The sequence below is a fragment of the Sediminibacterium sp. GW821-FHT12F12 genome (assembly GCF_058806635.1).
The window spans coordinates 1-57,654 of record NZ_JBXAPW010000018.1 but is presented as its reverse complement, the minus strand read 5'-3'; the positions used below and the strand labels follow the sequence as shown (position 1 = coordinate 57,654).

The window sequence follows — 57,654 nt, the reverse complement described above, 5'->3', positions numbered from 1 at the left end:
GTACGTTTAACGTACTGATTTGATGCACTTTGTGACATAACGACTGTTTTTGTGTATCGCTATTTCAGGACGGGACATTGTTTAAAATTAAAAAACCTGCTCCAGATGGTAGCAGGTTTTTTAGGTGGAATTTTCTTATTTGGGATCGGATGGTTTTTCTCTTTCTTTCATCTTTTCCAGATAAGTAACACCATTGGTGATCCATTTATCTGCGGGTTTGCCCAGCAGGTAATGATCAAACCATTCGCGCTGGCGCTTCTGGTAGTCGATCTGGTTTTCTTTTTTGGCGAGGCCGTGGTTTTCATCCGCATATACCAGCATTACATGGGGTTTCTCCATGCGGCGCATGGTTCCGTACATTTCAATGCCCTGGTGCCAGTCAACCGCACCATCCTTATCGCCAAAGGCTACCAGTAAAGGCGCTTTGATCTTGCTGGCATTGAACATGGGCGAGTTGCGGATATGCGCATCCGTACGCTCGTACCAGGGACCATCAAATCTTCCCTGGCTGGTTTCAAATATTTTCTGGTCGGGTGTTCCGCTGTTCCAGTAAATGGATAGCGACATACTGATCATATCTGTTAAAGGTGCTCCTGCACAGGCTGCTTTAAACACATCGGTCTGTGTAATCAGGTAAGCCGTTTGGTAGGCACCCCAGCTATGGCCCATCAAACCCACTTTCTCTTTATCAATCATGCCTGTTTTCAACACTTCTTTTACCGCAGGTACCACGCAGTTTACCGCACTCATGCCGGGTTCATTGGTTTCGTACACAATATCGGGTCTGAATACAAAATAACCATTGGTGGTAAAGTTGGTGGTATTATACGCACTTCTGGCCGATGGGTTGGTGTAACTATGTACGGTGTTCGAGAGCAGTTCATAAATATATACAATCATCGGATATTGTTTGCCTGGCTCGTAGTTGGCAGGATAGAACAATGCACCCTGCATTTTTTTACCCTTAGTATTGGTATAACTGATCAAACGGCTTTTACCCCAGTAATAGTTATCCTGCTGCGGATTGGTGCCGGTGATCTTTTTATCATTGGTGAAACTATCGCCGGCATATAATTCAGGTGATAAATGATAATCCTGTTTTACATACAGGAAACTATTGGCGTCTTTGGCTTTTGTGAGGCGACTGATAGAAAGGTCTTCAAAGATCAGTTTTTCTGTGTTGCCATTCTCATATTTATAGTAACCATATTTTTTGCTCTTATCGCCGTAGGCAGAGAAGTACAGGGCTTTGCTGTCGTCGAGGTAAGTTTCTTCAAAATCTACGCGGTATACGCGGAACATGATCTCATCTTTCTCGCCCTGCGTCAGTTTTCTTCCACCGCTGCCATCGGGTTTTACGGCCCATACGTTATACTCGTCATACAACAGAATTTCTTTGTCCCCTTTGATCCATCCGCCAACACCTACCGGTGGCCTGGTAGCAGGATGGTCATCGCGCAGATCCTGAAAATCTGCTTTTATGTTTTGTGTGATATTAATATTCCTGCTCGTGGCAATCTCATATACCCACCAATGTTTATCGCGGAAATAATACAGGTATTTACCATCGGGCGAGGAGCGGGGCCCGGTGTAAAAACCATCCAGCGATCTTTCGAACAATAATTTTTCCTCACCGCTTTGCGTGTTTACCAGATAAAAATCTGCGTAGTCTTCTCTAAAAGCAGGTTTGTATTTTTTGTCGGTAGAAGTAATGGCAAATTGCTGGTTGCCCGTGAGTAAGGCATCGGGTGTATTTTCCCTGGCCAGCTGATGGAATTGGTTGCTGCCGAGATTCCACACTGATAGATAACTGGCTTCTTTATCTTGTGTAAACGTTACTTTCTGTCTTGGCTGGATCTCCGGATCCTTCCAATGCCAGATATCTACTGCCGGTAATTTCTCGTCAGTGCCTGGTTTTTTGGCCAGCATAGTTTTGGCCGTATCTGTTTTGGATTTGCTGCTGTCGGTATTCTTTTTGTCTTCTTTTTTGGGTTTAAGGGTCCAGGTTTTTAGTCCAAAGAAAACCGAACGCATATCATCACTGATCCTGAGTGCCGACCCATTGTAGATCCGCATGTTACCGGGGAAACCCGCCGCAGTGGTTGGGTCAAAGAGCTGTAAAGAAGCAGTTTTATAAATGTCTGTGTAACTATACACCATGGCATTTTCTTCTTCGTGAGTGTCTTTTTTGAAGGTCTTGAAGAAACTGAGGCCATCCCCTTCTTTCTGCCAGCTGAGTTTGGAGAAACGGGAAGTATCACTGGCTACCACTTTTATCGTGTAGTGATTGAGATTAAACAATTCTACTGAGTTGCCGGCAATATTGGCCGATTCAATAATATAGGCCAGGAAATCACTTTTCTTATTAAATGCATAGTCTGTTACATTGCCAATGGTGCGCGTGGTATTATCAGAGAGGTTCTTCAGCAGTAATACACTGCCTTTGTCTTTATTTTCTTTGGGAGGAGCGAGGTAAACAGCCAGGAACTTTCCGTTGCGCGAAAAACCAAAGCGGGAAATATTTTGTACGGTTTCCTTATTACCCGTTTCCAGGTTCAACAGGCCCATTTTGTATTCGATGGGTTTTGACTGGTCGCGGAGTTTTTCCGCTTCTTTGAAAGGCAGACCGATCCGGTAAGCCAGCCATTTATTGTCTTTGGAGAATTCGGGTGTGCCGGCAAAAGCTAATTTGTAGGACTTCCCATTATTGCGGTTGATGACATGCAGGGTGTCATTGTCTTCCTGCACCAGTAATTGGTAAGCCACCCATTCTCCATTGGGAGAGAGGTCGTTGGCACCAATACTTTGCCATTTAGCGTAGTCGTCTGTGGTTAGTGTCTTTTTTTGTTGCGCCTGGGTACTGCCTGCCAGACAGCCCATTAACAGCAGTAGCCAAAGGAGTTTGGGGAACATAAGCGTTTAGTTTGAAACAAGATATACAAAACATAGGGTTTTCTAAACTGCCCGAACTATAAAAATATAAATGACTGACTATCAAATATTTGTTTTTATTTCTCTTAGTTGTGCACATTATAGCTGTGCTATTGCAAATGACTAATCTGCACCTTATTTTGTTTAATCTTTTTTACCCTTTAAAACGATTGCTATGAACACACAAAAATTCCTGGTCTCTGGTATTGTTGGAGGCGTTGTCTGTTTTTTTGCTGGTTACCTTGTTTACGGAATGGCCATGGCCGATTTCTTTAGCAAGAATGCAGGTACAGCTACCGGCGTTATGAAGCCGATGGAAGAAATGGTTTGGTGGGCTTTGATAGCGGGTTCTATTTTTAATGGCTTTACGCTATCTTATATCTATAACAAATGGACAGGTATCAGTAGCCTTGCGGCAGGTGCCGGTGCCGGATTTGTGCTGGGGGTATTGATCACGGCCGGTTTCGACCTCACCATGTTGGGTACTGCCAATATCATGAACCTGCAGGGTACGCTGGTGGATATTGTTTGCGGAGGGGTGATGTTTGCGATTACCGGTGCGGCAGTTGGGTTGATGAATGGTGTGGGCAAAAAAGCAACTGCATAAACGGTATTGGTTCTTTACTAAAAAGTGCGGCTCGCGGGCCGCACTTTTTTATGGGTGAATCTTATTCAGACAATAATAAAACTGCCCTTCCAATTGTTTAAGCTAGGTTTCCTTATCTATGGTGCTTTTTATCAGGCCGAAATGGCTATTTATGGATAGCACTTTACCTCTAAACCGGACACTTTATCCCATTTTATATTTCCAATTGATAAGGATCAATATGATTCACTTTTTAATGGCAAAACGATATAAAATGAGAAAGAAAAAGTGTTCTCTTATGAGGTATAAAAGAGACAAAACGGGTGTAGAAATCAGCGGAGATGCTGATCAAGTGAAAGGGTTCGTTTGATACTCCTTAATTAAGGATACTATTATTACAATTATTTTCCTACTAATTGTATGGCTTTGCTGCTATTACGAACCTAAAATGAAGTGCATACTAATAATAGGGTATTGGGCGAAAAAATTATTATTATTTGATTAGTAAGCAGATAATATGTAATAACTAACGTCTTATGCTATTTGAGTAGTAGAATAAAAACCGTCCTCACAGGGTATTCGATGAAAAAATACTAATCAGTCCCTGTGGACGGGCCTCATTGGGGTCGGTGTCAAGCGAAGCGAAGACAGATCAGATCATGCGAAGCAGGTCTGATCAGAGGCCAATGCAGTCCCGCCATCGGCGGGATAACAGGGACGGGGCCCAGCGGCCGCGAGCGACAAGAAATCCCGACCATTGGGTGACTTTTTAATAGCAAAACACGTTAATAACTATTCAGAAATAAGAGTACTAGGTTTCCTTGTCTTTAGTGCTTTTGATCAAACCAATACCTGCCACAAAGAAGATGGCACCCAGTAGTCCAAAAATAACGATGCTTTTGATATTCCTTGTACCACTATCTCCATTCATAAAACTGACACCAGCGTAAATCAGTCCGATGATTCCCAGCAGGGATAAAATGATCCCCAGTATTCTTTTTTCCATACTGCATAATTACCGAAGACGGAGCGGGTTCCCTTATATACCGGCCTCTATTAGTTATATCCTTTACAGACATAAACAGGGATTATGTTGAATAATCGGCCCAAAAATTACATAATTCACTGTACAACAATACTTTCAGGTTGGTTTGTCCCCATTTTATGGCTTTTAATCCTATCTTGTCTGCTATGCAGGAGAAAAAAGACTTTATACATGTTACCGGTTGTGAGCCACATCGTATCCGAACCAAACTTATCCTCAAAGAAGTACCGGACATGCGTAACCTGATCGGGAAGAACCCGTACACTTTTCTGGCCATTGTGGGGTTGGTAGCTTTCCAATTGCTCGGAAGCTGGCTGGTGGCAGATCAATCCTGGTGGATCGTAATAGGTGCTGCTTACCTGCTGGGCGCTTTTGCAGACCATGCTTTATTTGTGATGATCCATGAATGTGCGCATCGCCTGATCTTTAAAAACCAGGCCGCTAACCGCCTGGCAGGTATTATGGCCAATATTCCCCTGATTTTTCCCAGTTCGGTTTCTTTCGAAACCTATCATATCAAACATCATTCATTCCAGGGTGTGCATGAATTGGATGGTGATTTGCCCAATTACTGGGAGGCAAGACTGATCGATAACTTTTTTATCGGCAAAGTGATCTGGTTATTATTCTATCCTTTTTTCCAGCTATTCCGTTTTCCGCGCCTGCGCGAGATCCAACCGTTTAACAAATGGGTAGCACTCAACTGGCTGGTGCAAATTGTATTCATCAGTCTCATTGGCTGGTTGTTTGGTGTGAAGGCGGTGTTATTTCTGATCTTCAGTTTTTTCTTTTCCGTGGGATTACATCCGCTGGGAGCGAGGTGGATACAGGAACATTATCTCACCAAAGGAGAACAGGAAACCTATAGTTATTATGGTGTGTTGAATACCGTTGCTTTTAATGTAGGTTATCACAATGAACACCACGATTTCCCCTCCGTTCCCTGGAACCGCTTACCGCAGATCCGGAAGAAGGCACCTGCTTTTTATGATACTTTGAGTTATCATACTTCCTGGACAAAACTTTTTTTCCGCTTTCTCTTCGATAAGGAAATCTCTCTCTTCTCGCGCATCGTAAGAACCAACAGGGGTAAGGTTATGCTGGCAGACGAGTCGCGCCCGGATATTGACCTGACGACCGTCAAATAATCCTTTTTCCAGATACATTAACATACTATTTACAGATTAATTTTTCTATTAAACTGGAAAGCTGTACATTTGCACCCTGAAACTGAGCACATATTACAAAAGAGTCTCAAGGGTGATAGGTTCTGAGACATTCTTCTAATGATTGAATTGGTATTCCCCCGTTTCCGCTCAGTGTAAACATTAATATTAAAAAGTAGAAATATTATGAAGAGTAATGTAATGCCTTCTATTGTCCAGATCGAAGCAAATGAATTAAAGCAACTGGTAACAGAAGTAAAAGAAACCGTAGCAACAGGCATCGTACCTGTAACAAGAAAAAAAATCAACCATACCCGTTTTGGTGTTGTTGATCTCTGGAATATCCGTCGTGGTGTAAGAAGTACACGTGTTTCCAGCCGTTGGTTTGTATAAGTAAACCGATGGATAGCTAATTAAAATCCTCCGCCAGCCGGGGGATTTTGTTTTTACAGATAAACGTATACTGCTCACCGATTAAATTCCGGGTAAGCCCGAATATGGACCTGCCGAATACAGCCTGATTGTACTTTTAGTCCAGTTAAAGGTTACCAACTCGGTGGCATAGCAATCGGTGCCGGGTAAATAATCCGGAAGCCCCTGCAGAGGGGCTTCTTCATTGGTGGGAATTCGTATTTGCTACAGTGTTTTCTGCATGATTACCATGCCCCGGTAAACTTCTTTCATCTGTGTAAAAGGCAGCACCAGTTTACCGCAAACCCTGTAACCCATGCGCTGGTAAAAACCGATGGCGTCCTGGCTGGTGTCCATGGCTTTCAGAAAGATGATGTCTTTATGGTGTTGTATAGCTACCGTCTCACTCCATTCCATGAGTTGCCTGCCTGCTCCTTTACCGGTAGCCGCTTTGTGCAGGTAAATTCTTTCTATTTCGAGACAATCTTTTTCTTCCTGCCCGCTGAGAGTAGCTTTTATCCGTAGTTTGAGATATCCTTGTGGTGCTTGCTGTTCATCGTAAACGATATAATGCAGGTTGTTGGGGTCAGCTAATTCTGCCTGCAGTTTTTCTGCCGGGTAAGCCTGTTCGTTCATATACCATTCTGCACCGCCGGGATACCATAAATGCAGGTAATGTTCTACATAAATGGCTTTGGCCAGTGCAGACAATTCAGCAGCATGGGATGTGTCTATCTGGCGGATGGTCATAGGTTTGTTTTTTCGATCCAGGTGAAATGTGGGGCCCTGGGCAAATCTTCAAATACATTTCTGAATGATTCCGGGGGAACGGCCAGTTTACGGGTTACCGTATTTAGCCAGGCGCCGTCGATGGTGATGACGGCGCTTAGGGTGTTACCGTTCTTCCAGATTTCGTGTACCATGGTCCAGCGGCTCATATCATGGGTGCTTTTCATCAGCTGTACATTGATGGTTACCGTATCGCTGAAGTGGATTTCTCTTTTAAACACACATTCCTCCCTGAAAAGGATGGGGCCAATATGTTGATCCTGCATCACAAAGGGCGTAAGTCCGTGCTCATTCATAAACGATACCCGTAAATAGGCCCCGAAATCGTAATAAGCTGAATGGCGGAGATGAAAGTTGGGATCCATATCGCTCCAGCGGATCTCTACGGGTTTGCTATATCCACTCATGTAAGTTTTTAAGATGTTTTTTAATTTCTGCTATGTTTACATCTCAAAACAAAATTATGCGGGAAATACAAAAGATTGGCCAACTATTTGCCGACCTGCAGCAGGGCGATTGCTGGGTGGGACTGAATATGCAACAGGTACTGAAGGATGTAACGGCAGAAAAAGCCGCTATTCGGTTACATGAGAAAGGAAACTGCATCTGGCAACTGGTGAATCATCTGATCTACTGGCGAAAAACCGTAATGATCCGTTTACAGGGCAGACATGCCGAACCGCCGATGCCCGATATGTACCTGCCTAATGAACTGACCGAAGCTTCCTGGCAAACCACTCTATTACATTTTGAGGAAGTATACAGGCAACTGAGTGAGTTAATTACAGCTTTTGATGAAAGTCTGCTGGATACGGCATCGCCCATTAAAGGGCAAACCTATTACCAGTTGTTACTGGGCTGTTTACAGCATGATGCGTATCATATGGGACAGATGGTGGTATTAAAAAAGGACCTGTTATAACAGGCCGTTATTCACTCTGTTTGTATCAACAGCAAAAAGCCCTGTAAGAATACAGGGCCGGATACATACGTTGCACGTAGTACATGAGAAAAATGTTACCACAAAGCTTTTCCCTGATAAAAGTCGAGCACTTTTACGCGTAACAGGTAATCATATTTGGCGGCTACAAAATTGGCATTACTTCTGTCTACATTGTTTTTGGCAATCATATATTCTACCGAAGTATTTACCCCATTGATAAATCTTACTTCTGCCGCTTTAAAAGAAACGGTGAAATCTTCCACCTGATTTTTCAGGGCCAGGTACCGTTCAAAAGCGGCATTCATGTTTACATAAGCCTGGTCTACGGCCTGACGCAGTTGTGTTTTTACAGATTGTGCTTCAAAGCTGGTGCGTTTTTCAGCAATTTTTGCCTGGCTTACATTACTGCGGGCGCGTAACCCGTTCAGGATCGGGATCTGCAGACCAATACTGAGCGAGGAGTTCAGGTTATTGGTCCATTGGTCGCCATAAGTAATCTTATGGCTCTGGTAATTACTTTGTGGGGCAAATACCGGCAGTTTACTACCACTCAGGTTTACATACTGACTGGTGGCAACATCTGCGGTGCTGAGTAGTTCCTGTCGCGTTGCCACACTCGAATAGTTGGTGCCGAAACCGCCATTAAAACTAAGGGTTGGCAGTAATTGCGCTTTGGCGGCGAGATATCTTTTCTGTGCGCTTTGTTTACGGTATTCGGCGGCTTTGATAAAAGCGAGTTGCTGCTCTGCGGTTTGATAGATATTATCGGCAGTACCATCATACAAAACAGGATTAGTGGAAGCGCCCAGGTTTTCGAGTTGTATAGTAGCATTGTAGGGTACATTCATCAACTGGGCCAGATTAATCCTCGCGGTTTCCAGTGTATTTCTTACGTTGATCACGGTTAACTGATCGCCCGAAAGTTGTCCTTTCAGATCATATAACATAGCAGGTGCAATGGCACCGCTGGCATACAGGGTTTCCAGTCTGGCTACCTGTGTTTTGGTTACTTCTACCTGGTTTTTGGCCACGTTCAGTTGTTCCTGCGCACTCAGTACCTGCAGATAAGCCAGTATCACATTAATGGTGATATTGTCTTTTGTCTGCTGCCAGTCCATTTCACTGGCTTTAGCTGTGAGTTCGTTTTGTTTGATGGAGTTCTGTAAAGAAGAACCATTCCAGAGTGTGATGCTGGTATTAATGGAATAGTTGGCGAAATTGATCTGCTGGTTAGCATAGGTATTGGTAAAGGGATCGATACTACGGCCCTGGTTAATACCATGACTTACATTGCCCGATATAAAAGGCAACTGGCTGCCTTTGGCCTGTTTGTAGTTTACTTTATCTGATTGTGCCTGGTATTCAGACTGGCGAACAAGTAGGTTATTCCCGATGGCCGTTTCTACACATTGCTGCAGGGTCAGTACGCCGCCGGCATTGCCGGATGTTTGAGCACGTAGGGTTGCCGTAAGCAGGATGGCACTCAACAGGAGGCCGGTGATATTCTTTTTTTTCATGTTCTCGGTTCGCTTTAATTATTTTTCGATCCTGCCATCCAGCAGGTTAATGATCTGTTTGCCATAAGCGGCATTTTTTTCTGAATGAGTTACCTGTATAATGGTTACACCATCTTCTTCATTGATCTTTTTAAACAGTTCCATGATCTCTTCTCCCTGTTTGGAATTGAGGTTACCGGTAGGTTCATCAGCCAGCAATAATTTAGGTTTGGCAATCAGGGCGCGGGCAATGCCCACCAATTGCTGTTGTCCGCCGGATAACTGAACCGGAAACAGGTCTTTTTTACCTACGATATTGAATCGGTCGAGTATATCCGCTACCATGGCCTGCCTTTCTGCTGTTTTGATGTTCTGATACAGCAAGGGGGTTTCAATGTTCTCGTAAACGGTTAATTCATCAATCAGGTGATAGGCCTGGAATACGAAACCGATATTTTGTTTGTATAGTTCCGAGCGCTGTTTTTCTTTGATGGTATATACGTCCTGTCCCAGAAAGCGGTAACTGCCTTCAGAGGGTTCATCCAGCATACCAATGATATTGAGCAGGGTGGATTTACCGGAACCGGAAGGGCCCATCACTGAAATAAAAGCGCCTTCCCCAATAGTCAGGTTAATATCCTTCAGGATAAATACCCGGTTATTACCGTTGTTATGCCATTTGTAGATCTTTTCTAACTGGATCATATTGCTGGGTTTACTGCTGGTGATTCTCAAAGCCTGTGCCATCTTTGTAAACCCTTTGCCAGTAAGGGTTTGACAGGTTAAAGGTATTTAAAAGTGTACGAAAACGGACAGTTTCTGTCTGTGTGCGTACACCCTGTTTCCCGGATTGATTGGTCAATTGTCAATGGTGAATGGTGAATGGTGAATGGATGGGGGGGGGATTCACCATTCACTATTCACTATCCTCATTCAGTTCTTAAGCTCTTTACGGGGTTGGCCAATGCCGCTTTTACTGCCCTGAACGCCACGGTTACGAGGGCCAGTAATATGGTGGCGATACCTGTTAGCGCAAATAAACTCCAATGAATCGTAATACGGTAAGAAAAATCCTGAAGCCATAGGTTCACTGCCCACCAGCCTATGGGGAAAGCAAGGATAAACGCGATCAGCGATAGCAGGATAAATTCCTTCGATAAGATGGTTATGATCTGTAGCAGTGATGCCCCCAATACTTTGCGGATCCCGATTTCTTTGATTCTTTGCTGGGCGCTGAAAGAAGAAAGGCCAAACAGACCCAGGCAGGCCAGTACGATGGCGATACCAGCAAATACAGACAATACTTTAGCTAATCTGTTCTCACTCTCGTATAGCTGGTTAAAAGCATCATCCATAAACCTGTATTCAAAAGGCCTGTGCGGTACCATTTTTTTCCATTGTTCACCAATAGCGGCAATGGTTTGCGAAAGATGATTGCCATCCAGTTTCACCATCATCTGGCTGCTCCAGGAAGAAGGGAATAACACCAATGGTTGTATGCTATTGTGTAAGGATTGGAAATGAAAATCTTTGACAACCCCTTTTACATAACCGGGCCTATCATTTCCGAGAAACATTTTTTTGCCGATGGCTGTTTTGGCGGTCCAGCCAAGTTCTTTTGCGGCCGCTTCGTTGAGTATGAACTGCATTACCAGATCTTCGGGATGTTTCAATTCATCGGCATTCTGCAGATCCTGTTCTGTAATATTGGTGCCGGCTACCAGTTGCAGCCCGTTGGTGTTTACATACCCATCATCAATGGGTGTTGCTGTTACAGAGAGTTGTCCGTCTGGCGGCATTTCATCACTCCGCATATTATATCCACCCTCTATATGCGTAGGATCGCTAACGGCCCTTGCTACAGACAGAATACCTGCATTTTTCTTCAGTTCCGTTTTGATAGTGGGATAGTTCTCCAGCATTTTCTGGTCCAGCGGTAATAATAGCACATGCTCCCGCTGATACCCGAGATTTTTATTGCGTATATACTGCATTTGTTGCTGTATTACCACCGTGGCTACGATCAGGAATACAGAGATCATAAACTGGAATACAATCAGCGACTTGCGCACCAGTAATCCCGAACTGCTGTTACGGAATAATCCTTTTAATACTTTGATGGGTTGAAAACCGGATAAAACCAAGGCAGGATAACTTCCTCCGGCAAAACTGATAAGGAGCCAGATGGATCCGAGAAAGGCAAGGTTCAGCGGTGTGAATAAAGCGGTAAGGTGTATATTTTTATCGGCGAGGCCATTAAACCAGGGAAGGGCCAGCAACACCAGCAAAAGACTGATGATGAGCGACAGAAAACAAAGTAATAGAGATTCTCCGATATGCTGCCAGAAGATCTGCGATTTATCTGCACCCAGCACTTTTCTTACGCCTACTTCTTTGGCTCTTTCAATAGAACTGGCGGTGCCGAGGTTGATATAGGTAAAGCAGGCGATAAATAAGATCAGTAATGCTACCGCACAAATGATATAAATATACGTGATACTGTTATTGGGTTCAAAACCGGGATAAGGCGAATAAAGATGAACCCCATTAAATGGTTCCAGTTCAAATGAAACATAGGTATTGGGCTGATCGGCCATTTCCTTTTTCATAAATCCCGGGATCTTGCGTTGCAGGGATGCAAAACTCTGTTCATTCTTCAGCAGCAGATAGGTAGTATAGTTTGCATTCCAGTAGGTTTTTTCCTGTATGTTTCCCATGGAGGAAAAAGAAGCCAGGAAATCGAATTTGATCTGTGAGTTTTCCGGGCAATCCTGCATAATGCCGGTGATCAGGTAAGGCGTTTGCGATGCAGCAATATATAGGGTTTTACCTACCGGGTTCGTATTCCCGAAATATTTACGGGCCGCCGTTTCTGTCAATAATATTTTGTTCGGGCCTTCCAGCACAGTTGCTTTGTTCCCCTGTAGTAAACGGAAGGAAAACATATCGAAAAAAGTGGAATCTGCATACATGAACTTCTTTTCGTTAAACACTTTGTCCTCGTGTTTCACAATCCGTGTGGCCTGGTACATGCGGATTGCCGTTTCTACTTCCGGGAAATTGCGTTTGAATACCGGCGCTACTTTGGTACTGGTATAATTACCCTTATTCACTTTTTCGCCAAAACTGTATGCCATGATCACTCTGGCTATACGGTTGCCTTTCTGCTGAAAACGGTCATAGCTGAGCTCATTCTGGATATATAATCCCATCAGAATACAGCAGGTAAATCCAATGGTTAATCCTGCCAGATTAATGGCAGTAAAGAAGCGGTTCTTCTGAAAACTTCTGAAAGCGGTTTTGAAGTAGTTTCGGATCATGGTAGTGAATTGTGAATGATGAATGGTCAATGGTGAGTAGTGAATGGGCAGTGGAGGATATATTCCCCATTGCCCATTCACCATTTACAAAATCATTCTGTTCGTAAATTGTTAACTGGGTTCGATAATGCGGCTTTGATTGCCTGGGTACAGATGGTGAGAAATGCGATCAGACAGGCAAAAAAAGCTGAGATAACAAACACGGTCCATGAAATGGATGTTCGGTAAGCAAAATCAGCCAACCATTTATTCATGAACCACCAGGCCAATGGTGAAGCCAGTATAATGGCGATCAATACCAGTTTGATAAAATCTCTGGAAATCAGGATTACCAACTGGGAAGCCGTAGCCCCCAGAACTTTTCTGATACCAATTTCTTTCCTGCGCTGTTCGGCACTGAATGTGGCGAGGCCAAACAGCCCCAGACAGGATATAAAAATGGCTATCAGCGTGAGGCACTGCACCATATAGGTGAGCCTGGTTTCTGCATCATAATTGCGTTGAAAATCTTCGTCTAAAAAACTGAATTCAAAAGGCTCCGAAGGATTCAGTTTTCGCCATTCCTGTTCCATATTTTTGGTTAGTTTACCCATATTATCAGTTCGGGTATGTACCACCAGGTAATTCAGGCTGGCAGAAGTGGCTGTTACCTCGAAAGCCAAAGGGGTGATTAATTTATGAAGGTCTTCAAAATGAAAATCTTTGACAACCCCCAGTATTTCATACTTATAATTTTTACCCTGCCAGTCAAAATTGATATGGCTGCCCACTGCTTTCTGGGGCGATGCAAAGCCGATTTCTTTTACAGTGCTTTCATTCACTACCATCCGGTAGCTGGTATCTGCCGGATACGCGTTGTCGAAAAGTCGGCCTGCCACCAGTTGTACTCCGAGTGTTTTCAGGAAATCAAAATCCACATAGTTTATCCTGACCCTTTTTCCCTCGTTCATCGTTTGTCCTTCCCGGTACATCATGTTATCGGATGGGTTCATGATACCGGGGTAATACATAGAAGCCCCTGCGCTGCTTACCTGTGGATTTTTCTGTAATGCATCTTTCAGGGAAGCACTGATGTTTTTTGCCGTTGTACTGCGTAACGGAATGACCAATTGCTGGTCTTTGACAAAACCCAGATCTTTTGTATGGAGATAGTTCATCTGCGACACAATGATGACAGACGAAATAATCAACACCACGGAAATGACAAACTGAAAAACCACCAATGTTTTGCGAAGGTTAATCGAAGTGGTGGTATTGGTCAATTTTCCTTTCAGGGATTTTACCGGCAGGAAAGAGGAGAGATAAAATGCAGGATAACTGCCTGCAATGATACCTGTACCCAATGCCAGTACCAGAAAACCTGTTGCCATCAGTAAATTTTCACTGAGCGAGAACTGAATATGTCTTCCTGCCAATTGGTTAAAGTAGGGTAAGAGGATCAGGAGTATCATACAACTGATCAAAAATGCCATGACGGACATCAGTACCGATTCTGATAGGAACTGTCTGACCAGCGATAACCTGTTAGCACCTAATACTTTCCTGATCCCTACTTCTTTGAGTCTTTGCGAAGATTTTGCAGTAGACAGGTTCATGAAATTAATGCAGGCAATCAACAAAGTGAAAATGGCGATGGATGCCAGGATATATAAAAATGTCCGGTTGCCCGATGGGGTTACATTCTCTGTAACACCTGCTGCCAGATGGATTTCTTTTAACGGAATCAGAAACTGTTTTTTCCAGAAGCCCATTGCTTTCAGGTCTTTGGAAGCGTATTTCTCAATAAAAGCAGGCAGTTTGGCTTCCAGTTTTTTATAATCGGTTCCGGATTTCAGTTTTATATAACTGAAAAACATGTTATTGGTGGCATAATCATTTGGTCGCTGTTTAATGTATTGTTCCATATCTCCACCCGCTATGCTCAGAAAGAACCGGGCATCAATATGCGAAGGTTTTAGGGAAGTTCTGTAAACACCGCCTACCGTAAAATCATGTTCACCGTTGGTGTTACTATTGATATGGATGACTTTGTTAATGGCTGGTTCATTACCGAAAATTTTTTTGGCGATCTCTTCATTCAGGATAATTCTATTGGTGCCGGTAAGCGCAGATTCCGGGTTACCTTCTATGAACTGGTAATGGAATAGGCGGAAGAAGGATGGCGTTGTCAGATAACCCCTGGTTTCATAAAAAGAGCGTATTGCCTGCCCGTTAGCCGGTTGGTATTGCAGAAGCGTCTTGTCATCGGCAAACATTCCGAGTAAATGTGTGGCATCTGCAATCTCAGGAAATTCCCGGTGCAATCCTTCCGCCAGGGGGTGCGGGGTATTGGGTGTTCTGCTGATTTCTGCTCCTTTTTTTTCAAATACAGTACCAATCTGGTATATCTGATCGGCTTCGGGCTGATCCTGGTCATACGTCATTTCATTATGGAGATATAATGCAATTAACATACAGCAGGTTAGACCAATAGACAGTCCAAAAATATTGATGAAAGAAAAAACCTTATTCTTCATCAATGTTCTCCAGGCAATTTTGAAATAATTACGGATCATGGTGGTGTATTGTGAATTGTCAATAGTCAATAGTGAATAGTGAATGGGCAGTGGAGGATATATTCCCCATTGCCCATTCACCATTCACTACATCATTCTGTTCGTAAACTTTTTACCGGGTTGGCATTGGCTGCTCTGATTGCTAATACACTTACTGTTAGCAAGGCAATTAAAGCTGCCATGATACCAGCTGCGGCAAAAATCCACCAACTGATGGGGATGCGGTAAGCGAAATCCGTTAACCAGCGGTTTACACCGTACCAGGCAACAGGGAAGGCGATCAATGCGGCAACCAATACCAGGATAAGGAAATCTTTCGATAATAACAACACAATGCTGCCCGTACCTGCCCCCAGCACTTTTCGTACGCCAATCTCTTTAATCCTTTGTGTGATGGCGAAGGAAGACAAACCAAGTAAACCAAGGCAGGCAATCAGAATGGCTATGCCTGCAAACAGAGTGAACAAACTGCTCTGTCTTTGTTCAGAGAGGTATAACTTATTGTAGTTATCATCCAGAAAGGAAAATTCAAACGGGATTCCCGGCAAATAAGTTTTCCATTTCTTTTCAATTTCAGCCAGAGATTCGGTTGTATTGGTACCGGCGATTTTGATGGAAAGGGCATTAAAGAAATTAGCCTGTTCGGGTTTGGGTAAAGACATAACCATCGGGGCAATTTTCTGTCGCAGCGATTCGAAATGAAAATCTTTTACTACGCCGATTACTTTACCAGATACATTTCCATAAGAAAAATTACGGCCTACTGCTTTTTCTGCTGAGGGCCAGCCCAGTGCTTTTACGGTTGCTTCGTTCAGCAGAAAATTAGCGGTGTCTGTTGAAACCCCGGTTGAAAAATTTCTGCCTGCGGCCAGACTGATATTGTACGAAGGAATAAAGTCATGATCAACAGCGAGGTATTTGAGCTCAACGTTCACTGATTGAAGCGAATCGCCCGATTCGGCTGAAGCGTTCTGCGAATCCAATAACCTGCCCGTGGGGATACGCGAAGAGCGACCCATGCTCCGGATATAGGATTTGGTGAGCAGATCGTTTCGGAATGTTTCGAACTGACTGTTGCTGGTGAAATAATAGGGTAGCACAGCCACCTGTTCTTTGGAATATCCCAGCTTGGCCTGCTGCATGAAACGGAGTTGCTGAAAAATGATGGCGGTAGTGATGATCAGTATAATGGAAATGCCGAATTGTGTTACCACCAGTGCCTTGCGGAAAGAGATAGATCTGCCCCCGGCTTTGAACAAGCCCTTCAATGTTTTAACAGGCTGGAAGGATGACATGAACAGGGCGGGATAGAGACCGGATACAATACCTACTATAAAAGGAACCAATAGTAAAGATAACAGGAATTTCCAGTTCAATAACATGGCGGCGGCCAATTCAACACCGGCCATTTTATTCAGAGCGGGTAAAATCAGCCAGGCTATGAAAATGGCCAGTGTCATAGCAATCCAGGCAATCAGCACAGATTCACTCAGGAATTGCGCTACCAGTTCTCCTTTGCCGGCACCGGATACTTTCCGGATCCCGATCTCTTTGGCCCGTAGTGTGGAACGGGCTGTTGACAGGTTCATATAATTGATACAGGCTATCAGCAGTATGATAAGTGCAATAATGGAGAATACATATACCCGGTTAATATCTCCATTCTCTTCTGCTTCATAATCCGTATGTGAGTACAAATGGATATCTGTCAGTTTCTGGATCTCCAGTTTGGTAAGTTTGGAGAATTGTGTGGTAGAGGGAGCGCCGGGAAAAAATACATGTTTATCAATAAAAGCCGGGAACTGCGCTTCGATATTTTTGACAGGATAGTTCTCCGGAACCAGGAAATAGGTGAAAAAGGAATTATTGCCATAATTGGTTTGCAGTTGTCGCTCACCATATACAGCTGAATCTTTCAGGGTATTAAATGATACCATGATCTCTGGATGGATATGTGAGTTGGAGGGGAATGACTTAAAAATACCCGACACTTTCAGGTTAAACTGGTTATTGAAGCGGATCATTTTATTCATCGGCTCTTCCTTGCCAAAATATTTTTCTGCGATCTTTTCTGAAAGCATCACAGTAAAGGGATCTGTCAGGGCTTTGCCGGGGTTGCCTTTCACAACATTCACATCAAATACGTCGAACAGGTTTTCATCGGCAAAAAATAACTGGCTTTCGCTGAACAATTTATCCTCATATTTCACCGGGGTTTTACCATTGGGTAACAAACGGGTTACTTTCTGGATATCCGGGAAATCGTTTTTCAGCAATGGCCCGAACGGCGGCGCTACCGTACCCAGTTTCAGCGTTACGGCACCATCCGGATTATTAAAACTGCGGGTAACACGATATATGCGGTTGGCTTTACTATGATAGGTGTCGTAACTTGTTTCGTGAATGATATACAGTGAAATCAGCAGGCAACAGACCAGTCCCATGGTTAAGCCAAAGAGATTGATGAACGAGATGAACTTGTGTTTCATCAGGTTTCGCCAGGCCATTTTAAAATAGTTCTGTATCATATGTATTCTTTAGTTTGTGAGATAGCTGTATTTATTCTGTTCGTAAACTGTTGGCAGGATTTGCGGATGCTGCTTTGAAAGTTTGCAAACTGATAGTGAGTAATGCCACGAGAAACATCGCCATACCCGCCAGCAGAAATAACCAGAGATTGATAGGCGTTCTGTAAGCAAAATTCTGTAACCATTGATTCAACGCATACCAGGCAACCGGTGTGGCTATCACAAAAGCTACCATTACCAGCCATAAAAAGTCCTTGCTCAGGATGGTAACGATCTGGGTAACGGAAGCGCCTAACACTTTTCTTACACCAATCTCTTTCGTGCGCTGGTTAGTGGTAAACATCACCAATCCCAGTAAACCCAGGCAACTGATGAGTACGGCCAGACCGGTTGCCCATTTCAGCAAACTGGCAATATGTTGCTCTGCACGATAGCTCTGAGCGATAGATTCATCCAGAAAATGGTAGTCGAAATCTTCCTCAGGATACATCTGTTTCCAGGCTTTTTCTATTTTGGCAATCGCTGTTTTCCAGTTACTGCCATCCGCGTTTTTAGGCGGCAGGGTTACGGTAAACACATTGTTGATGAGATCCCAACTTCCCAATGCCAATGGTTTTATTTTCTGGTGAAGTGATTTCTGGTGAAAGTCTGCCAGTACACCCGTCACCAGCATTTTTTTATTATCCCAGGTAAGGTATACGCCCACCGCATCTGCAGCCTGGCTGAATCCTAAGGTTTTTGCATAGGTTTGGTTAATAAGGAATTCGCGGGCCGTATCAGAAGCCGAATAGTTTTTCCCGGCCAGTAATTTCATTCCAAACTGGCGGAGGTATCCGGTGTCTCCGAATTTCATCTCCACATCTGTGGTAATATCTTTTTTGCCGTTGTGGTAAGCGATTGTACTACTCCATGCATCGGGCGAAGCGGGTGTACCGGTAGAGAGTCCCACGGCGGCTACTTCCGGTATCGATTTTAATTCTTTTGCAAGGATCAGTTTTTTGGCACGCGAAGTGTCGCGGTAGTTCGTACGGAAAAAAATGAGTGCCTCTTTGGTAAACCCGAGGTCCTTGTTCAGTGTAAAATGAATCTGGCTGCTTACCACCAATGTGGCCAGAATGAAGAACTGTGCAATGGTGAACTGCGATACGGTAAGGCTTTTCCTGATCCAGTTCTTGCGGCTTTTTCCGGTATTAAATACGTTTTGGTTCTTTAATACATTCACGGGTTTGAAAGAAGAAAGAACCATAGCAGGGTAGAAGCCGGATAAAAAAGTAACACATATGATCAGGAATGCCAGAAAACCCATCATCAATGGTTGACCAAACAGATCAAAATGAAGCTGAGGTGGAATAAAATCACTGAAGATCTTTAATAAAAACGGCGTTAATACAATTGATAAAACAGTGGCGAGTAAAGTAATCACAAATGTCTCGCTCATAAACTGCAGCAGTAATTGTTTTCGCGAGCCCCCCATGGTTTTCCGGATCCCGATTTCTTTTGCACGATGGGAAGCTTGTGCTGTTGTGAGATTGATAAAATTGATACAGCCCAGCACCAGTAAAAAAGCGGCCACTGCTAAAAGACCGTATAAGGTAGGTTTATGTGCAGTTCGCTCACTATAGTTTCCGAGGTCTGCATTAAAATGAAGATCAGCAAGAGGCTGTAATTTGAACGCCTGGGTACTGGGGTCGTCTTTTTCTTTTTTATTGTATTTGGCTAATAACGCATTAGCCATTCTTTCTACTTTCGCCGCACTGGTTCCCGGTGATAACTGCACCAATAGCTGCGATGCATCTGTTGTATTACCCCATGCTTTCCAGTCGCGGGGTTGTAAACTTGTTTTTTCAAGAGTGATCCTTGAAACAAAAGTGTTATAACCAAGATCTGTATTTGTTTGGAGATCTTTCACAATGCCTGTTACGGTAGTTCTTACTGTATCGTCGAATACAATTTCCTTGCCGAGGATTTCACTGGCTGTTAATTTTGGAAAATAACGGCCCGCAGTTTTTTCTGTCAATACTACCTGATAAGGTTCCTGCAGGGAAACAGCAGCTGTACCGGCTACCCATTCATAAGGAACCAGCTTAAAATAATTTTCATCTGCAAAAACAGGAACGGGTTGTTTTTTGAGTTTGATCTCGGAACTGCCATTCTGGGAGGGGATGGTGACTTTCTGGTTTTCGTTCCACGTTTTGATAGGTGCAATGATGTCGAGTCCGGTTACTTCTTTTCCTATTGTATTACCCAGCGGAAAAGCTACGCCTGGATTTTTATAGGTTTCGCCTGAAAAAGTGAAAAGAGAAGTAACCCGGTAAATGCGATCACGGTGGGTGTGAAACCGGTCAAAACTGAAATCATACTGCACAATCAGGAATATCACCAACGCGGCACTGATACCGATAGACAGTCCTAATATATTGATAAAGGAAAACGCCTTGTTATGTCTCAGGTTCCTGATGGCTGTTTTAAAATAATTAGTGAGCATGGTAGTATGATTGAATTAATGGGTCTGTTTATTCGGTTCGCAAGCTTTTTACCGGGTTGGCCAGTGCAGCTTTTACTGATTGGAAGCTGACAGTGATCAACGCAATAGCGATAGCAATCAGTGCAGCAAAAAGGTATATGGTCCAACTTATATTAATTTTATAAGCAAAATCAGCCAGCCATTCATGCATGATATAACCGGCGATAGGTAACGCAATCAGAATTGCTATCAACACCAGTTTGATAAAATCTTTTGCCAGCAGCCCTATAATCCCGCTTACACTGGCACCAAGCACTTTTCGTACACCGATTTCTTTTGTTCTGATCTGTGCTGTAAAAGCTGCCAGGCCAAATAAACCCAGGCAGGAGATAATAATGGCAATCAGCGCAAAAAGATTGAAAAGGGTACTGGTTCGCTGTTCCGATTGGTATAGACGGTTAAAGGATTCATCGAGAAACGTATATTCAAACGGATATTCAGCATTGTATCGTTTCCAGGCTTGTTCTGCGGAAGCGATAGCAGCAGTGGCTTCAGATCCGGTTGTTTTTACGTAGATAGTCCAGTCTTCGGACGGATGATAAAAAAAGACAGCAGGTTCAATTTTTTGTTTCATAGATGCAAAATGGAAATCCTTCATTACACCGGAAATCGTACCCTCTGTTTTCCATAACCTGAATTTTTTTCCGATCGGGTTCTTTATCCCCAGCATGTTGATGGCTGTCTCATTTAAAATAAAATGGGTAGAATCTGATACAGCTCCGGTGAAATTGGCTCCTGCTACCATTTGTATGTTAAAGAAGGGGATAAACTCTTTATCAACCGACATGGGGTGCACCATGAATGTTTCACCGGTAGCTTTCCCATCCCAGGAATTATCACCTGTTTCTCCATCCATATTAATAATATCGCCACCACCCTTGGTTACTTTTGCTATTCCCGGTTGTTTGAGCAGTTCTGCTTTAATGGCATCATAATGATTCTTTACATCGCCACGCATGTTAAAGGCGAATACATGTTCTTTATCGTATCCCAGTGCTTTTGAACGGATGTAGTTCAACTGGTCACTGATAATAAATGTACCCACGATCAATGTCACAGAGAACATGAACTGGCCTACGACCAGTATTTTCCGGAATAATCCGTCGCTTAAACGGGAGGAGATCTTACCTTTTAATGCTTTCAATGGTTCAAAAGAAGAAAGTAAGAGAGCCGGATAAATACTGGAAGCGACTAAAGTGCCGATAATGGTTAAAAGGATCACTTTCCATATATGGTAACTAAAAAGGTCAAAAATCAGCTGTTTGCCGGATAACTGGTTAAAGAAGGGAATTAATACATAAATAAGACCCAGTGCCAGGCCGGTTGCCAACAGAAACAATAAGGCTGTTTCTATAATGAATTGGAAAAATAACTGGCTTCGGGCAGCACCGATAATTTTGCGAAGACTGATTTCTTTGGCGCGCAGCATGGCCCTTGCGGTAGACAGGTTTACATAATTGATACAGGCTATCACCAGAATCAGTAAGGCAATGATCAGGAACATCCGAACAGTTTCAATACCCCCGTTTGAACCATCGGCCTGGTACAAATGCATATCCGGTAAGGGCTGTAAGAGGTAGGTGAGATCAGTGTCGTCTGGTTTATTACGGAGGTGAATGTTTCGCAGTTTGTCTGCCAGTACTTTCAGATCTGTTCCCGGTTGAATATGAAAATAAGTATGATAATTGAACTGATGAAAGTCGTTGTCAATACTTGAACCATCCTGTTTGCCGGAATAGAGTTTTTGGTTAAACAGTTCCATTGACAGAATCAGATCCGGCCGGATACTCGAGTTCTCCGGAAAATCTTTCACTACACCCGCTACGGTTAAAGGGGTTTTGTCTTCGGCTACCAATACTTTCCCTATGGGATCCTCTTTGTCGAAATATTTTCTGGCCGTAGTCTCGGTAATAACGATTGAATTCGGATTCGCAAATGGTTTTGCATGATTCCCTTTGATCAATGGAAAATCGAACATGGTGAAAAGCGAAGGGTCGGCAAAAACAGTCTTCTCCTCTTTAAATACTTTTTCTTTATAAGTGAACAGAGAGAAAAATTGGCCATAACACAACCGTACACTTTCTTTGATCTGCGGTAATTCCTTTTTGCCCATCATGCCGATAGGAGATACGGTAGACTGCCAGATCTGCTTGCTGGCACCGGTGGCCACCAGATTTTCGAGCCGGTAAATATTGGCAGACTCCTTGTGAAACCTATCAAAACTCATTTCATCCTGTACCCATAACAGGATCAGGATACCGATTGTCAAACCAATGGTCAATCCACTGATATTGATCAACGAGTAAAAACGATTCCTTAGAAGGTTTCGCCAGGCGGTTTTAATGTAGTTACGCAGCATAGTTATGTTTTTTTCATGAACCACATGGCTCATGTATACCTTTATTCGGTTCTCAAACTGGTTACGGGATTAGCTGCCGCCGCTTTTACCGAGCGATAGCCTACTGTAAAAGCTGCAATCAGGAAGGTAGCTGCTATTGCTAATAAAAATATACCAGGGTGCAGACTGATCCTGTTTTTATACTCCTGCAGGTACTGGCTCATGGCCCACCATGCTATGGGAGCTGCGATGACAAAAGCAAGCAGCAATAAACGGGTAAACTCTTTTCCGAATAGCCACAGGATATCTTTTAGATCGGCACCCAACACTTTTCTAACACCGATTTCTTTGGTTTTCCGTACGGCCATAAAAGAAACCAAACCATATAATCCGAGTGAACCAATGATGATGGCGATGATGGCAAAGGCTTCAATCAGTTTCAGCGTCATGGTATCGCCTTCGTAGAACCGGGCAATTCTTTCGTCGAGAAATTCATAGGCATAGAGATAATCGGGATAGGTTTCGTTCCAGATCTTTTCCATGGCAGCCATGGCCGTCTGCAGGTTTTTCATGTTCACTTTGATGGCACAGGTGCCGTAAAAACTGTTATCAGGCAGGATACACAGGGCTGAGATCTCGCTGTGAAAAGAATAGTTGTGAAAGTCTTTTACCACACCGGCTATGGGTGCTACTGTACTACCGCCGTTGATGGAGATCCGTTTGCCAATCACCTCCTGTGGTGATTTGATATTCAGTTTTTTGACAAAGGTCTCATTTACCAATATTTCCCGGGTACTGTCTGATGGGAAAAAGTTTCTTCCCGCCACCAGTTTGAGTCCGAATGTTTCCAGGTAATCAGCATCCGCATTTTTTACATTGATTCCCCAGTGTTCCTCTTCTGCACGGTTATCATAGCGGATACCCGTAGTGTTGTTGGAGCCGGAAGCCGGCGGTTGAAAACAAAGGGAAATTTTTTCTACACCGGCCACGCCTGATAAGCGGGTACGCAGGGTATTCATCTTTACCTTATCGGTGATAGGGATGGGCAGACTGATAATAGCCTCTTTTGTAAAACCCATATCGGTATTCTTTGAAAAATGCATTTGACTGGCAATAACGATGGTGCCGATAATGAGCATCTGTGAAATGGCAAACTGCGTTACTACCAGTATGCGTCGTAGTGAGAATCCACCGATATGTTTTTGTGAGAGCCGGCTTTTCAGGGCCATCACTGGCTGAAACCGGGCCAGAACCAATCCGGGGTAAGAACCGGATAAAAAAGTAACCACTACGCCGGTCACCAGCAAAAAAATCCATAAAGGAGGATTCTTCAGCAGTTGCAGGCTCATATTGGATTTAAAAAGCTGGTTCACAAAAGGCATGGATACCACAGCAATAACAATGGCAAGTAATAATGCAAAAAACGTAATCAAAGCTGTTTCAGCAATGAATTGCCAGAACAGTTGTTTTGGCATACTGCCCAGTACTTTGCGGATGCCCACTTCCTTAGATCGGTTCAGGGCCTGCGCCGTGGCAAGGTTGATAAAATTAACACAGGCCGTGATAATCAGAAACAGGCCGATCAATGTAAATGCCCATAAATATTTTTTATTGGCTGATCCGTTGAAATCCGGGTTGAAGTGGATGTCAGACAACTCCTGTAAACGGAAATGCCACACATTCACATCCCTGCCCGTATAATTCTTTTTTACCAGCTGCGCCAATGCCTGGTTGGCTTGTGAAGGAGTAGCATTTTGTTTTAGCAGAATGAAACAATGACTGCCACTGTACACACCGCCCCAGTTACTGTCTGCCGCCAGCCATTTGCTTTGGTCAATGAGGTTCTGGTAAGATAAATAGATCTCTTCCCTGAAATCGGTATTATTAGGAAGATCTTTCAGAATTCCTTTTACAATGAAATCAGTTTTGTTATTGATCCGGATCGTTTTACCCATGGGATCTTCCGTACCGAAATATTTTTTTGCCAGCTTCTCCGTAATGGCAGCCGAATTGGGAGTGGAGAGGAAATTCTGCTTGTTACCTTTCAACAGTGGAAAATGCATGATGTCGAAGAATTCCGGCTCCGCATAGGCGATGCCGGATTCTTCTTTGAATTTTTTTCTGTCATTGCCGGCATTCATGGCCACCAGTGCATCATTATAAGAAATCACACGGGCGGTTTTCTCAGCAAAAGTGAATTCAGAACGGAAAGCGCGGCCTACCGGACTGGGTACTGCTTCAGAAGTACCGGGTTCGTCATCGTGCCATTCGGTTACGATCCGGTAAATGCGGTCTTTGTTCTCGTGAAAATTATCAAATCCCAGGTGATACTTTACAATGGTGAAGATCACAATACTGCAGGCAATGCCGAGCGATAGACCAAAAATATTGATAAAGGCATAGGATCTGTTCTTGGTCAGGTTACGCCAGCCGATCTTCAGGTAGTTTCTTATCATGGGAGATAGTTTTTCTTTCTTGTTATTCGCTTCTTAATGTTTTTACAGGATTGGTGAGTGCTGCTTTGGTGGCATTCATACTAACCGTTGCCAGCGCAATCAGTAACATACCTACTCCTACCAGAATAAATACCAGCAGTGAAATAGAAGTACGGTAACTGAAATTTTCTAACCAACGGTGCATCGTCCACCACGCAACAGGAATGGCAATCAGGAAGGCAATGGCTACGAGATACAGGAATTCTTTCGATAACAGTAGTAACAACTGCTGCAGGTTGGCGCCCAATACTTTCCGGATGCCGATCTCTTTTTTTCTTCTTTCGATAGAAGAAGACACGAGTCCGAATAAACCGAGGCAGCAGATAAAAATCCCCAGTCCTGCAAAAATCACAGACAGGCGGCTGATCAGTTGTTCTGTATTGAATTTTTCGTTAAACGCATCATCCACAAAACGGAATTCGAAAGGAAAAGCAGGACTGTATTTTTTGTAAATAGTTTCTATGCTGGCCACTGCTTTGCGGGGATCCGCTTTTTCTGTTAACCGTACATTGAGATAACGCGACCACTTGTTTTCATATTTAAACATCAGTGGGGCAGCTGATTCGTAGGGAGAACCCATCACCATATTATCTACTACGCCTACTATTTCCATATTTCTTCCGGCCCAGGTTACGGGTGCACCAATGGGATTGGTCAGGCCCATCAGTTTGATGGCTTCCTTATTAAAGATCACACCCAGGCTATCGCCCAGTCTGAAATCACGACCTGCCACGATTCGGGCATTCAGTGTTTTGGTCAGATCCACATCGGTGAACATGAAACCAATGATCAGGTTATTGCTGGCCGGTGCATTCACGGCTTTTACGCCCGATGTAAATCCGAAAATATCAGTGGGTGGGGTAGAGGTACGGTTTACAGCTGCCACCATGCCGGTTTGCATAAGGTCGTTTCTTATCGCCTCAAAACTTTTATCGGTTGCTGGAGAACCATTAATTGTAAGGAGGTTATTGGGCGAATAACCCAGGTCGCGTTTTTTTACATATTGTAGTTGCTGGTAAATGATCATTGTGGCAGATACCAGTACGATGGATACGATGAACTGGGCCGTAACCAGAATTTTTCTCGGTAACAATACCCCGCGTGAGGGAAGAAAACTTCCTTTCAATACTTTCACCGGTTGGAAACCCGACAAATAAAAAGCGGGGTAACTTCCTGCCAGCAAACCGGTAATCACCGTTATGCCTGCGAGTATCAACCATAAAACAGGTTCCTGATACGGTATACGGATGGGTTGGTTCAGCAATTGGCTGAATAGCGGTAATAACGCATATACTAGCCCCATGGCCAGTATGGCTGCTGTAATAGATAAGAGTAATGATTCTGTTATGAATTGTATCAGCAATTGAGCTCTTCCAGACCCCAGTGTTTTGCGTATACCCACTTCTTTGGCTCTTTTTTCAGAACGGGCGGTAGATAGATTCATGAAATTAACACAGGCAATCGCAAGGATGATCAAAGCGATCCAGATGAATAAGGATACATACTGGATACGGCCACCGGTATTTTTGCCATCTTTGAATTCTTCGTACAACCTCCATTTCTCCATGGGATGCAGGATCAGGCTACCTTTAGTGGTTGGGTTTTCGCCTTTGGTATTGGTCTTGATCAGTTGCAGCATTTTCTGCTCAAGCGAGGCTATATTGGTTCCCGTACGGGTAGTGATGAAAACCCTGTCGCCGCAGTTTACCCATTCCTGTTCTGCTGCCTGTACGCTTTTTGAGGAGGGATTAAAGGGGATCAATGCTTCAAACTGAATGGTAGATGACGCAGGTATATCTTTCACCACTGCTTTTACAATGGCATTTCTGTCATTGTTCACTTTTACCGTTTTACCAACAGCCGATGTGTTACCAAAAAATGCTTTGGCAGTACTTTCGGTAAAAACCAGTGCATCGGGATCCTGGATGGCGGAAGCGTCTCCTTCTACAAAATCGAAACTGAAAATGTTGAAAAAGTCGGTAGTGGTATTGAGCGTGTTTTTGGTTAAGATCTTATCGCCAACAGTAAAAATAATACGGTTGGGAAAAGAAACTACAGCTGCATTTTCTACTTCCGGTAAACTGGCTTTGGCTGTTCTGGCTAACGGAAACATCATATCCGGCCCTGTATTGATCTCTCCGTTGAAATTCCGGTTCGACATTACATGGTAGGTAGAATGGTATTTTTTATACTGTTTGTCCCATGACTTTTCTGTATACACCCACAAAAGAATCAGCATAGTGGCGGCCATACCAATGGTAAGCCCTGCCAGGTTAATAACAGAGAATGATTTGTTCCGTAAAAGATTTCGCCAGGCGACGATCAAATGGTTCTTTAGCATTTGTTTCAATTAATTGATGAATGGATAGTCAATTTCTCATGTGTATATCCGTTGTATCAATGTTTCTTATTCTGTACGCAAACTTTTAACAGGATTGGCGCTGGCAGCTTTGATGGCGTGATAACTTACCGTAATCATCGCGATCAGAATACTGAGGATGGCCGCAAAAGCGAAGATCCACCACTCAATATTTACCCGGTATGGATAGTTCTGTAACCAGTTATGCATAAACCACCAGGCTACCGGTGATGCCAGTACAAACGAGATGATTACCAGTCCGATAAAATCTTTCGATAACAGCGCAGCAATACCGGTAACAGATGCACCCAATACTTTTCTTACCCCAATTTCTTTGATCCGGCTTTCGGCCATATAAGCGGCTAAACCAAATAAGCCCAGACAGGAAATAAAGATGGTAAGACCTGCAAATAAACCTGCCAAGGTACCGGTACGTTGTTCGGATTTGAATTTGGCAGCGTAGTCATCATCAATAAACTTGTATTCGAAAGGATAATTCGGGTTGTATTTTTTAAAGATCAGCTCTGCTTTTTTCAGGTTATCGGCGGTAGTATTTTTATTATTCAGTTTAATATGGATCACATTGAACCAGCCCTTGGCCCCTTCAATGATCATGGGCTTGGTAGGATGGTAAGGCGATTGCAGGATAAAATCCTTAACCACACCCACTACATGCCAGTCGCGGCCATTGTCTTTTACGATCTGACCGATAGGATCTTTGAAGCCCATGGCTTTCACGGAAGACTCGTTCAGTATCATGGCTGTTGAATCGGTCAGGTATTGTTTGAGGTTAAAATCACGACCTTTCACAAATTGCAATCCAACGGTTGTGCCGAGGTCTTCATCTGCGGCAAAGCGGTCAAAATCAGTTTTATCATCCGGGGCTTTTCCTACCCATTCAATACCCCAGGTATCGCTCCAACCCTGTGTAATAGGGGCACTGGTTCTGGATACGGAAGTAGCCGCGCCGGAACTGAGCAGTTCATTTTTTACGAGGGGATAATTTTTGGTGAGGTCATCTGTGAGGAAATGGAAAATGAGGTTTTTCTTGTCATATCCCAGATCCCTGTTACGGGCATGCTGGATCTGCTCTTTCACAATGGCTGTACAGATAATGAGGATGATGGCGAAAGTGAACTGTAATACCACCAGCACTTTTCTGGGCGTTACCACTTTGTCTGATTTCAGGAAAGTACCCTTTAATACTTTTACGGGTTTAAAGGCCGATAAATAGAAGGCCGGATAACTGCCCGCCAATACACCTGTAAACAGGACGAATCCGATAAAGATGAGCCAGAGATTGATATTTCCATAATCAATGGACAGCTTTTTATCGGTTAGTACACCAAAAGCAGGTAAGCTGATCTGTACAATCAGCAGGGCAAATAAGCCTGCGATCAGCGAAATGAGAATGGATTCACCCAGGAACTGTCCGATCAGTGATCCTTTATTGGCACCCACTACTTTGCGGATCCCTACTTCTTTGGCCCTTTTTTCGCTGCGGGCCGTACTCAGGTTCATGAAATTGATACAGGCAATCAGCAGGATAAAAGCCGCGATCACACCAAACATTTTCACAAAATCGATCAGGCCACCATCTTCAACACCATTGGTGAAACTGGAGTACAAGCGCCAGCGACTGATCGGGTAGAGGAACATTTCATTGGTCAACTCCGAATTGTCGTACTTGCGTTTGATCTTTTTCAGTTTCGGTGCAATAGATGCCAGCGTGGTATTCTTTTTCAGCAATACATAGTTGCGGGTGGAGTTATTGCCCCAGTTGGCATCATCCTCGCCCAGTTTGCGCAGATAGGCCCAGGGCAGGAGATATTCAAATTTGAAACGGGTATTGTTGGGAAGGTCTTTCACAATACCGGTAACCGTAAAATTATCTTTACTATCAATACGCACCACTTTACCCATGGGGTCTTCCTCCCCGAAAAAGCTTTTGGCCAGTTTCTCTGTCAGTACAATCGAATACATGTCTTTTAAAACAGTATTCGGATCACCTTTCACCAGTGGAAAACTGAACACGTTCAGGAAGTTGGAGTCCACGATATTACCAGTCACTGTCAGTTTCTTTTCACCAATGGTGAAAAGAAAATTACTGGACCAGTTTACACGCGTAGCCATTTCTACTTCCGGAAAATCACGTTCCACGGTACGGGCAAAAATTTTGGGCGTGGTATTCCAGCACTGCAGTTTACCGCTGAAAGTATCTTTGTTCCAGGCTTCGTAAATGCGGTCTTTCTTTTCATGAAACTGGTCGTAACTCATTTCATGATTAATCCACAGCAGGATCAATATGGCACTGGCCATACCTACAGAAAGACCCAGAATATTGATAAAAGAGAACCCTTTATTCTTTAAAAGATTCCTCACAGCTATTTTCAGGTAATTGCTGAACATGGTAATGGTGGTGTTTAGGGTAGTAGGATATTCGGAAATAAGCCGGTTGCTTATACCAGTATATTCTCTGTTACAGTTTGTCCATCCAGCATGCGGATGATGCGGTGACTATACCTTGCATCATGCTCAGAGTGTGTTACCATGATAATGGTGGTACCCTGCTCATTCAGGTTGGTCAGTAATTCCATCACTTCATTACCATTGGAGGAATCGAGGTTACCGGTAGGCTCATCCGCCAGTATCAGTTTGGGATTGTTTACCACGGCACGGGCTACGGCCACACGCTGTTGCTGACCTCCGGATAACTGTTGCGGGTAATGGTTCCGGCGATGCATGATCTGTACTTTCTCGAGTACTTCATCCACTTTCTTTTTACGATCGGCTGCTTTTACACCGGTATAGATCAGCGGTAATTCCACATTTTCAAAAACGGTCAGTTCATCAATCAGGTTAAAACTCTGGAATACAAAACCGATATTATGTTTACGCAGATCTGCGCGCTGGCGCTCGTTGAACCTGGCAATCTCAGTTCCGTTAAAAATAAAACTGCCATTATCCGGGTCATCCAGTAAACCCAGAATATTCAGCAGGGTAGACTTGCCGCAACCGGAAGGCCCCATCACAGCTACAAATTCTCCTGGTTTAATCTCCATCGACAACTTATTGAGTGCAATGGTTTCTACCTCATCTGTACGGTAGATCTTCTCGAGGTCAGTGATTTTTATCATGGTTTTGTTTTTGTTATTATAAGAGTTGTTTTATCTCAAAAGTTGTAACGCTGTGTGGGTTACTTGTTTACTGGTTTATTAGTTTACTTGTTTATTTGTCCCGTTGGTTTTAGGCTGATTGTACTAACCATACCGATAAACTAATAAACCAGTAAACCAATAAACCCAATCTTACTGCTTCTTCAACACCAGTTCCTGCATATTGCCATAGTTCTCGTAACTGGAGGTTACTACTTTATCACCCGGTTTCAGTCCCTGTAATACTTCGTAGTAATCAGGATTCTGGCGTCCGAGCTGGATGTCTACTTTATAGGCCATGGTTCCGTTCTCATTTACCTTAAAGATCCAGTTACCACCGGTTTGCTGATAAAATCCGCCTTTGGGAACCAGGATGGCCGTGGTTTCATCACTCAAAGCCAGCAGAATCTGCAGGGTTTGTCCGCGGCGGATGCCCTGTGGTATTTCGCCCACAAACTGCATATCTACCTGGAACCTTCCGTTGGTTACCTGTGTAAATACTTTGGTGATCTTCAGCTTATAGGTTTTGTTGGCAAAAGTGAAATCGCCGGTAAGACCAATGAAAATGCGGGAGATATAATGTTCATCCACATCTACACGCACTTTAAATCCACTCAGCACATCTATCTGCCCCAGGCGTTCGCCTTCTCTTTTGTTTTGTCCGATCTCGGCATCAAGAGAAGTTAACTGCCCGTCAATAGGTGCACGTACAATCAGGTCGCCCACTTTTTTGCGCATTACAGTCAAAGCGTTCTGGGAACCCTCATAAGACTGTTTGGCCTGTTCCAGTTGCTGTTTATTGGAGAGAGAATCCTGCTGCAGGATCTGGTTGGTCAGTTTTTTCTTGCGTAGCAGGTAGGTATAGTTATTTTCCGATGTTTTGAACTCCTGTAAACCAATGGCTTTCTGGTCGTACAGGGTTTTGTTCAGTTTATAGAGGCGTTCTGCTTCTGTTAACTGACTTTCTACATCGGTCATCTGGTTCAGTTTGTTCACCGTATTCTGCTGTGCTGCGTTGCGTGAGATCTGCATCTGGGTAAGCAGGTTATATACAGAGGTTTCCTGGTTTACCAGGCTCAGCTGCAGGTTGGTATTGGATAATTTGAGGATGGGCTGTCCTTTTTTCATGATGGCACCATCTTCCACATATTTTTCTTCTACACGACCCCCTTCGGTGGCATCCAGGTAAATTGAAGTAACGGGTAATACGATCCCGTTTACAGGAATGGCATCTTTATAGGGCCCTTTGGTTACTTCACTGATGGTAATCCTTTCTGTATCTACGTTCAGTTTGGATTTACCGGAAGTGAAATAAATACTTCCTGCGATCAATCCAACAATCAATACCACCATGGCAATGGTGAGGATCTTTTTGGTATTCCATTTCTTTTTTTGAATGACTCTGTCCACAGCTGTTGTTTTTGGTTTGAAACTTATATGAGTTTGATTAAGCCTATTTCTGATGATTCCCGGCCGCTACATGCCTGGCGGGTAGAATGTACGTGCATCAGTAATACAAGGCCAATGGTTCCTGCCACTAGCAGGAGGGCGATGAATCTGGACTGTTGCTGGGTATTCGGTTTCATAAAGGTTGATTTCTGGGAATAGTATAAGAAACGATTGTGCCAAAGAATAATGCTATTGATAATCAATGAATTACTTTTTGCCAGCTACTTAAACTGTACGCATACGGTACAGAAACTGTCCGGTTTTGATACAGTGCCCCACAGCCCCATTTTCTAACCGGTTCTTTTTCAGATTCTTAGCTAACTGGTATATTTATAGTAGTTGGTTTACCGGTTTATTGGTTTATTTGTTTTGTATATCAATCCCTTAGCACATATCATTACCAATAAACCGGTAAACCAATAAACCAATAAACGAATAAACCAACCCGCATGAGTTTGAAGAAAGCCAGTATCCTGGTAATAGATGATGATACAGACGTATTAACCGCCGTTCGGTTGCTGCTGCGTACAGAAGTGAAGGAAGTGGTAACCGAAAAAAATCCGGAACAGCTCCCTTTTTTGCTGGGTAAAGACAGTTTTGACCTGGTTTTGCTGGATATGAATTTTAATGCCTCGATCAATACGGGTAATGAGGGAATTTACTGGTTGCAAAGGATCAAACAGATCAAACCGGAAGTGTCTGTGATCATGATCACTGCTTATGGCGATATTGATCTGGCCGTACGTTCCCTGAAAGAGGGGGCCGCCGATTTTGTAGTAAAACCCTGGCATAATGAGAAATTATTATCCACTTTATCCAATGTGCTGAAGAACCGGGAGCAGCCCAAAAACCATACCGGTTCTCCGAAAATGGTGGCCGGTAAGGGCAATAATGCTATGATTGGTGAGAGTGAAGTAATGCAGGATATTTTTCATAAGATCGATAAGATTGCGCCAACAGATGCCAATATTTTGATATTGGGCGAAAATGGTACGGGCAAGGATCTCATCGCCACCGCTATTCACGAGCAATCTTTACGGGCCGATAAACCTTTTGTAAAAGTGGATGTGGGTGCGCTTACGGAAAGTCTGTTTGAAAGTGAATTATTTGGTCATAAAAAAGGTGCCTTTACCGATGCGCGCGAAGACAGGGTAGGGCGTTTTGAATCAGCCAACGGTGGCACACTGTTTCTGGATGAGATCGGTAATATTTCCCTGCAGCAGCAGGCTAAACTGCTAACGGTTTTACAGAACCGGCAGGTTACCCGTTTGGGAGCCAACCAGGCAGTGCCCATTGATATCCGCCTGATCTGCGCCACCAATATCCCTTTGAGTGAACTGGCCAATGAGAACCGTTTCAGGAAAGACCTGATCTACCGCATCAATACGGTTGAGATCACCGTGCCGCCACTCAGGAAAAGGAAGGAAGATATTCTGTTGCTGGCCAAACATTTTGCCCGTATTTATGCCAATAAATACCTGAAGCCAAATATCCAGTTTCATGCGTCGGCCCTGGAAAAACTGCAGCAGTATCCTTTTCCCGGAAATGTGCGCGAGCTGCAATACACCATTGAGCGGGCCATAATCATGGCCGATAGTGCTACTATTGAAGCGCCTGACCTGCTGTTTTCGCCGATAGAATCTTCTGTAACAGAAACACAGGAAGATGAAGTAACGAAGCTGAGCACCATGGAAAAAAATACGATCATGAAAGTGATCGATAAACACAATGGCAATATCAGTAAAGCAGCCAAAGAACTCGGATTAACCAGAACCGCTTTATACAGAAGATTGAGCAAGTATGACATATAAAAAGATCCAATGGGATATCCTCACCCGTGTATTGTTACTGTTGGTAACCATTACCGCCGCCGCTTTGCTGCTGGTAAAGGGCTGGTATGTGTATGAATTACTGGTATTGCCGGTGATCGTTTACCAGGTGCTCGATTTTTACCGCTACCATAAACAGGCCGCTTACGAAGTGGAGCAGTTTGTAGAATCTATTCAATACAGGGATTTCTCCCGGAATTTCAATGTATCGCAGGCGCCGGAAGACCTGAAGCAACTGCGTAAGGGATTTAATGAGATCAACACGGCGTTTAAAGTGATCTCCAAAGAAAAAGAGACCCAATACCAATACCTGCAGAAAATTCTGGAACTGGTGGATACTGGCATCATATCCTACGAACCCGAAACCGGCGAAGTAGTATGGATGAATGAATCGCTGAAGCGGATGTTGCTGCTGCCTTATCTGAAAACCATTCATTCGCTGCAAAGAAGAGATGAAGCTCTTTACCAGCAGGTAATAACCCTGAAACCCGGTAATAGTCATGTGGCCACGGTTCACCAGGAAAAAAATACGTTTAAGATACTGTTATCGGCAACGGCTTTCCAGACCGAGGGTAAAAAATTTCACCTGGTGGCTTTCCAGAATATCAATGAAGCGCTGGATGAAACCGAATCGCAGGCATGGAAAAAGCTGTTGAGTGTGATGACGCATGAGATCATGAATTCGGTGGCACCCATTTCTTCACTGGCGGATACCCTGAAGAACCGTTTGCAGGAATCCGTCCAGTTCCTCGATAACAGCAATGGGGTAGTGGAAGACCTGGAAGTGGGCATCAACACCATTAAACGCCGCAGCGAAGGTTTGCTGAAATTTGCAGAAGTGTACCGGAACCTGAATAAGATCACTAATCCCACTCTCAAAAAAGTATTTGTACGCGATCTCTTCGAGAATATGCATAACCTGATGCAGCCCACACTGAATCAGAAAGGAATTGAGATGGAGATCATTCTCAAAGATCCTGAACTGACGATGGAGGTAGATGCGAACCTGATTGAACAGGTGCTGATCAACCTGATTGTAAATGCCATTGAAGCGGTAAAGGAAAGCGAACAGCCCAGGATTATTTTATCGGCCGTACTTTCTTCCAATAACAAACTGGCCGTGAAAGTAGCCGACAATGGATACGGCATGAATGAAGAAGTAATGAACAATATTTTCATCCCCTTCTTCAGCACCAAAAAGAACGGCAGTGGTATTGGCCTGAGTTTGTGTAAACAGATCATGATGCTGCACAAGGGAAATATCCAGGTACAGTCTGTAGAAGGCAAGGGAACTGTTTTCACTTTGCAGTTCTGATAACAGGTTTGTAAGGTTGTTATAATCTGTTTACCGATTTACTCACTGCATTCGCCTTGTTTTCATCACAGGCAGTATTGTACATAAGCTGTTTAGCTATATTTATTCCTATTAAACATTTCTTTCAACAAACTGCTTATGAAAAAACTCTCTGTTGGTTTGCTGTTACTGGCATCGGTAACCGTATTTACCTATTGCGGTTCTTCCAAACAAGCCGGTACTTCAGCCAAAACCAAACCTGTTATCAATTACCAGGCAAATATCATGGCAATAGTGCAGGCCAATTGTACACCCTGTCATTTTCCGGAAAAAGGAGGGAGAAAGAAACCACTCGATACCTATGGAGCCGTTAGTTCGCAAATAGAGGAAGTGCTCAGACGCATACAACTCACGCCGGGTCAGAAAGGGTTTATGCCCGACCGTAAACCGAAATTAGCAGACAGTACCATTCAGTCGATCATGCAGTGGAAGGCTGACGGATTGCTGGAAAAATAAACGCATTACCGCCCCCGGTTGTTACTGAACCCGCTGTTGAACTGCCTATCGGTTACTTCAATGGCGGTTCTTTATTTTAGGGCATCAATGTTCATGGGTAAGGGCAGCCTGTATCTTTTCCTTTGTTTCGGGAGAGAGTGTTTCATGCATCGTAACCTGTTTGGCCATGCGGCCGATAAACCCGCTCTGTTGCTCAAATTTCCGGCACAAACTGCAGATCCCGAGATGGGCACGCAGTTGCCAGCTTTCCCACCAGGAAAGACGGTTCTCCTCTTTTTTGGAGACCAGGTAAGTGGCTTTTTTACAACTGATCATGAAAAATCGCATCTCATTATTTTATATGTAACCAGTTTTTTTCCAAACAGGTACGCAACTGCAATTTGGCCCGGTGAATCAACACCCAGTAATTAGACGAAGTGATACCCAATACCTTACAGATCTCTGCCGCATCCATGTCTTCCAGGTATTTCATCGAAAACGCAGCTTCCTGCATTTCCTGTAGTTTTTTCCGGCACATCGTGAGCACGGAATAAAACTCCTTATTCTCCATCGTATTGGAAAGGTCAATGCCCCATTCGCCGGGTTGGTCCTGTTTTGTCCAGTGTTCAGCATCATCAAAAAAGCTGTCCGTAATACCTGTGGCAGACATGGGCTGCATGATATCTCTTGCTTTTTTCCGGTAATGATCGATGATTTTGTTCTTACAGATCGAGAAAAGCCAGCTTTTTTCAGCGGCTTCTCCTTTAAAGCTGTCGCGCGCTTTCCAGGCACTGATAAAGGTTTCCTGCACAAGATCCTCCGCTACCGCAGCATCGTTTACACGTGGCAATGTATAGTTATACAAGGCATCGGCATATAGTTGTACCCATTGATCCGGGTTGAGCTGGTTTTTCGGCATGAATCTGAATGAGGAATAAAAATAAAGAAAAGGGAGGTTCCCTCGCCGGAAAATTGATAAACAGCAAAGCACCTTGATTTATGCAATTCTTTAGGCAGATGGTGTAATGCATCCCCGGGCAAAAAAATACAACTTTATGCTTTCATTACTGACAGGGGAAAGCCTTACTAAACAGATAAACGTTTTTCTCTGTCAGAGTCGTTTTGGGAGTTTTTTCATACAGCAGTTAGTTTTGGACACCCCCTGTTTTTACAGGGGGTGTTTTGTGTGGGAGAAGAGCCGGTACTTCCGTACAGCAGAAATATTGGCTAAGTTTGCAGTTATGCAAGTTTTTACCACGCCCAGCCGCATCATTATTACCTGCCACAAATGGTTATCGCCCGCCTTACAGCAGGAAGTAATTGCCCTTGGATATACCATTGAACGTGCCTTCCAGACAGGGGTGGAGCTCAAAGGAACTGTGAATGATTGCATCCGTCTGAACCTGCAGCTGCGTTGTGCAAGCCAGGTGATGTACTCACTCAAAGCCTTTAACTGCGACCATCCGGATACCTTGTACCAAAACCTGCAGGATCTTGCCTGGGAAGAGCTGATCAGGCCCGATGGATATTTCTCCGTTACCAGTAATGTGTTTCATCCCACCATACAAACCAATTTATTTGCCAACTTGCGGGTAAAAGATGCCGTGGTAGACAGGATGCGGAACAAAACCGGCAAACGCCCTTCTACGGGTTCAGAACTGTCGGGAGCCGTTGTGTATCTTTTCTGGAAACACGAAGAAGCCGAGATTTTCCTCGATACTTCCGGCGAAACCCTGGCCAAACATGGCTACCGCAAACTGCCGGGCAAAGCACCGATGCTCGAAGCATTGGCAGCGGCTACCATTTTATCCACCAAATGGGACAGGAAAACGCCTTTTATCAACCCCATGTGTGGTTCAGGCACCCTTGCCATTGAAGCGGCACTGATAGCCACTAACCGCAGGCCGGGCCTGTTGCGTAAGAATTATGCGTTTATGCATATTACCGGTTATGATGCCACTGTATATGAGAAAGCAATGGAAGAGCTGAAACAACAGGTAACAGAGATGCCGGGTTTGGTTGTGATTGCTTCAGACCGGAGTGAGCTGGCCGTATCTGTTGCCAGAACCAATGCTGCTGCGGCAGGCGTAGAGAAGCTGATCAACTTTGAAGTGTGCGATTTTGAAAAAACAACCGTTCCTCCCGCTGCGGGTGGTGTGATTATGTTCAACCCCGAATATGGGGAACGTTTGGGAGATGAGATAGAACTGAATGCCACTTACGCAAGAATGGGCGATTTTCTGAAGAATACCTGTAAAGGCTATACGGGTTATGTATTTACCGGCAACCTGGATCTGGCCAAGAAGATCCGCCTCAAACCATCGCGCAGGATCGAGTTTTTTAATGCTACCATCGATTGCCGTTTGCTCGAATATGAATTGTATGCCGGTACCAAAAGAGATGACAAACAACCCGGCGGTACCATCGAAGTATAAGACCGTATTGGTGGAATAGTTGAATCTGATTCCATGATGTTGAATTTCCGGAGCCCATATTCCGGAAATGACTATTTGTGGAAATTAAATGCCGGATTGCCTTCCGGCTAAAGCATTTTAGTTTTATCATTGTAAGCAACTAGCTGATTGTTTCATTGTTTATTTGCCAGCACATGAAAAAACTAATTTCTTTTACGCTAATGCTTCTGTTTGTATCCGGCTTGTTTGCGCAACCGTATACGCCCACCGCAGCCAATCTTGCTGCCAGAAAAAATTTCCAGGACATGAAATTCGGAATGTTCATCCATTGGGGCGCTTCCAGTGTACTGGGCAGTGGAGAGTGGGTGATGAATAACCGGAATATACGCGTAAATGAATACAATACACTGCAGCGTGTGTTTAATCCCATCGATTTTGATGCCAAAGCCTGGGTGGCTACCGCCAAAAATGCGGGCATGCAGTATATCACGTTTATCACGCGCCACCATGATGGGTTCAGTAACTGGGATACCAGACTCTCGCCCTGGAAAATCACGAATACCCCTTACGGTAAAGACGCGCTGAAACAACTGGCAGAAGAATGCCATAAGCAGGGGATCAAACTATTTCTGTATTACTCGCTGTTAGACTGGTACCGCGACGATTATCAATACGAAACAGGCAAAACAGGAAAGGGTACGGGCAGAACCCAAAAGAGTAACTGGGCTTCGTACATCAGTTTTATGAAAGGACAGCTGACCGAATTACTTACCCAGTATGGAGAAATAGCCGGGATCTGGTTTGACGGACATTGGGACCAATTGGATAATGATCATGATAAATCACTGCAGTCAAAAGTAAACTGGCACTATGATGAAATTTATTCGCTGATTCACCAACTGCAGCCGCAATGCCTGATCAGTAATAACCACCACCTGGCGCCGATACCCGGAGAAGATTTCCAGGCATTTGAAAAAGACCTGCCCGGAAAAAATACCACTGGTTTTGGTGGAGCCGGTATTTCTGCCTTACCATTAGAGACCTGCGAAACCATGAATGATTCCTGGGGGTATAATATGACAGACCGGAAGTTTAAATCCGTACCCGCATTGATCCGCTATATGGTGAATGCGGCAGGACAGAATGCTAACTTTCTCCTGAATGTTGGCCCCAAACCCAACGGGCAGATCCAGTCTGAGTTTGCAGATACCCTTGCCATGATGGGCAGATGGATGCAGCAGTATGGCAGTACCATTTACGGCTCGCGCGGTAGTGTGATTTCTGAGCAGGATTGGGGAACGGTTACGATGAAGGGTAACAAACTATATGTGCATATCCTGCATCCTGCTAAACTGGGTGAGTATGTGTTTTTACCCGGTGTGAAAAATAAGATCAGCGCAGCAGCTACTTTTAGCAACAATACCGGATTGAAATTTATTCAGCAGGCAGAAGGAGTATTTGTGTACCTGACCGGCGTTAAGTTCGACAGCATTGATACGATTCTCGCATTAACCTTACAACAATAGCTTACATGAAACTGATCCGATTTGGTGAGGCCGGTAAAGAGAAACCCGGTGTGCATATTGCCGGAAAGAATTACGATGTGTCTGGTTTTATCAAAGACTATGACGAATTCTTTTTCGCTCATGGCGGTGTACTGCACCTGGGCTGGATGTTGTCCCAACACCAGACCATGCTGCCCCAAATACCTGCCGGAGCCCGCATCGGTTGTCCGGTGGCCCATCCTTCCAAAATTGTCTGTATCGGATTGAATTATGCCAAACACGCAAAGGAAACCAATGCGCCCATCCCGAAAGAGCCGATCCTGTTTATGAAATCTACCACAGCCATTACCGGACCTTATGATCCGGTAATGATCCCGAAAAATTCCGTGAAAACGGACTGGGAAGTGGAACTCGCTTTTGTGATCGGCAAAAAAGCGAGTTATGTAGAAGAGTCGGAAGCGATGGACTATGTAGCCGGTTACTGTTTGCATAATGATGTGAGTGAAAGGGAATTTCAACTGGAACGCGGTGGTACCTGGGACAAAGGAAAGGGTTGTGATACCTTTGCTCCCCTGGGTCCATGGCTGGTAACCAAAGATGAAATTGCCGATCCGCATGCGCTGCGTTTATGGCTGAAAGTGAACGATCAACTGATGCAGGATGGCAATACAGATGACCTGATCTTTAACATCCCGCAATTGGTTTCTTATCTTAGTCAGTTCATGACCTTATTACCCGGCGATATTATTTCCACCGGAACACCAGCAGGTGTAGGGCTCGGTTTTAATCCACCTGTATACCTCAAACCCGGCGATGTGATGGAACTCGGTATTGATGGATTGGGTACTTCCCGCCAAAAAGTAATTGCCTATGCCCGTCATTGATGCACACCAGCATTTCTGGTTATATCATCCGGAAAAACATAGCTGGATCAATGAAGACATGGCTGCTATCAGAAGAGATTTTTGCCCGGCCGATCTGCAGCCTGTTTTACAACAACAGCAGATAGACGGTTGTATTGCCGTACAGGCAGACCAGACAGAAGCTGAAACGGATTGGTTGATCTCATTGGCAGTGAACGCTGCTTTTATCAAAGGGGTAGTGGGTTGGGTTGATCTTCGTTCAGCTGATATTCGCGAACGATTAGCGCATTATCGGCAGTTTCCCATTGTGAAAGGGTTTCGCCATATTCTGCAGGGCGAAGAGCCGGCTTTTATGCTGCAGCCTGAGTTTCTGCGGGGCATCAAAGCTTTGCAGGAATTTGGATTTACCTATGATGTGCTTATCTATCCCAGGCATTTTTCTGCCGCTTTAGAGTTGGTGAAACAATTTCCGGAGCAGGCATTTGTGATCGATCATCTCGCCAAACCGGATATTAAAAACAGAGAGCTGGCTGAATGGAAAAAGGGAATTGAATTACTGGCTCTTTATCCGAATGTATATTGCAAAGTGAGTGGAATGGTAACCGAAGCCGACTGGTATCAGTGGCAGCCTTCAGATCTCTTTCCTTATCTTGATATCGTAACGAATGCTTTTGGGATGAATCGATTATTATACGGATCAGACTGGCCGGTATGTCTCGTAGCGGCTTCCTACGAAAGAATGATGGCACCGGTAAAAGAATATTATAGTAACTTTTCTGCTACCGAACAGGCTGCGCTATTTGGGCAGAATGCGGCGGTATTTTATCATGTTTAATCTGAACAGATGAACCTGCAATTACAGAACAAAGTGATCCTGGTAACCGGTGGTGCCCGTGGTATTGGCGAAGGCATTGTACGCGTATTGGCCAAAGAAGGAGCCATACCCGTGATCATCGGAAGAAATGAAAAAGATAATCAGCAACTGGTCAATGAAATATTAGCAGCCGGTGAACAGGCGGCTCAGATCGTAGCAGAATTGGCCGATCCGGCAGCGGCAGAAAATGCGGTGCGTGCCGCCATACTGCAGTTTGGCCGCATTGATGGACTGGTGAACAATGCGGGTGTAAATGATGGGGTAGGACTGGAACATGGCAATTACGAGCGTTTTATGGAAAGCCTTCATAAAAATGTAGTGCACTATTACCTTATAGCGCACACGGCTTTACCGGAACTGATCAAAACCAAAGGGGCTATTGTTAATATCACTTCCAAAACAGCCGAAACAGGGCAGGGTAACACTTCGGCATATGCCGCAGCTAATGGCGGAAGAAATGCCCTTACCCGCGAGTGGGCCGTGGAGCTGCTCAAATATGGCATCCGTGTAAATGCAGTGGTAGTGGCCGAATGCTGGACACCTGCTTATGAAACCTGGATCAAAACACTGGAAGCACCGGAAGAAAAATTAGCAGAGATCAATACAAAGATCCCGCTTGGAAACCGCATGACCACCGCCGAAGAGATCGCGAACATGGTGGCATTTTTATTATCACCCTGTTCCAGTCATACCACCGGCCAACTGATTCATGTAGATGGTGGTTATGTGCATCTCGACAGGGCATTAGCCAACGCGTAATCGCCTCTGTGTAATTCCGGATCTCTGTTTCTCTGTGTTAAAAAAACAATAATGTGAGTCTGGAAATTCTATGACATGAAAACACTCATCTGCACCACACCCGGACAATTTACTTACGCGGATACACCTGTGCCGGAAAGAAAACAGGGAGAGACTTTGCTCCGCATCCGCCGGGTGGGTATTTGTGGTACAGACCTGCATGCGTATGAAGGCACACAGCCTTTTTTTCAGTATCCCCGTATCCTTGGGCATGAGCTGGCGGCAGAAATTGTAGCAACAGATGAACCCGGTTTTACGGCAGGGGAATCTGTAACTATCATTCCCTATTTTCACTGCGGTAACTGTGTGGCTTGCCGGACGGGTAAAACCAATTGCTGCACACAACTTAAGGTTTGCGGCGTGCATGTAGATGGCGGCATGCGGGAATACCTGCTGGTACCTTCTTATTCGCTCGTGAAAAGCCGGGGTTTGGGTTTGGATGAGCTGGCCCTGGTAGAACCGTTGGCCATTGGTGCACACGGCATACGCAGAGCACAGGTAATACCCGGAGAGTGGGTAGCGGTAATAGGGGCTGGTCCTATTGGTTTGGGAGTGATGGAGTTTGCCCGCATAAACGGCGCCAACGTAATAGCGGTAGATGTACAGGAGAACCGGCTACAGTTTTGTAAAGAGCGATTACAGATTCCGTTTACGATAAATGCGGCGAAAGAAAATGTATCCGCGCAACTGGCGCAGCTCACCAACGGCGATATGCCAACAGTGGTGATAGATGCTACGGGTAACCTGTCGGCCATCAATGAGTCGTTCCGGTATCTGGCGCATGGGGGCAGGTATGTATTGGTGGGATTGCAGAAAGGTGAGATACGCTTTTCTCACCCCGGGTTTCATCAACGCGAAGCTACTTTGATGAGCAGCCGTAATGCTACCCGCGAAGATTTTGATAGGGTGATAGACGCTTTACTGAATGGGCAGGTGCTGCCGCTTACCTATATCACACACCGCGTTTTGTTTGAGGAAGTGCAGGAGGCATTCCCGGGTTGGCTGCTTCCGGCAAACCAGGTGATCAAAGCCATGGTAACTATCTGATTTTTTTGATAGTTATTGACTGGCCTTTCCTGAAATGTATATTTTTTGAAGAGGTATTACAACGGTCTTACCTGTATATTCCGGTAATGTACAATGCTTCCCGGATCATGTCCCTGTAATGCAAACGTACCACTGGACAAACGTCTGAGAGGACGTTTCACATCATCAGGCTCCGTATACTCCACCACCGTTTTATCATTGATGCGGATCGTAATTTTTTTTCCTTCCACCCGGATATATTCCGTGTACCATTCATAATCCTTCACATACACTTCTTTTACATCGTTGATACCGTAGAGACTACCGGTACGCCGCCAGTCGGTATGCGAGTTGTTTACCTGCACTTCATAACCTTTATCGGGCCAGCCCCTTTCCTGGAAAGCGGTATGAAAATAAATACCGGAATTGGCACCGGGATATGTCATCACTTCTACCTTGAATTCAAAATTGGTGAAATCATGGTTCAGTATATCGCCATCATAAAACAAGTGGGCCGTTTTACCGTGTACGATGATCATGCCGCTGTCTACCGAAAAACTGGCCGCATTATTACCCACCCGCCAGTTGGCGAGCGATTTACCATCGAACAAAGAATACCATTGCTGGCCCCTGGATTCGCGGAGTTCTGCGCAGGAAAAAACGACCAGCAAGAGCAGACCTGTGGGGAAATATTTTCTCATGTAGTGATGTTTTCAGGAGTTGATCCCCTGAAGCTACCCAATTATTGTAAAATAACATAGCGGAATTCTTAGTTTGTCCATTCCCCCGCATTGGCTATTATTGCAACAGAAATTCAGTAACGATGAGTGAAATCAAGATCGTGGTAGTAGACTCGGGATCGGTCTACATAGAAAAATTGAATAAACGTTTATACCAGGAGGTAGAATGTGCTCACTATTATCACGAAGTGATTCAGTTACCCAATGGTAAACAACGCTCACTGCATCTGTTCCGCGAAATCCAGAATCCCAGTTTCCTGCCCATTCTGTTGCGCAGTTATGAAACACTGGAAGGTACCAGCATGTATTCTGGCAGGGTAGTGGCCATCAAAAAATATTTTGTACACGGCCCCGCCGGACCCGAAGGCAGGCTGAAAATACAGGCCGACAATAAACACCTCTACGATATCACTGCCGATGCCCTGGAACAACTGGGTATGTAACCTTACGCTTTTACTGTAGCAGCAAGCCGCTTGTGATAAGTGACATACGATACCCCTAAAACAGCCAGTACCCCTATGGGAAATAAAGTGAGTCCGCTAAAACCATCGGTGGCCCAATGCGAAACAAAGGCTGAGATAAAAGTGAAACTTAATCCGGCATAGGCCCACTCTTTTAATCGTGGCGTAAAAAACGGCAGTAGCAGCACCAATGTACCAGACACTTTATATACGGTCAGCATCACCCGGAAATAATCCGGATAACCCAGGTGCCGGATTCCGTCAATCGCCATTTGTGTATGTGAGGTAAGCGCCGGCATCAGGCCCTCAAACAAAAAGATCAGAATAGTGCTGATCCAGTAAGCAAGATTGGTTGATTTCATGGTAGGGTTAAGGTTTAGGTGAGTAATGGAGTACCACAATACCACAGGCAAAGGGGAATGTTTCCTGTAATACCAAATTGGTTTGCCCGGTAAAGATCCGCATGCCGTTACCGATGGCAGTAGGGTTCACAAACAGATAGAGGTCATCGATCAGCTGTTCTGCTATCAATGCCCCGGCCAGCGAAGCACCACCATAGGTGATGATATCTTTTTTGCCTTCGAGATTTTTCAATTTACTGATCTCTTCTTTTAATGCTCCTTTGGCCAGTTGTGTATTGTTCCATGGATTATTTTCGATCGTTTTGGTAAATACTACTTTGGGTGTATCTACCATCTTCCGGGCAAAAATATCATTGGTTTCAGGTTTTTCCAAGGCAGCTGTCCAGTGCGGAATAAAACCCATGGCCAGGTTTTTACCCATCACAATCGTATCTACGGGCTCCGTAAGCTGCTGTACAAAATCTTTGAGGCCGTCGTCCCAATTCCATTGCATCCAGTCCATTTCGCTTTGTAGACCCGCTACATATCCGTCGATGCTTACCTGCATCTGTAATTTCAGTTTTCGCATTTGTCAGTAGATTGATCTTGTGTTTGATGGAAATGTAATAACCAATGATTCCCGAATTTATCGGTTAATCCGCCAAATAAGGCACCCCAGAAAGTATTTTCTATCGGGTGCGTAGCTTTTCCTCCCAATGCCAGGCGTTCATAACTGTTACGGATCTCGGCTTCGCTGCTGCAGTTCAGGCAGAGCGAAACAGCATTGCCCCGGATCAGTCCCTGCTCGCTTACCATGTCGGAACCCATTAAAACCCAGCCATCTTTTACCAGCGATGCGTGCAGGATGCAGGCTTTCATTTTAGCCGGCATTTTCTCCGACAGCGGACTCTCGCCAACGGTCTGCAAAGCCAGTTCGCCGCCCAGTGCCTGCTGATAAAAACGCATGGCTTCCAGGCAGTTACCATTAAAGCTGAGGTAGGAACGTATTTCTGTCATGGTGCTTTAGTCGACCCTCATCTTTCTGGCAGAAGGCCTGTTGCAAAGCTGTTACTAGTTTCCCGTTTTGGCAAGGTGCAAAACAGACAATTAGAAGGGTTGATTACGACAGGGCTTTTGGCTACATTTATCCCATGAAAAAAGTGTCCATCCTGGTACCCGAAACGGCGATCATTGAAGCAGTGGCCGATCCCTGTTATATGTTCAAAGCAGTGAACCAGTTTTTACAGGCATCCGGTAAAGAACCATTGTTTCGAGTGGAGCTGGTGGGCTTGTCCCGCGAAGTAAAACTGGATAACAGTCTGTTTTCTGTACATACGGATAAATTGATTGGTGAAGTGGATCAGACTGATCTGATCTTTATTCCTGCCATCAGTGGCGATATATCTACGGCCATTGATCTCAACAAAGAAATGATTCCCTGGCTGGTGGCGCAGCACAGGGCGGGGGCCGAATTAGCTTCTTTATGCATCGGTGCCTTTCTGCTGGCCGCTACCGGTTTACTGGATGGAAAAAAATGTTCTACACACTGGAACGCGGCAAACGAATTCCGCAATATGTTTCCATTGGTAGAATTGGTGGATGGAAGTATTATTACCGAAGAACAGGGCATTTATTCCAGCGGGGGAGCCAATTCTTATTGGCGTTTGTTATTGTACCTGGTAGAAAAATATACTGACCGCGATACGGCCATTCTTGCTTCCAAATTTTTTGCGGTGGATATTGACCGCGAAAGCCAGTCGGCATTTATGATGTTCCGCGGGCAGAAAGATCATGCCGATACAGATATACTGCAGGCACAGCTTTTTATTGAAGACAATTTTCAGGAAAAAATTTCAGTGGATGAACTGGCGAACCGTTACACCATGGGCAGGCGTAGTTTTGAACGCCGGTTTAAAAAAGCTACGAATAATACGGTGGTGGAATATATGCAGCGGATCAAGATTGAAGCGGCCAAACGGAGTTTTGAAAGCAGCCGGAAGAATATCAATGAAGTGATGTACGATGTAGGTTACACGGATACCAAGGCCTTCAGAACCGTCTTTAAAAAAATAACCGGATTAACGCCCATTGAATACCGCAACAAATACAATAAACAGCCATCATTGAATTAATACCGGAAGCAGAATTTAGCGGGAAGGACCTCTATATGTAGTTCCTGTGCCGTGTACAGATCACCGTCTGCCTGGATATCCATAACTTTTTCGCATTGGATAGTGAACTTTTCTCCCTGCCGGTGTACAACAAAAGGCAGGTGCAGGTGTTTTCCTTTTTTGATGATGGGCAGATAACGCAGTCGTTGCAGCAGCGGTTGTTGGGTACATAATACCAGATCCAGTTTACCATCAGTGATGGAGGCAGTTGGCGCGATAAAAAAACCGCCGCCGGCACGGGAGGAATTGACGGCCATTACGAGCAAAAAACGATCATCCCAGATTTCGGTACCATTACTGATCCGGAACCTTTGCTCGCGGAAAGTGAATATTTTTCCGATCACTGCCAGCAGATAACCGATATGTCCACCCAGTAGCCTGATGGCCCGCATCGAACGGATGATCTCTCCATCAAAACCCACTCCCAGGCAGTTGATGAAAAGCGTTTGGTTGAATTTACCGGCGTCTATGTAGCGGGGTTCTGCGTGTAACACCTTTTCCAGTTGTTCGGAGGCCGACAGATCGCCATATAATTTCCAGGCAAAGTCATTACCGGTTCCGCCTTTGAATAGAGAGAGGGGCAGTGTACAATCCGGATAGCGGTTGATAAAATAGTGAATAGTGCCATCGCCGCCAATCAGCCATATATCGGAGAAGCCATCAAAATGAGCGGGCCAGTTTTCTTTGAAATGCGTAGATGGGATATTTCTTTGCGCCAGTTCCTTCAATAACCAACTGGCCAGTTTGGCCGGCGCGCCATTACCGGCGAAGGGGTTCTCTAATATGGCAACAGCAGTAACGGGCAATGGGCAATCACTTGTGTGCAACAAGTTACTGAAAATAGTATACTGTTGGGTATCTGCCGAGCTTTTGTGACTGGGTATGAAATAATCTCACACTAAGGCGCAAAGGAACGGTAAGGAGGGAGTACAAAACCTGCTGCTCAGATCTTATCTCTTTTTCTATCCTGTTCCGTATGTGTTTCTGTAACCGAATCGGATTCTCCCGGGTGGATATTTTCTTTATCTTTTCTGTTCTGCCGGATCAGGAAGATGATCAATGCCAATACCACTATCGCGGTAAGCGAAATCACCAGTATTTGATTCTGTTCCATAGAAAGGGTTTTGTCTGCTCTTTAAAGCTACTTAATCACAGACCGGTCTTATGTTAAATTTCTATGAATTCATCCGGTGTTCATCACGGACACTCTGCCTGATTTCCTGTAATTTCCGGTTTTTAAATCATCTCTTATGAAACTGATCTGTTTCTTTGTCCTGCTTTGTTCCTTCTATACGCTTAGCGCACAAACCCATCCGCCGTATTGGGATGATGTGCAGGCTATCAGGCGATATGATAAGATCTATGCCCCGCCCGCCAGTCCGATCCTCTTTACCGGCAGTTCGTCCATCCGTTTGTGGAATAACCTGTCCGAACAGTTCCGTGGGTACACGGTACTGAACCGGGGTATTGGCGGCGCAGTAATAGCTGATATCGACAGGTATGTAGAAGACCTGATCCTTCCTTATAAACCCAAACAGGTTATATTATACATTGGCGAGAACGATATTATTTCGGCACCCAATGGTGATTCTGTGTTCACTGCTTTCCGGAAACTCTTTCTGCATATCCGTTCCGTATTACCGGAACTGCCGCTGGCCTATATCTCTATCAAACCCAGTCCTTCGAGAGAGCAGTTTCTTCCCATTGCCATCCGTGCCAATCAACTCATTAAAGCGTTCCTGTCTGAACAGCCCCGCGCCGGTTTTATCGATATTTATCCGCTGATGCTGGATAAACAAGGACAGTTCCGCCGTGAACTTTTTCGCCAGGATATGCTGCACATGTTGCCGGAAGGGTACCGCATCTGGTACAAACGGGTAAAACCATTTTTGGTGAAATATTGATGGGATAAGTAACATATGTTACACTATCTCTCACTATTGGGTAGGAACTTTACGTAACAAACCTACCAACATGAAAATCCTCGTTATCGGAGGTAATTTTGCCGGCTTTACCGCAGCCGTCCTCCTCAAAAATAAACTCAAAGACAAAGCAGAAGTAACCCTGGTTGACAGGAACGAAAAATTCCTGTTTATTCCTTCTCTGATCTGGGTGCCTTTTAAAAGAAGGGAAGTGAGCGAGATCAGTGTAGATAGAAGAAGTGTATTGGAGAAAAAAGGGGTGCAATTTATCCAGACGGTAGCCCTGCGGGTTGATCCTGACGAAAAGATCGTATATACAGAAAAAGGCGAAATGCCTTATGATGAGCTGGTGATTGCTACCGGACCTAAAGTGAATTTTGATGTAGCCCCTGGCATCCGTGAATTTGCCACTTATATAGGCACCCCGGCCGGCGCCATGGATGCGCGCGCCAAACTGGAAGAATTTAAAAAAGACCCAGGCGCCATCGTGATAGGTGCTACCCAGGATGCAGGTTGTATGGGCGCCGCTTATGAATTCCTGTTTAACATGGAGAAATGGCTGCGCGAGCAGAATATCCGTAAAAAAGTTGACCTGTACTGGGTTACGCCCGAAACCTACCTGGGCCATTTTGGAATAGATGGCATGCCTTTGGGCGAGTCTATGCTGAAGGGTTTTATGAAAATGTTCCATATTCATTACCGTACCAATGTGGGCATCCGGGAAGTGACCAAAGAAGGGGTGATGCTTTCTACCGGCGAATTCATTGAAAGTAAATTCAAGATGCTGATGCCACCCTTCCGCGGGGTGGATTTTATCACCAACTCTCCTAAACTGGAAGCCATGCCCAATGGCTTTGTGGATGTGTTACCGAGCTATCGCCACCGCAAATATCCCAATGTATGGGTGGCCGGATTGGCCGTGCAGGTAACAACACCATTCGAGAAAGGTACCGTTCCATTTGCCGTACCTAAAACCGGGTATCCGAGCGATGAAACCGGTAAAATAGTAGCAGAAAATATTGTACGCACGATCAAAGGCGAAACCCAACTGAAAGAAAAAACCTGGGGCGAGATTCCCGGTGTGTGTATCATGGATGCAGGTAAAAAAGAAGTCATTATTCTCTCAAATCATTTGTTTAAGCCACGTAGTATTGCCATTATGCTGCCCAATGTTATCTGGGACTTTGGCAAGGTATTATTGGAAAAATATTTTTTATGGAAACTCCGGAACGGGTATGCACAATTACCCTGACCGAATCATCGTAAGTGGTAGGTGTAGGTTTGGCCCACCCCTGGTTAGGGTGGGCTTTTTGTTGACCGATAAAATAGTTTTTCGGTAAAAGTGTTCAACGTAAAATCGCTTTTTCTCTGCTAACCGGCAGGTTTGTCTTGGGGATTGCATATTGACAATAGCTTGCTGAGATACCATCATCCATCAACGAGCTGGCAGATTTACGAAGGCCACAAACTAGTTGTCCGAAAGCGTTACTGTATTGAAAGCGCAAAGAACAACTGATTGATAATATCCAGTATTCTGGCAGTATGCAGGCACCCCGATATAACCCAACTGAATTGTAAGTATGGAACCACATGTACATTCCCATCATGGAGAAAAAAGAAACTGGAAAAGTTTAGTGCAGGAATTCCTGATGTTATTCCTGGCTGTTTTCTGTGGATTTCTCGCTGAATATTACCTGGAGCACAGGATTGAAAATGAGCGCGAGGAAAAATACATGTCCAGCCTGGTGAGTGATCTGAAAGCAGATACGGCCATGATCCGGCGAACTATCCAGATTGGCCAAACGGTTAGTTCCGGACTGGACTCGCTGCAGGGAAACCTCTATCATTTTGTTGATACCAGAGAGACTGTTCAAAACATATATCGCCAGAACTTTTCTTATTTAAAATGGATTTTGCCCGATTTTAATGACCGCACAGCTTCGCAGTTGAAATATTCGGGTAATTTCAGGCTGATCCATAACAGCCATGTATCTGATCTGCTGGCCAACTACTGGATCGAGATCGCCAAGATCTCGAGAAATGCAGAACTGTTTATTGAAAAATCGGCATTGGCGCAGGAGTCGGGAAACCTGATTTTTAATAAACAATACACATCTTTCCCCGAAAATGCAGACGGGTCTTACAACATGAATTATATACAGGTTAGCCCCAATGCGAAACTGATGAGCACCGATAAGAATACACTGATAGCTTATGCCAACCGGATTGGCCGCATGACGGATATTACAGAACATTACCTGATCCCCCTCTTGCGTAACCAGCTTACCAAAGCCAATGAACTCATTAAAATAATAGAGGAAGAATACCCGGTTAAATAGCTTCCGGATTTACGTAAATGCGTCTTTGCGCCTTGGCGAGCAATTTTCTCGCAAAGGCGCAGTTTCTTGGTTATTGTGTGATATCAGTTTCTATTCTTTCGCTCTCATTGCCTAAGCGGTCAACCGCCGTAACGGCGATCTTCACCAGAAGGGCGTCTTTATTGGCCCTGTCTTTGATCGAGGTTGGGATAGTGGCCAACCGCTCATGACGGTTCAGCACCTGGTAGGTCCAGTTATTACCGTATTGTTTGTATACCACCCAGCGGAATACCTTGTCTGCCTGTGGATGGGTAAAGCTGACCTGTATGCTGTCTGTAATCTTCGAAAGCTGCACCACAGGTGTTTCAGGTAATTTGTTGCCGAGCCAGGGACTGGCGGGTACCAGTGCGTCTTTTTTATACGGGCCTTCCAGTAAAGCTTTGGAGAGGTTGGTACTGCGGATCACCGATGACAAACTCCAGTGTACGGCACCTGCACTATTGGGTGTCATACCCCTGGTGATCATGATCTGGCTCAGGGTTTCATTGGCACCTTTTACACTGGTATCGCCCACATTCATACCCGGCCAGAGATGGCGCTTTTTGGTATTCTCGTTCTCCCACCAGCCCAGCAATATCGGGAAACTCAGGGGAATGCGGTTGATGGGCCAGTAAAGTTGCGGCGTAAAATAATCTACCCATCCCTTGTTCAGCCATAGTTTGGCATCGGCATAGAGGGTATTGTATTGATCAAACCCTTCTACAATGGAAGGATAACCCGGGCGCCAGGTACCGAAAGGACTGATCCCGAATTTCACATACTTCTTGGTTGATTTGATTTCCTTGTACAAACGTTTGATCAGCGTATTCACAGCAGCCCGGCGCCAGTCGCCGCGCGAGAGGGTACCACCTTTCTGCTGGTAGGCTGCCCAGCTCTCGTTGTCGGGAAAATCTTCACCGCCGTTGTATTCGGGGTAAGGATAAAAATAATCATCGAGGTGTACACCATCAATATCGTACCGCTTTACAATATCGCGAACCACTGCGGCAGTTTTATCCTGTGTTTCTTTTTTGGCGGGATCCATCCAGTAATAATTCTGTTTCAGTTTTACTACCAGTTCAGGATTGGTTTTTACGATCGATTGCTCACTGATATTTTTACTGGTAGGATGGTAGGCACGATACGGATTTAACCACACATGCATTTCCAGTCCACGATCATGTGCGGCTTCCGTCCAGAACTGCAGCGGATCGTAATACGGATCCGGTGCTTTGCCCTGTTCTCCGGTAAGGTAGTATGACCAGGGTTCCAGTTTACTGTCATACAACGCATCTGCCATGGGGCGTACCTGGAAGATGACAGCATTAAAGTGGTGCGCTTTTAAAAAATCGAGTTGTGCAATCGCTTCTTTCTGCTGCTCTGCCGTACTGAGACCGGGTTTGCTGGGCCAGTTAATATTGGCCACCGTGGCCACCCAGGCAGCACGGAATTCTTTTTCTACCATTGGCGGACGAACAACAGTTTGTGCATGTAGGGTAAACGGAGAAAAGAGAACAGAAAGTAAACAGTGAAACAGAAGAATTATTTTTTTCATAATCAGTAATTGAGGGTGACTAAAGTACTTAAACCCTGTCATCTAACGAAAAATACCCCTTGCATTAGGGGTATTTCATTAAAATCGAATTAAATAACAACACATGTATATCCATTAAGCCAAACGGGGCGTTATTATGCACCAAATTAATTGATACCAATTCTCAGATCTGTATGATGCCCCATAGTAATATCAGTTTCCGTATTTTAATTTCTGTGTGTTTGTTTTTGCTGCTTTCCTGCAGCAAACAGGCTGTAACCAATCCAGATCCGCTGGCTAAGAATATTATCGCATTAACCGGTAGTGAGGGAGCCTATTCCAGGTGGAGGCTGCATAAAATCAGCATGAACCGGGTGGAACAACCACAGAATACTATTAACAAAGAATATTACAAAGCCTATCTGTTGAACGGAAATTTTGAAGACGGAGATGGATTAAGGGGTAAATGGAAGATGGTAACAGCAGATTCTTTACGCGAAGTGGTAACCAATACCATGACAGGAGCCTACGCCATTCAGACATACCAGATAACCAATCTTACCCGCACAGAACTTAGTCTTAGGTATCTTGTCAATGCTAAGGAAGTGAGTATTTCGTTTACGGCAGAAAAATAAGCAGCTATTATCTCAGGGGACAGTTATTTTTTTAACAACCCAAGCAGCAAAGCTCCCATCAATGACCCATATAAAGTACTGTTTACCGGTTTGGAAGTGATCATACAGGTGCCGGAGCTGCAACCGATCTGTTGCCAGTACAGATAACCGGCTATCGCGCCGAGTAAAGAACCGATAAGGTATAGTTTATTGGAAAGCATCCATTTTTTCATAGCGAACAGTAATCATTGGTAAAGAAAAGAAATGTTTCTGAAAGGCAGGCTTCGGCTCTATCTGGTAACCAGTTTCTGAAAAGTACAGGATAGATAAGTTTTTGCTTTATCCAGAAAGGTATTATGCCCTTTTTCGGGGTATCCCAATGCGGCCAGCCTGTCGGCAATGGCTTCTCTGCTAACGGCAATGGCGCTTACAGATACCTGTTGTGTTTTAACATCTGCCTCTACAGAAACCACACCTTCCATCCGTAAGAGGTTTTCGCGGATATTCGTAACACAGCCCATGCATTTGATGTTTTCTGCCCGAAGTTGATAAGTGGTCATTTTGCTTTTTTTCAAAGGTACCTTACCATGGCGATCCGTTCTGTAACATAGGTTACAAAGAAGGGTAGTGGGTAAGCTGTTTTTGCCGGAATACTGGTATAAAGCAGTATAGTGGAGGTACTAAAAAAACATCCTCATTTTCTATAAATCGGCCTCTTTGGGTTAACTTGCCGGTAGTTATGTGGCCGTATTTATTAGTTTTTGTTGCTTCCATTCTGGTAGACCTCTTGCCTTTTATCGGGCCACCGGCCTGGACGGTTATGGTGCTTCTTCAGGTTCACTATGGACTCAATATCTGGTGGGTATTGGTGGCAGGAGTGATCGGCTCTACACTGGGCCGGTATACGCTCAGCAAGTATATGCCATGGTTATCCGACCGGTATATCAAAGCCGATAAAAATGCGGATCTGAAATTCATTGGTGATAAACTTTCCCGGAAAAGCTGGCAGATCCAGTTGTTTGTGTTGGTGTATACTTTAACACCGATGTCGTCTACTCCTATTTTTACTGCAGCGGGTATGGCCAGAATCCCTTCTATCAGAATCATTCCGGCTTTTTTTGTGGGCAAATTTGTAAGTGATATGGTGATGGTGATGGCCGGTGATTATGTGGTGCAGAATTCCAGATCCATTTTTGAAGGATTGCTTACCTGGCAGAGTATTCTTACCATTCTGCCCGGACTCTTAATCATTGCGGGCCCCTTGTTTATTGATTGGCGCGTATTACTGGAGGAAAAGAAATTCAGACTGAATTTTCATATCTGGAAATGAAGCATCATCCCCATGTAAAAATACATATCCTGCCTATTTTGGGCTTTTTTTGTGCCCCAAACAGGCTGCCTACACCTTGTTTGTAAGCCTGTAACTCTTTTTTCGCTTGATTATTATGCAGGACGAATTTATTTTCTATGTTTTTTTCACGGTTTTTACTCCGTGAAAAAGGCCGGCATCCTGTAGGGCATTTCATAGTGATCTGTAGTTTTTATCAGTGACTTTTTAGTCTAAAAAAGCCATTTATTGACGCATAAAAAGAGGATTTTACTACAATTTTCTGGTTTTGGTAACCATTGTAAATTTCCCGGATTTTTTCCTGAAAAGCAGCCATAGAGGGGATTTGATGTACTGCTAATTTCTGTTAGTTTTTGTTCAGAGTAGTTTGAATTCAGACAACTGTTGAATTAATTCTACGGCAGTAAGTAAGGGGAGGGTTGGCTGCACAGCGACCTGAAAAAAACGGTTCTCCAAATTTCACCGTAAGATGGAACGGTGAAATTTTTCAATACAATTTCCTGGGTATACTTGTATCGTTAAAATCCAATATCACAAACACGCCGTAGATAGTTGTACGGATTGTTTGTTGATATACGATCCGTATTCACAAACATATCCAAAGACTATGCTAAAAAACTACCCCCTGAGTTTTAGTAAGGCCGTTACGACCCTGCTAGTCACCCTTACACTCGCCGCCAGTTGTACCAAAGGGTATGATCCCGGAAATGTTTTTGTAGAAAAGAGTGCCCTGTTAACCGGCCAGCCTGGCGCGGTTAACTGGATACTCACCAACATCCGCGTAAACAATACGCTTGATTCCTCTGCCCGTGGCGCGCAAAAAGTGTATCGACCCGATGGCACTTTTGTGGATGATCTCGGATTTACCGGTTACTGGACCCTGCACTCCAGGGATTCGCTGATCGAAAGCACACGCTCCAGTGTGAATCCGAATGCACCTTATTTCACCAATCATTTTCACATCGACCGTTTGGATAAAGGAGGCTTACGCCTCACTTATACCGAAGGAGATAAAATAATCCGGTTCGAGTATGTCGCAAACAAGTAAACGTACGTTGGTTGTACTGTTTGCCTGTTTACTGCTGAATTCTCCCCTTGTTGCTCAGATAATGTCCAGTTTTCATTTTGGCTTTATCGGTTCAACCGGAGACACGTCTGTCAAACTCAGCGAACCGGTCATCATCCAGTACAGCAAATGTTTTGAAATCACCAATGGGGTGCCCAAGTTTCTTTCACCCAAATTCGGTCCTTTTGCGATCGCCTGTAACGAAGCGCCTCCCAAAATCGAATTGCAGGTGTATGCCTATCCCAATCCTGCGGTAAACCAGTTAACCATCCGTTCGTTGGTGAATTTTCCGGAAAGGGGACAGGTAAAATACAGTGTCATCATCACAGATCTGATGGGCAATCCGGTCCGGCAGGTCAGAACCGATATCGCGAGTCTGAACAAGGGATTTACGATACCGGTAACGGAACTTCCGCTGGGTTATTTTATCGTAACAGTATACGCAGATAAGGAAAAAGTACAGTCATTCAAGATTTTAAAAGCAGTATAAGATGAATAAAAGTTTACGCTGTGTTATTGTATGTTTATTGGGTAGTTTCTGGATAGGAAATTCTTCTTTTGGTCAGTTGATGCAGACACCCAGGGGAATTTTATTCCAGGCATCCATTACAGATGCCAAAGGTAATTCTGCTTCTAAGCGAACCGTGTATATCCAGGATGCCATTATTCAGAAAACACCTACCGGTCAGGTGGTGTATAGTGAAACTTTTCAGGTAACCGCTTCTGAGCAGGGATTGGTGACTATTGTGATAGGACAGGGAACGCGCATTGCGGGTGCTGCTTCCATCACAGACATCGATTGGTCGGCCGGTCCTTATTATTTCAGTGTAAAAGCCGCAGTGGCACCGGCATCACCGGCCATTGGCTGGGTTCCTTCCCTGAACTATGTAGAACTGGGCACTTCTCCTTTCTGGGCAGTGCCTTATGCCTTGTATGCCGCAAAAGCGGAGGGCATGGATAAGAAGCTGAATATTGCTGATACGGCGGCTATGCTGAAACCATATGCTGATAACAAGAATATTGTTTTCGGTTCCGGTATAAACGGACTGGTACCCGCACCGGGTAAGGCCCAGGGCCGGTATTTGAGCGATAACGGAAGCTGGCTGCCTTTTATTGATACGGTTTTGCTGAACAGAAAGATTGCTGCAAAACTTAGTGCTGTGGATACGGTTGTTATGTTACAGAACAGGTTAAAGAGTTCTGATACTACCTCCATGCTAAGCGGTTATGCAAAATTAGGCCAGTCAGTTAGATATGCAGATACGTTACCGATGTTAGCTAATCGGTTGAAGAGTTCTGATACCACTTCCATGCTCGGTGGTTATGCAAGAACCGGCAGGTCGGTTCAGTACGCTGATACTTTATCTATGCTGAGTGGTTATGCAAAATCGGGCCAATCAGTAAAATATGCTGATACATCTGCAATGTTAGCTAATCGGTTGAGGATTTCTGATACTACCTCGATGCTGGGTGGTTATGCAAGAAAGGGCAGATCGGTTCAATATGCTGATACTTCATCGATGCTGAATGGTTATGCAAAAACCGGGCAGTCAGTAAAATATGCAGATACATCATCCATGTTAGCCAATCGTTTGAAGAGTTCTGATACTACTTCGATGCTGGGTGGTTACGCAAGAACCGGCAGATCGGTTCAATACGCCGATACATCATCGATGCTGAACGGTTATGCAAAATCGGGGCAGTCGGTACAGTATGCAGACACATCTTCCATGTTATCCAATCGTTTGAAGAGTTCTGATACAACTACGATGTTAGGCGGTTATGCGAGAACCGGTAAATCGGTGCAATACGCCGATACATCATCGATGCTGAACGGTTATGCAAAATCGGGGCAGTCGGTACAGTATGCAGACACATCTTCCATGTTATCCAATCGTTTGAAGAGTTCTGA

51 protein-coding genes are annotated in these 57,654 nt (G+C 44.5%); 23 read left to right on the top strand and 28 right to left on the bottom strand.

Features of this window, described 5'->3' with window-relative positions:
- Positions 1 to 135: 135 nt before the first annotated feature.
- The gene (locus AC1RNB_RS17735; RefSeq protein ID WP_493085020.1) at positions 136 to 2,913 is read right to left on the bottom strand and encodes a S9 family peptidase; all 2,778 of its coding nucleotides are present in this window, start codon (positions 2,911 to 2,913) and stop codon (positions 136 to 138) included.
- A gap of 193 nt (positions 2,914 to 3,106) precedes the next feature.
- Between AC1RNB_RS17735 and AC1RNB_RS17730 the strand changes: the two genes are divergently transcribed.
- Positions 3,107 to 3,538: a hypothetical protein gene (locus AC1RNB_RS17730; protein WP_493085018.1), complete on the top strand. Its 432-nt coding sequence runs from the start codon at positions 3,107 to 3,109 to the stop codon at positions 3,536 to 3,538.
- A 790-nt stretch (positions 3,539 to 4,328) separates the two neighbouring features.
- Here the strand turns inward: AC1RNB_RS17730 and AC1RNB_RS17725 are convergent.
- On the bottom strand, positions 4,329 to 4,523 hold the full coding sequence (locus AC1RNB_RS17725; RefSeq protein WP_493085016.1) for a hypothetical protein: 195 nt from the start codon (positions 4,521 to 4,523) through the stop codon (positions 4,329 to 4,331).
- A 158-nt stretch (positions 4,524 to 4,681) separates the two neighbouring features.
- On the opposite strand from AC1RNB_RS17725, the gene AC1RNB_RS17720 reads away from it, so the two are divergent.
- The gene (locus AC1RNB_RS17720; protein ID WP_493085014.1) at positions 4,682 to 5,710 is read left to right on the top strand and encodes a fatty acid desaturase; all 1,029 of its coding nucleotides are present in this window, start codon (positions 4,682 to 4,684) and stop codon (positions 5,708 to 5,710) included.
- 204 nt (positions 5,711 to 5,914) lie between these two features.
- Positions 5,915 to 6,121, top strand: coding sequence for a hypothetical protein (locus AC1RNB_RS17715; protein WP_493085012.1), 207 nt, complete (start codon positions 5,915 to 5,917; stop codon positions 6,119 to 6,121).
- A 243-nt stretch (positions 6,122 to 6,364) separates the two neighbouring features.
- On the opposite strand, the gene AC1RNB_RS17710 is transcribed toward AC1RNB_RS17715, so the two are convergent.
- On the bottom strand, positions 6,365 to 6,889 hold the full coding sequence (locus AC1RNB_RS17710; protein WP_493085010.1) for a GNAT family N-acetyltransferase: 525 nt from the start codon (positions 6,887 to 6,889) through the stop codon (positions 6,365 to 6,367).
- The gene (locus tag AC1RNB_RS17705; RefSeq protein ID WP_493085008.1) at positions 6,886 to 7,335 is read right to left on the bottom strand and encodes an acyl-CoA thioesterase; all 450 of its coding nucleotides are present in this window, start codon (positions 7,333 to 7,335) and stop codon (positions 6,886 to 6,888) included. The genes AC1RNB_RS17710 and AC1RNB_RS17705 overlap by 4 nt, the downstream gene beginning before the upstream one ends.
- A 56-nt stretch (positions 7,336 to 7,391) precedes the next feature.
- Between AC1RNB_RS17705 and AC1RNB_RS17700 the strand changes: the two genes are divergently transcribed.
- Positions 7,392 to 7,850 carry a DinB family protein gene (locus AC1RNB_RS17700; RefSeq protein WP_493085006.1) on the top strand — a complete coding sequence of 153 codons (459 nt, stop codon included), beginning with the start codon at positions 7,392 to 7,394 and terminating at the stop codon, positions 7,848 to 7,850.
- A gap of 95 nt (positions 7,851 to 7,945) precedes the next feature.
- Here the strand turns inward: AC1RNB_RS17700 and AC1RNB_RS17695 are convergent, their stop codons facing one another.
- The 13 genes from AC1RNB_RS17695 to AC1RNB_RS17635 form a co-directional block, all read right to left on the bottom strand.
- A complete protein-coding gene (locus AC1RNB_RS17695; protein WP_493085005.1) occupies positions 7,946 to 9,388 on the bottom strand; it encodes a TolC family protein in 1,443 nt (480 codons plus the stop codon).
- 18 nt (positions 9,389 to 9,406) lie between these two features.
- Entirely contained in the window at positions 9,407 to 10,072 is a 666-nt protein-coding gene (locus AC1RNB_RS17690) for an ABC transporter ATP-binding protein (protein WP_493085003.1), read from the bottom strand.
- Positions 10,073 to 10,296: 224 nt separating this feature from the next.
- Entirely contained in the window at positions 10,297 to 12,687 is a 2,391-nt protein-coding gene (locus AC1RNB_RS17685; protein WP_493085001.1) for an ABC transporter permease, read from the bottom strand.
- Positions 12,688 to 12,779: 92 nt separating this feature from the next.
- The gene (locus AC1RNB_RS17680; RefSeq protein ID WP_493085022.1) at positions 12,780 to 15,203 is read right to left on the bottom strand and encodes an ABC transporter permease; all 2,424 of its coding nucleotides are present in this window, start codon (positions 15,201 to 15,203) and stop codon (positions 12,780 to 12,782) included.
- 131 nt (positions 15,204 to 15,334) lie between these two features.
- The gene (locus AC1RNB_RS17675; protein ID WP_493084999.1) at positions 15,335 to 17,770 is read right to left on the bottom strand and encodes an ABC transporter permease; all 2,436 of its coding nucleotides are present in this window, start codon (positions 17,768 to 17,770) and stop codon (positions 15,335 to 15,337) included.
- Between the two features lie 31 nt (positions 17,771 to 17,801).
- Positions 17,802 to 20,255 carry an FtsX-like permease family protein gene (locus AC1RNB_RS17670; protein ID WP_493084998.1) on the bottom strand — a complete coding sequence of 818 codons (2,454 nt, stop codon included), beginning with the start codon at positions 20,253 to 20,255 and terminating at the stop codon, positions 17,802 to 17,804.
- A gap of 28 nt (positions 20,256 to 20,283) precedes the next feature.
- Entirely contained in the window at positions 20,284 to 22,653 is a 2,370-nt protein-coding gene (locus AC1RNB_RS17665) for an ABC transporter permease (RefSeq protein ID WP_493084997.1), read from the bottom strand.
- A 41-nt stretch (positions 22,654 to 22,694) separates the two neighbouring features.
- A complete protein-coding gene (locus tag AC1RNB_RS17660; protein WP_493084995.1) occupies positions 22,695 to 25,088 on the bottom strand; it encodes an ABC transporter permease in 2,394 nt (797 codons plus the stop codon).
- A 22-nt stretch (positions 25,089 to 25,110) separates the two neighbouring features.
- Entirely contained in the window at positions 25,111 to 27,468 is a 2,358-nt protein-coding gene (locus tag AC1RNB_RS17655; RefSeq protein ID WP_493084994.1) for an ABC transporter permease, read from the bottom strand.
- A gap of 66 nt (positions 27,469 to 27,534) precedes the next feature.
- Positions 27,535 to 29,895: an ABC transporter permease gene (locus tag AC1RNB_RS17650; RefSeq protein WP_493084992.1), complete on the bottom strand. Its 2,361-nt coding sequence runs from the start codon at positions 29,893 to 29,895 to the stop codon at positions 27,535 to 27,537.
- 50 nt (positions 29,896 to 29,945) lie between these two features.
- A complete protein-coding gene (locus AC1RNB_RS17645; RefSeq protein WP_493084990.1) occupies positions 29,946 to 30,623 on the bottom strand; it encodes an ABC transporter ATP-binding protein in 678 nt (225 codons plus the stop codon).
- A 171-nt stretch (positions 30,624 to 30,794) separates the two neighbouring features.
- Positions 30,795 to 32,051: an efflux RND transporter periplasmic adaptor subunit gene (locus tag AC1RNB_RS17640; protein WP_493084988.1), complete on the bottom strand. Its 1,257-nt coding sequence runs from the start codon at positions 32,049 to 32,051 to the stop codon at positions 30,795 to 30,797.
- A 23-nt stretch (positions 32,052 to 32,074) separates the two neighbouring features.
- Entirely contained in the window at positions 32,075 to 32,227 is a 153-nt protein-coding gene (locus AC1RNB_RS17635) for a hypothetical protein (RefSeq protein ID WP_493084987.1), read from the bottom strand.
- Between the two features lie 312 nt (positions 32,228 to 32,539).
- On the opposite strand from AC1RNB_RS17635, the gene AC1RNB_RS17630 reads away from it, so the two are divergent.
- The 3 genes from AC1RNB_RS17630 to AC1RNB_RS17620 all read left to right on the top strand — a co-directional run bounded on the left by AC1RNB_RS17630 (position 32,540) and on the right by AC1RNB_RS17620 (position 35,729).
- Entirely contained in the window at positions 32,540 to 33,901 is a 1,362-nt protein-coding gene (locus AC1RNB_RS17630) for a sigma-54-dependent transcriptional regulator (protein ID WP_493084986.1), read from the top strand.
- Positions 33,891 to 35,234, top strand: coding sequence for a sensor histidine kinase (locus AC1RNB_RS17625; protein WP_493084984.1), 1,344 nt, complete (start codon positions 33,891 to 33,893; stop codon positions 35,232 to 35,234). Before AC1RNB_RS17630 ends, AC1RNB_RS17625 begins: the two co-directional genes overlap by 11 nt.
- Before the next feature lie 138 nt (positions 35,235 to 35,372).
- Complete coding sequence (locus AC1RNB_RS17620; RefSeq protein ID WP_493084982.1) at positions 35,373 to 35,729, top strand: cytochrome c family protein; 357 nt, start codon at positions 35,373 to 35,375, stop codon at positions 35,727 to 35,729.
- Positions 35,730 to 35,813: 84 nt separating this feature from the next.
- On the opposite strand, the gene AC1RNB_RS17615 is transcribed toward AC1RNB_RS17620, so the two are convergent.
- Both AC1RNB_RS17615 and AC1RNB_RS17610 read right to left on the bottom strand, forming a co-directional pair.
- A complete protein-coding gene (locus AC1RNB_RS17615; RefSeq protein WP_493084980.1) occupies positions 35,814 to 36,056 on the bottom strand; it encodes an anti-sigma factor family protein in 243 nt (80 codons plus the stop codon).
- 4 nt (positions 36,057 to 36,060) lie between these two features.
- Complete coding sequence (locus AC1RNB_RS17610; RefSeq protein ID WP_493084978.1) at positions 36,061 to 36,627, bottom strand: sigma-70 family RNA polymerase sigma factor; 567 nt, start codon at positions 36,625 to 36,627, stop codon at positions 36,061 to 36,063.
- A gap of 322 nt (positions 36,628 to 36,949) precedes the next feature.
- On the opposite strand from AC1RNB_RS17610, the gene AC1RNB_RS17605 reads away from it, so the two are divergent.
- The 6 genes from AC1RNB_RS17605 to AC1RNB_RS17580 all read left to right on the top strand — a co-directional run bounded on the left by AC1RNB_RS17605 (position 36,950) and on the right by AC1RNB_RS17580 (position 43,209).
- Positions 36,950 to 38,143, top strand: a complete 1,194-nt coding sequence (locus AC1RNB_RS17605; protein WP_493084976.1) for a THUMP domain-containing class I SAM-dependent RNA methyltransferase — start codon at positions 36,950 to 36,952, stop codon at positions 38,141 to 38,143.
- Between the two features lie 173 nt (positions 38,144 to 38,316).
- Complete coding sequence (locus tag AC1RNB_RS17600; protein ID WP_493084974.1) at positions 38,317 to 39,648, top strand: alpha-L-fucosidase; 1,332 nt, start codon at positions 38,317 to 38,319, stop codon at positions 39,646 to 39,648.
- 5 nt (positions 39,649 to 39,653) lie between these two features.
- Positions 39,654 to 40,511, top strand: coding sequence for a fumarylacetoacetate hydrolase family protein (locus tag AC1RNB_RS17595; protein WP_493084972.1), 858 nt, complete (start codon positions 39,654 to 39,656; stop codon positions 40,509 to 40,511).
- The gene (locus tag AC1RNB_RS17590; RefSeq protein ID WP_493084970.1) at positions 40,498 to 41,325 is read left to right on the top strand and encodes an amidohydrolase family protein; all 828 of its coding nucleotides are present in this window, start codon (positions 40,498 to 40,500) and stop codon (positions 41,323 to 41,325) included. The genes AC1RNB_RS17595 and AC1RNB_RS17590 overlap by 14 nt, the downstream gene beginning before the upstream one ends.
- 9 nt (positions 41,326 to 41,334) lie before the next feature.
- The gene (locus tag AC1RNB_RS17585; protein WP_493084969.1) at positions 41,335 to 42,123 is read left to right on the top strand and encodes an L-fucose dehydrogenase; all 789 of its coding nucleotides are present in this window, start codon (positions 41,335 to 41,337) and stop codon (positions 42,121 to 42,123) included.
- 75 nt (positions 42,124 to 42,198) lie between these two features.
- The gene (locus AC1RNB_RS17580; RefSeq protein WP_493084967.1) at positions 42,199 to 43,209 is read left to right on the top strand and encodes a zinc-binding alcohol dehydrogenase family protein; all 1,011 of its coding nucleotides are present in this window, start codon (positions 42,199 to 42,201) and stop codon (positions 43,207 to 43,209) included.
- A 56-nt stretch (positions 43,210 to 43,265) separates the two neighbouring features.
- On the opposite strand, the gene AC1RNB_RS17575 is transcribed toward AC1RNB_RS17580, so the two are convergent.
- Positions 43,266 to 43,889, bottom strand: coding sequence for a 3-keto-disaccharide hydrolase (locus tag AC1RNB_RS17575; protein ID WP_493084966.1), 624 nt, complete (start codon positions 43,887 to 43,889; stop codon positions 43,266 to 43,268).
- 122 nt (positions 43,890 to 44,011) lie between these two features.
- Here AC1RNB_RS17575 and AC1RNB_RS17570 point away from each other — a divergent pair, with 122 nt between their 5' ends.
- Positions 44,012 to 44,371 carry a hypothetical protein gene (locus tag AC1RNB_RS17570; protein WP_493084965.1) on the top strand — a complete coding sequence of 120 codons (360 nt, stop codon included), beginning with the start codon at positions 44,012 to 44,014 and terminating at the stop codon, positions 44,369 to 44,371.
- Positions 44,372 to 44,373: 2 nt separating this feature from the next.
- On the opposite strand, the gene AC1RNB_RS17565 is transcribed toward AC1RNB_RS17570, so the two are convergent.
- The 3 genes from AC1RNB_RS17565 to AC1RNB_RS17555 are packed head-to-tail and all read right to left on the bottom strand — an operon-like array spanning position 44,374 to position 45,747.
- Positions 44,374 to 44,751 (bottom strand): DoxX family protein, encoded by a 378-nt coding sequence (locus AC1RNB_RS17565; RefSeq protein ID WP_493084964.1) that lies wholly within the window; start codon positions 44,749 to 44,751, stop codon positions 44,374 to 44,376.
- A 7-nt stretch (positions 44,752 to 44,758) separates the two neighbouring features.
- Complete coding sequence (locus AC1RNB_RS17560) at positions 44,759 to 45,319, bottom strand: dihydrofolate reductase family protein (protein ID WP_493084962.1); 561 nt, start codon at positions 45,317 to 45,319, stop codon at positions 44,759 to 44,761.
- The gene (locus AC1RNB_RS17555) at positions 45,307 to 45,747 is read right to left on the bottom strand and encodes a VOC family protein (protein ID WP_493084961.1); all 441 of its coding nucleotides are present in this window, start codon (positions 45,745 to 45,747) and stop codon (positions 45,307 to 45,309) included. The genes AC1RNB_RS17560 and AC1RNB_RS17555 overlap by 13 nt, the downstream gene beginning before the upstream one ends.
- A 134-nt stretch (positions 45,748 to 45,881) precedes the next feature.
- Between AC1RNB_RS17555 and AC1RNB_RS17550 the strand changes: the two genes are divergently transcribed.
- Positions 45,882 to 46,862 (top strand): GlxA family transcriptional regulator, encoded by a 981-nt coding sequence (locus tag AC1RNB_RS17550; RefSeq protein WP_493084959.1) that lies wholly within the window; start codon positions 45,882 to 45,884, stop codon positions 46,860 to 46,862.
- On the opposite strand, the gene AC1RNB_RS17545 is transcribed toward AC1RNB_RS17550, so the two are convergent.
- Together AC1RNB_RS17545 and AC1RNB_RS17540 are read right to left on the bottom strand one after the other, a co-directional pair.
- Entirely contained in the window at positions 46,859 to 47,731 is an 873-nt protein-coding gene (locus AC1RNB_RS17545) for a diacylglycerol/lipid kinase family protein (protein ID WP_493084957.1), read from the bottom strand. The genes AC1RNB_RS17550 and AC1RNB_RS17545 overlap by 4 nt on opposite strands.
- 113 nt (positions 47,732 to 47,844) lie before the next feature.
- Complete coding sequence (locus AC1RNB_RS17540) at positions 47,845 to 48,015, bottom strand: hypothetical protein (RefSeq protein WP_493084956.1); 171 nt, start codon at positions 48,013 to 48,015, stop codon at positions 47,845 to 47,847.
- 136 nt (positions 48,016 to 48,151) lie between these two features.
- On the opposite strand from AC1RNB_RS17540, the gene AC1RNB_RS17535 reads away from it, so the two are divergent.
- From AC1RNB_RS17535 to AC1RNB_RS17525, 3 genes are all read left to right on the top strand, one after another.
- Positions 48,152 to 48,805, top strand: coding sequence for a GDSL-type esterase/lipase family protein (locus AC1RNB_RS17535; RefSeq protein ID WP_493084954.1), 654 nt, complete (start codon positions 48,152 to 48,154; stop codon positions 48,803 to 48,805).
- A gap of 70 nt (positions 48,806 to 48,875) precedes the next feature.
- Positions 48,876 to 50,075, top strand: a complete 1,200-nt coding sequence (locus AC1RNB_RS17530) for an NAD(P)/FAD-dependent oxidoreductase (RefSeq protein WP_493084952.1) — start codon at positions 48,876 to 48,878, stop codon at positions 50,073 to 50,075.
- 328 nt (positions 50,076 to 50,403) lie between these two features.
- Complete coding sequence (locus tag AC1RNB_RS17525) at positions 50,404 to 51,162, top strand: hypothetical protein (RefSeq protein WP_493084950.1); 759 nt, start codon at positions 50,404 to 50,406, stop codon at positions 51,160 to 51,162.
- A gap of 70 nt (positions 51,163 to 51,232) precedes the next feature.
- Here AC1RNB_RS17525 and AC1RNB_RS17520 read toward each other — a convergent pair whose 3' ends face one another.
- Positions 51,233 to 52,735 carry a glycoside hydrolase family 10-like protein gene (locus AC1RNB_RS17520; RefSeq protein WP_493084948.1) on the bottom strand — a complete coding sequence of 501 codons (1,503 nt, stop codon included), beginning with the start codon at positions 52,733 to 52,735 and terminating at the stop codon, positions 51,233 to 51,235.
- A gap of 173 nt (positions 52,736 to 52,908) precedes the next feature.
- On the opposite strand from AC1RNB_RS17520, the gene AC1RNB_RS17515 reads away from it, so the two are divergent.
- Entirely contained in the window at positions 52,909 to 53,349 is a 441-nt protein-coding gene (locus AC1RNB_RS17515) for a hypothetical protein (RefSeq protein ID WP_493084946.1), read from the top strand.
- A gap of 23 nt (positions 53,350 to 53,372) precedes the next feature.
- On the opposite strand, the gene AC1RNB_RS17510 is transcribed toward AC1RNB_RS17515, so the two are convergent.
- Together AC1RNB_RS17510 and AC1RNB_RS17505 are read right to left on the bottom strand one after the other, a co-directional pair.
- A complete protein-coding gene (locus AC1RNB_RS17510; protein WP_493084944.1) occupies positions 53,373 to 53,561 on the bottom strand; it encodes a DUF6132 family protein in 189 nt (62 codons plus the stop codon).
- Between the two features lie 57 nt (positions 53,562 to 53,618).
- A complete protein-coding gene (locus tag AC1RNB_RS17505) occupies positions 53,619 to 53,888 on the bottom strand; it encodes a heavy-metal-associated domain-containing protein (protein ID WP_493084942.1) in 270 nt (89 codons plus the stop codon).
- A 179-nt stretch (positions 53,889 to 54,067) separates the two neighbouring features.
- Here AC1RNB_RS17505 and AC1RNB_RS17500 point away from each other — a divergent pair, with 179 nt between their 5' ends.
- The 4 genes from AC1RNB_RS17500 to AC1RNB_RS17485 form a co-directional block, all read left to right on the top strand.
- Entirely contained in the window at positions 54,068 to 54,658 is a 591-nt protein-coding gene (locus tag AC1RNB_RS17500; protein WP_493084941.1) for a hypothetical protein, read from the top strand.
- A gap of 625 nt (positions 54,659 to 55,283) precedes the next feature.
- On the top strand, positions 55,284 to 55,724 hold the full coding sequence (locus AC1RNB_RS17495) for a hypothetical protein (protein WP_493084939.1): 441 nt from the start codon (positions 55,284 to 55,286) through the stop codon (positions 55,722 to 55,724).
- Positions 55,708 to 56,232 carry a T9SS type A sorting domain-containing protein gene (locus AC1RNB_RS17490; protein ID WP_493084938.1) on the top strand — a complete coding sequence of 175 codons (525 nt, stop codon included), beginning with the start codon at positions 55,708 to 55,710 and terminating at the stop codon, positions 56,230 to 56,232. The genes AC1RNB_RS17495 and AC1RNB_RS17490 overlap by 17 nt, the downstream gene beginning before the upstream one ends.
- Before the next feature lies 1 nt (position 56,233).
- A partial coding sequence (locus AC1RNB_RS17485; RefSeq protein ID WP_493084936.1) for a hypothetical protein occupies positions 56,234 to 57,654 on the top strand: 1,421 nt, incomplete at its 3' end.

What these genes read in the sequence shown, in the direction of transcription:
- AC1RNB_RS17735 (WP_493085020.1), bottom strand. Translation starts at nt 2,913, where the DNA reads ATGTTCCCCAAACTCCTTTGGCTACTGCTGTTAATGGGCTGTCTGGCA.
- AC1RNB_RS17730 (WP_493085018.1), top strand. Translation starts at nt 3,107, where the DNA reads ATGAACACACAAAAATTCCTGGTCTCTGGTATTGTTGGAGGCGTTGTC.
- AC1RNB_RS17725 (WP_493085016.1), bottom strand. Translation starts at nt 4,523, where the DNA reads ATGGAAAAAAGAATACTGGGGATCATTTTATCCCTGCTGGGAATCATC.
- AC1RNB_RS17720 (WP_493085014.1), top strand. Translation starts at nt 4,682, where the DNA reads ATGGCTTTTAATCCTATCTTGTCTGCTATGCAGGAGAAAAAAGACTTT.
- AC1RNB_RS17715 (WP_493085012.1), top strand. Translation starts at nt 5,915, where the DNA reads ATGAAGAGTAATGTAATGCCTTCTATTGTCCAGATCGAAGCAAATGAA.
- AC1RNB_RS17710 (WP_493085010.1), bottom strand. Translation starts at nt 6,889, where the DNA reads ATGACCATCCGCCAGATAGACACATCCCATGCTGCTGAATTGTCTGCA.
- AC1RNB_RS17705 (WP_493085008.1), bottom strand. Translation starts at nt 7,335, where the DNA reads ATGAGTGGATATAGCAAACCCGTAGAGATCCGCTGGAGCGATATGGAT.
- AC1RNB_RS17700 (WP_493085006.1), top strand. Translation starts at nt 7,392, where the DNA reads ATGCGGGAAATACAAAAGATTGGCCAACTATTTGCCGACCTGCAGCAG.
- AC1RNB_RS17695 (WP_493085005.1), bottom strand. Translation starts at nt 9,388, where the DNA reads ATGAAAAAAAAGAATATCACCGGCCTCCTGTTGAGTGCCATCCTGCTT.
- AC1RNB_RS17690 (WP_493085003.1), bottom strand. Translation starts at nt 10,072, where the DNA reads ATGATCCAGTTAGAAAAGATCTACAAATGGCATAACAACGGTAATAAC.
- AC1RNB_RS17685 (WP_493085001.1), bottom strand. Translation starts at nt 12,687, where the DNA reads ATGATCCGAAACTACTTCAAAACCGCTTTCAGAAGTTTTCAGAAGAAC.
- AC1RNB_RS17680 (WP_493085022.1), bottom strand. Translation starts at nt 15,203, where the DNA reads ATGAAGAATAAGGTTTTTTCTTTCATCAATATTTTTGGACTGTCTATT.
- AC1RNB_RS17675 (WP_493084999.1), bottom strand. Translation starts at nt 17,770, where the DNA reads ATGATACAGAACTATTTTAAAATGGCCTGGCGAAACCTGATGAAACAC.
- AC1RNB_RS17670 (WP_493084998.1), bottom strand. Translation starts at nt 20,255, where the DNA reads ATGCTCACTAATTATTTTAAAACAGCCATCAGGAACCTGAGACATAAC.
- AC1RNB_RS17665 (WP_493084997.1), bottom strand. Translation starts at nt 22,653, where the DNA reads ATGCTGCGTAACTACATTAAAACCGCCTGGCGAAACCTTCTAAGGAAT.
- AC1RNB_RS17660 (WP_493084995.1), bottom strand. Translation starts at nt 25,088, where the DNA reads ATGATAAGAAACTACCTGAAGATCGGCTGGCGTAACCTGACCAAGAAC.
- AC1RNB_RS17655 (WP_493084994.1), bottom strand. Translation starts at nt 27,468, where the DNA reads ATGCTAAAGAACCATTTGATCGTCGCCTGGCGAAATCTTTTACGGAAC.
- AC1RNB_RS17650 (WP_493084992.1), bottom strand. Translation starts at nt 29,895, where the DNA reads ATGTTCAGCAATTACCTGAAAATAGCTGTGAGGAATCTTTTAAAGAAT.
- AC1RNB_RS17645 (WP_493084990.1), bottom strand. Translation starts at nt 30,623, where the DNA reads ATGATAAAAATCACTGACCTCGAGAAGATCTACCGTACAGATGAGGTA.
- AC1RNB_RS17635 (WP_493084987.1), bottom strand. Translation starts at nt 32,227, where the DNA reads ATGAAACCGAATACCCAGCAACAGTCCAGATTCATCGCCCTCCTGCTA.
- AC1RNB_RS17630 (WP_493084986.1), top strand. Translation starts at nt 32,540, where the DNA reads ATGAGTTTGAAGAAAGCCAGTATCCTGGTAATAGATGATGATACAGAC.
- AC1RNB_RS17625 (WP_493084984.1), top strand. Translation starts at nt 33,891, where the DNA reads ATGACATATAAAAAGATCCAATGGGATATCCTCACCCGTGTATTGTTA.
- AC1RNB_RS17620 (WP_493084982.1), top strand. Translation starts at nt 35,373, where the DNA reads ATGAAAAAACTCTCTGTTGGTTTGCTGTTACTGGCATCGGTAACCGTA.
- AC1RNB_RS17615 (WP_493084980.1), bottom strand. Translation starts at nt 36,056, where the DNA reads ATGCGATTTTTCATGATCAGTTGTAAAAAAGCCACTTACCTGGTCTCC.
- AC1RNB_RS17610 (WP_493084978.1), bottom strand. Translation starts at nt 36,627, where the DNA reads ATGCCGAAAAACCAGCTCAACCCGGATCAATGGGTACAACTATATGCC.
- AC1RNB_RS17605 (WP_493084976.1), top strand. Translation starts at nt 36,950, where the DNA reads ATGCAAGTTTTTACCACGCCCAGCCGCATCATTATTACCTGCCACAAA.
- AC1RNB_RS17600 (WP_493084974.1), top strand. Translation starts at nt 38,317, where the DNA reads ATGAAAAAACTAATTTCTTTTACGCTAATGCTTCTGTTTGTATCCGGC.
- AC1RNB_RS17595 (WP_493084972.1), top strand. Translation starts at nt 39,654, where the DNA reads ATGAAACTGATCCGATTTGGTGAGGCCGGTAAAGAGAAACCCGGTGTG.
- AC1RNB_RS17590 (WP_493084970.1), top strand. Translation starts at nt 40,498, where the DNA reads ATGCCCGTCATTGATGCACACCAGCATTTCTGGTTATATCATCCGGAA.
- AC1RNB_RS17585 (WP_493084969.1), top strand. Translation starts at nt 41,335, where the DNA reads ATGAACCTGCAATTACAGAACAAAGTGATCCTGGTAACCGGTGGTGCC.
- AC1RNB_RS17580 (WP_493084967.1), top strand. Translation starts at nt 42,199, where the DNA reads ATGAAAACACTCATCTGCACCACACCCGGACAATTTACTTACGCGGAT.
- AC1RNB_RS17575 (WP_493084966.1), bottom strand. Translation starts at nt 43,889, where the DNA reads ATGAGAAAATATTTCCCCACAGGTCTGCTCTTGCTGGTCGTTTTTTCC.
- AC1RNB_RS17570 (WP_493084965.1), top strand. Translation starts at nt 44,012, where the DNA reads ATGAGTGAAATCAAGATCGTGGTAGTAGACTCGGGATCGGTCTACATA.
- AC1RNB_RS17565 (WP_493084964.1), bottom strand. Translation starts at nt 44,751, where the DNA reads ATGAAATCAACCAATCTTGCTTACTGGATCAGCACTATTCTGATCTTT.
- AC1RNB_RS17560 (WP_493084962.1), bottom strand. Translation starts at nt 45,319, where the DNA reads ATGCGAAAACTGAAATTACAGATGCAGGTAAGCATCGACGGATATGTA.
- AC1RNB_RS17555 (WP_493084961.1), bottom strand. Translation starts at nt 45,747, where the DNA reads ATGACAGAAATACGTTCCTACCTCAGCTTTAATGGTAACTGCCTGGAA.
- AC1RNB_RS17550 (WP_493084959.1), top strand. Translation starts at nt 45,882, where the DNA reads ATGAAAAAAGTGTCCATCCTGGTACCCGAAACGGCGATCATTGAAGCA.
- AC1RNB_RS17540 (WP_493084956.1), bottom strand. Translation starts at nt 48,015, where the DNA reads ATGGAACAGAATCAAATACTGGTGATTTCGCTTACCGCGATAGTGGTA.
- AC1RNB_RS17535 (WP_493084954.1), top strand. Translation starts at nt 48,152, where the DNA reads ATGAAACTGATCTGTTTCTTTGTCCTGCTTTGTTCCTTCTATACGCTT.
- AC1RNB_RS17530 (WP_493084952.1), top strand. Translation starts at nt 48,876, where the DNA reads ATGAAAATCCTCGTTATCGGAGGTAATTTTGCCGGCTTTACCGCAGCC.
- AC1RNB_RS17525 (WP_493084950.1), top strand. Translation starts at nt 50,404, where the DNA reads ATGGAACCACATGTACATTCCCATCATGGAGAAAAAAGAAACTGGAAA.
- AC1RNB_RS17520 (WP_493084948.1), bottom strand. Translation starts at nt 52,735, where the DNA reads ATGAAAAAAATAATTCTTCTGTTTCACTGTTTACTTTCTGTTCTCTTT.
- AC1RNB_RS17515 (WP_493084946.1), top strand. Translation starts at nt 52,909, where the DNA reads ATGATGCCCCATAGTAATATCAGTTTCCGTATTTTAATTTCTGTGTGT.
- AC1RNB_RS17510 (WP_493084944.1), bottom strand. Translation starts at nt 53,561, where the DNA reads ATGAAAAAATGGATGCTTTCCAATAAACTATACCTTATCGGTTCTTTA.
- AC1RNB_RS17505 (WP_493084942.1), bottom strand. Translation starts at nt 53,888, where the DNA reads ATGACCACTTATCAACTTCGGGCAGAAAACATCAAATGCATGGGCTGT.
- AC1RNB_RS17500 (WP_493084941.1), top strand. Translation starts at nt 54,068, where the DNA reads ATGTGGCCGTATTTATTAGTTTTTGTTGCTTCCATTCTGGTAGACCTC.
- AC1RNB_RS17495 (WP_493084939.1), top strand. Translation starts at nt 55,284, where the DNA reads ATGCTAAAAAACTACCCCCTGAGTTTTAGTAAGGCCGTTACGACCCTG.
- AC1RNB_RS17490 (WP_493084938.1), top strand. Translation starts at nt 55,708, where the DNA reads ATGTCGCAAACAAGTAAACGTACGTTGGTTGTACTGTTTGCCTGTTTA.